This is a genomic window from Nocardioides ginkgobilobae, assembly GCF_054781275.1.
Genome location: NZ_BAAGUS010000020.1, coordinates 1 through 57,275, shown reverse-complemented (window position 1 = coordinate 57,275; position 57,275 = coordinate 1). Strand labels below are relative to the sequence as shown.

Annotated in this window: 50 protein-coding genes, 1 pseudogene and 1 riboswitch (1 of these 52 running past the window's edge); of the genes and pseudogenes, 25 read left to right on the top strand and 26 right to left on the bottom strand. The window is 73.1% G+C overall.

Annotated features, from left to right (window positions below):
- Both ACYVID_RS16105 and ACYVID_RS16100 read right to left on the bottom strand, forming a co-directional pair.
- A protein-coding gene (locus tag ACYVID_RS16105) for an ABC transporter substrate-binding protein (RefSeq protein ID WP_460738769.1) crosses the window boundary here: on the bottom strand, nt 1-1,267 show its 5' portion. The gene continues 80 nt to the left of window position 1, outside the view; the window shows 1,267 of its 1,347 coding nt (coding positions 1-1,267); the start codon lies at nt 1,265-1,267; its stop codon lies off the left edge, out of view.
- 239 nt (nt 1,268-1,506) lie between these two features.
- Nucleotides 1,507-1,962, bottom strand: a complete 456-nt coding sequence (locus tag ACYVID_RS16100; RefSeq protein WP_460738767.1) for a type II toxin-antitoxin system PemK/MazF family toxin — start codon at nt 1,960-1,962, stop codon at nt 1,507-1,509.
- A gap of 302 nt (nt 1,963-2,264) precedes the next feature.
- Here ACYVID_RS16100 and ACYVID_RS16095 point away from each other — a divergent pair, with 302 nt between their 5' ends.
- A complete protein-coding gene (locus ACYVID_RS16095) occupies nt 2,265-2,858 on the top strand; it encodes a hypothetical protein (protein WP_460738765.1) in 594 nt (197 codons plus the stop codon).
- A 138-nt stretch (nt 2,859-2,996) separates the two neighbouring features.
- On the opposite strand, the gene hrpA is transcribed toward ACYVID_RS16095, so the two are convergent.
- Nucleotides 2,997-6,893, bottom strand: a complete 3,897-nt coding sequence (gene hrpA / locus ACYVID_RS16090) for an ATP-dependent RNA helicase HrpA (RefSeq protein WP_460738764.1) — start codon at nt 6,891-6,893, stop codon at nt 2,997-2,999.
- Between the two features lie 94 nt (nt 6,894-6,987).
- Here hrpA and ACYVID_RS16085 point away from each other — a divergent pair, with 94 nt between their 5' ends.
- A complete protein-coding gene (locus tag ACYVID_RS16085) occupies nt 6,988-8,532 on the top strand; it encodes an FAD-dependent oxidoreductase (RefSeq protein ID WP_460738762.1) in 1,545 nt (514 codons plus the stop codon).
- A 278-nt stretch (nt 8,533-8,810) separates the two neighbouring features.
- The gene (rocD, locus tag ACYVID_RS16080; protein WP_460738760.1) at nt 8,811-10,058 is read left to right on the top strand and encodes an ornithine--oxo-acid transaminase; all 1,248 of its coding nucleotides are present in this window, start codon (nt 8,811-8,813) and stop codon (nt 10,056-10,058) included.
- Between the two features lie 279 nt (nt 10,059-10,337).
- On the opposite strand, the gene ACYVID_RS16075 is transcribed toward rocD, so the two are convergent.
- The gene (locus tag ACYVID_RS16075; RefSeq protein WP_460738758.1) at nt 10,338-10,949 is read right to left on the bottom strand and encodes a TetR/AcrR family transcriptional regulator; all 612 of its coding nucleotides are present in this window, start codon (nt 10,947-10,949) and stop codon (nt 10,338-10,340) included.
- Nucleotides 10,950-10,998: 49 nt separating this feature from the next.
- Between ACYVID_RS16075 and ACYVID_RS16070 the strand changes: the two genes are divergently transcribed.
- From ACYVID_RS16070 to ACYVID_RS16055, 4 genes are all read left to right on the top strand, one after another.
- Nucleotides 10,999-12,552, top strand: a complete 1,554-nt coding sequence (locus ACYVID_RS16070; RefSeq protein WP_460738756.1) for a flavin-containing monooxygenase — start codon at nt 10,999-11,001, stop codon at nt 12,550-12,552.
- Nucleotides 12,549-13,391 carry an SDR family NAD(P)-dependent oxidoreductase gene (locus ACYVID_RS16065; protein WP_460738754.1) on the top strand — a complete coding sequence of 281 codons (843 nt, stop codon included), beginning with the start codon at nt 12,549-12,551 and terminating at the stop codon, nt 13,389-13,391. The genes ACYVID_RS16070 and ACYVID_RS16065 overlap by 4 nt, the downstream gene beginning before the upstream one ends.
- Before the next feature lie 32 nt (nt 13,392-13,423).
- Nucleotides 13,424-13,978, top strand: coding sequence for a DUF402 domain-containing protein (locus ACYVID_RS16060; RefSeq protein ID WP_460738752.1), 555 nt, complete (start codon nt 13,424-13,426; stop codon nt 13,976-13,978).
- A gap of 166 nt (nt 13,979-14,144) precedes the next feature.
- Nucleotides 14,145-15,251: a TerC family protein gene (locus ACYVID_RS16055; RefSeq protein ID WP_460738750.1), complete on the top strand. Its 1,107-nt coding sequence runs from the start codon at nt 14,145-14,147 to the stop codon at nt 15,249-15,251.
- Here the strand turns inward: ACYVID_RS16055 and ACYVID_RS16050 are convergent.
- A complete protein-coding gene (locus tag ACYVID_RS16050; RefSeq protein WP_460738748.1) occupies nt 15,248-16,666 on the bottom strand; it encodes a threonine/serine exporter family protein in 1,419 nt (472 codons plus the stop codon). The two genes, ACYVID_RS16055 and ACYVID_RS16050, sit on opposite strands and share 4 nt — an antisense overlap.
- A gap of 107 nt (nt 16,667-16,773) precedes the next feature.
- Between ACYVID_RS16050 and ACYVID_RS16045 the strand changes: the two genes are divergently transcribed.
- Entirely contained in the window at nt 16,774-17,901 is a 1,128-nt protein-coding gene (locus ACYVID_RS16045) for a glutamate--cysteine ligase (RefSeq protein WP_460738746.1), read from the top strand.
- A 16-nt stretch (nt 17,902-17,917) separates the two neighbouring features.
- Here ACYVID_RS16045 and ACYVID_RS16040 read toward each other — a convergent pair whose 3' ends face one another.
- Nucleotides 17,918-18,313, bottom strand: a complete 396-nt coding sequence (locus ACYVID_RS16040) for a hypothetical protein (protein ID WP_460738745.1) — start codon at nt 18,311-18,313, stop codon at nt 17,918-17,920.
- 320 nt (nt 18,314-18,633) lie between these two features.
- Between ACYVID_RS16040 and ACYVID_RS16035 the strand changes: the two genes are divergently transcribed.
- The gene (locus tag ACYVID_RS16035; protein WP_460738743.1) at nt 18,634-20,037 is read left to right on the top strand and encodes a WS/DGAT/MGAT family O-acyltransferase; all 1,404 of its coding nucleotides are present in this window, start codon (nt 18,634-18,636) and stop codon (nt 20,035-20,037) included.
- Nucleotides 20,038-20,051: 14 nt separating this feature from the next.
- Here ACYVID_RS16035 and ACYVID_RS16030 read toward each other — a convergent pair whose 3' ends face one another.
- Nucleotides 20,052-21,215 carry a site-specific DNA-methyltransferase gene (locus ACYVID_RS16030; protein WP_460738741.1) on the bottom strand — a complete coding sequence of 388 codons (1,164 nt, stop codon included), beginning with the start codon at nt 21,213-21,215 and terminating at the stop codon, nt 20,052-20,054.
- A 103-nt stretch (nt 21,216-21,318) separates the two neighbouring features.
- Between ACYVID_RS16030 and ACYVID_RS16025 the strand changes: the two genes are divergently transcribed.
- Entirely contained in the window at nt 21,319-22,896 is a 1,578-nt protein-coding gene (locus ACYVID_RS16025; protein WP_460738739.1) for an alpha/beta fold hydrolase, read from the top strand.
- Nucleotides 22,897-22,972: 76 nt separating this feature from the next.
- A complete protein-coding gene (locus ACYVID_RS16020) occupies nt 22,973-24,238 on the top strand; it encodes a phosphodiester glycosidase family protein (protein ID WP_460738737.1) in 1,266 nt (421 codons plus the stop codon).
- A 27-nt stretch (nt 24,239-24,265) separates the two neighbouring features.
- On the opposite strand, the gene ACYVID_RS16015 is transcribed toward ACYVID_RS16020, so the two are convergent.
- On the bottom strand, nt 24,266-24,865 hold the full coding sequence (locus ACYVID_RS16015) for a mismatch-specific DNA-glycosylase (RefSeq protein ID WP_460738735.1): 600 nt from the start codon (nt 24,863-24,865) through the stop codon (nt 24,266-24,268).
- 31 nt (nt 24,866-24,896) lie between these two features.
- Nucleotides 24,897-26,147: a glucose-1-phosphate adenylyltransferase gene (glgC, locus tag ACYVID_RS16010; protein ID WP_460738733.1), complete on the bottom strand. Its 1,251-nt coding sequence runs from the start codon at nt 26,145-26,147 to the stop codon at nt 24,897-24,899.
- 46 nt (nt 26,148-26,193) lie between these two features.
- On the opposite strand from glgC, the gene glgA reads away from it, so the two are divergent.
- The 5 genes from glgA (at nt 26,194) to ACYVID_RS15985 (ending at nt 32,038) form a co-directional block, all read left to right on the top strand.
- Nucleotides 26,194-27,402, top strand: a complete 1,209-nt coding sequence (glgA, locus tag ACYVID_RS16005) for a glycogen synthase (RefSeq protein ID WP_460738731.1) — start codon at nt 26,194-26,196, stop codon at nt 27,400-27,402.
- 176 nt (nt 27,403-27,578) lie between these two features.
- A complete protein-coding gene (locus ACYVID_RS16000) occupies nt 27,579-28,082 on the top strand; it encodes a hypothetical protein (RefSeq protein ID WP_460738729.1) in 504 nt (167 codons plus the stop codon).
- Nucleotides 28,083-28,186: 104 nt separating this feature from the next.
- The gene (locus ACYVID_RS15995) at nt 28,187-28,879 is read left to right on the top strand and encodes a hypothetical protein (protein WP_460738728.1); all 693 of its coding nucleotides are present in this window, start codon (nt 28,187-28,189) and stop codon (nt 28,877-28,879) included.
- Between the two features lie 412 nt (nt 28,880-29,291).
- Complete coding sequence (locus tag ACYVID_RS15990; protein ID WP_460738726.1) at nt 29,292-30,764, top strand: DUF1800 domain-containing protein; 1,473 nt, start codon at nt 29,292-29,294, stop codon at nt 30,762-30,764.
- Nucleotides 30,765-30,769: 5 nt separating this feature from the next.
- Nucleotides 30,770-32,038, top strand: a complete 1,269-nt coding sequence (locus tag ACYVID_RS15985; RefSeq protein WP_460738724.1) for a DUF1501 domain-containing protein — start codon at nt 30,770-30,772, stop codon at nt 32,036-32,038.
- A 90-nt stretch (nt 32,039-32,128) separates the two neighbouring features.
- Here ACYVID_RS15985 and ACYVID_RS15980 read toward each other — a convergent pair whose 3' ends face one another.
- Entirely contained in the window at nt 32,129-32,347 is a 219-nt protein-coding gene (locus tag ACYVID_RS15980; protein ID WP_460738722.1) for a hypothetical protein, read from the bottom strand.
- A 16-nt stretch (nt 32,348-32,363) separates the two neighbouring features.
- On the opposite strand from ACYVID_RS15980, the gene ACYVID_RS15975 reads away from it, so the two are divergent.
- Nucleotides 32,364-33,002: a hypothetical protein gene (locus ACYVID_RS15975; RefSeq protein WP_460738720.1), complete on the top strand. Its 639-nt coding sequence runs from the start codon at nt 32,364-32,366 to the stop codon at nt 33,000-33,002.
- Between the two features lie 61 nt (nt 33,003-33,063).
- Here ACYVID_RS15975 and ACYVID_RS15970 read toward each other — a convergent pair whose 3' ends face one another.
- Genes ACYVID_RS15970 through ACYVID_RS15960 form a run of 3 tightly spaced genes read right to left on the bottom strand, consistent with a single transcriptional unit; the run spans nt 33,064 to nt 35,719 of the window.
- Nucleotides 33,064-33,534 carry a winged helix-turn-helix domain-containing protein gene (locus tag ACYVID_RS15970; protein WP_460738718.1) on the bottom strand — a complete coding sequence of 157 codons (471 nt, stop codon included), beginning with the start codon at nt 33,532-33,534 and terminating at the stop codon, nt 33,064-33,066.
- Between the two features lie 51 nt (nt 33,535-33,585).
- Entirely contained in the window at nt 33,586-34,605 is a 1,020-nt protein-coding gene (locus ACYVID_RS15965; protein ID WP_460738716.1) for an aldo/keto reductase, read from the bottom strand.
- A 10-nt stretch (nt 34,606-34,615) separates the two neighbouring features.
- Nucleotides 34,616-35,719, bottom strand: coding sequence for a methyltransferase domain-containing protein (locus ACYVID_RS15960; RefSeq protein ID WP_460738714.1), 1,104 nt, complete (start codon nt 35,717-35,719; stop codon nt 34,616-34,618).
- Between the two features lie 129 nt (nt 35,720-35,848).
- Here ACYVID_RS15960 and ACYVID_RS15955 point away from each other — a divergent pair, with 129 nt between their 5' ends.
- Nucleotides 35,849-36,109 (top strand): GlsB/YeaQ/YmgE family stress response membrane protein, encoded by a 261-nt coding sequence (locus ACYVID_RS15955; protein WP_460738712.1) that lies wholly within the window; start codon nt 35,849-35,851, stop codon nt 36,107-36,109.
- A gap of 21 nt (nt 36,110-36,130) precedes the next feature.
- On the opposite strand, the gene ACYVID_RS15950 is transcribed toward ACYVID_RS15955, so the two are convergent.
- Nucleotides 36,131-39,490 (bottom strand): DEAD/DEAH box helicase, encoded by a 3,360-nt coding sequence (locus tag ACYVID_RS15950; protein WP_460738710.1) that lies wholly within the window; start codon nt 39,488-39,490, stop codon nt 36,131-36,133.
- Between the two features lie 251 nt (nt 39,491-39,741).
- Between ACYVID_RS15950 and ACYVID_RS15945 the strand changes: the two genes are divergently transcribed.
- The 3 genes from ACYVID_RS15945 to ACYVID_RS15935 all read left to right on the top strand — a co-directional run bounded on the left by ACYVID_RS15945 (nt 39,742) and on the right by ACYVID_RS15935 (nt 41,472).
- Nucleotides 39,742-40,038, top strand: a complete 297-nt coding sequence (locus ACYVID_RS15945; RefSeq protein ID WP_460738708.1) for a hypothetical protein — start codon at nt 39,742-39,744, stop codon at nt 40,036-40,038.
- Nucleotides 40,035-41,069: a hypothetical protein gene (locus tag ACYVID_RS15940; RefSeq protein ID WP_460738706.1), complete on the top strand. Its 1,035-nt coding sequence runs from the start codon at nt 40,035-40,037 to the stop codon at nt 41,067-41,069. Before ACYVID_RS15945 ends, ACYVID_RS15940 begins: the two co-directional genes overlap by 4 nt.
- Nucleotides 41,070-41,235: 166 nt before the next feature.
- Nucleotides 41,236-41,472, top strand: a complete 237-nt coding sequence (locus tag ACYVID_RS15935) for a hypothetical protein (protein ID WP_460738705.1) — start codon at nt 41,236-41,238, stop codon at nt 41,470-41,472.
- A gap of 29 nt (nt 41,473-41,501) precedes the next feature.
- On the opposite strand, the gene ACYVID_RS15930 is transcribed toward ACYVID_RS15935, so the two are convergent.
- From ACYVID_RS15930 to ACYVID_RS15885, 10 genes are all read right to left on the bottom strand, one after another.
- Nucleotides 41,502-42,833, bottom strand: coding sequence for a TY-Chap domain-containing protein (locus ACYVID_RS15930; RefSeq protein ID WP_460738703.1), 1,332 nt, complete (start codon nt 42,831-42,833; stop codon nt 41,502-41,504).
- A 102-nt stretch (nt 42,834-42,935) separates the two neighbouring features.
- Nucleotides 42,936-43,625: a hypothetical protein gene (locus ACYVID_RS15925; RefSeq protein WP_460738701.1), complete on the bottom strand. Its 690-nt coding sequence runs from the start codon at nt 43,623-43,625 to the stop codon at nt 42,936-42,938.
- A 15-nt stretch (nt 43,626-43,640) separates the two neighbouring features.
- Nucleotides 43,641-44,777 (bottom strand): WXG100 family type VII secretion target, encoded by a 1,137-nt coding sequence (locus ACYVID_RS15920; protein WP_460738699.1) that lies wholly within the window; start codon nt 44,775-44,777, stop codon nt 43,641-43,643.
- Nucleotides 44,774-45,061 (bottom strand): hypothetical protein, encoded by a 288-nt coding sequence (locus ACYVID_RS15915; RefSeq protein WP_460738697.1) that lies wholly within the window; start codon nt 45,059-45,061, stop codon nt 44,774-44,776. Before ACYVID_RS15915 ends, ACYVID_RS15920 begins: the two co-directional genes overlap by 4 nt.
- The gene (locus tag ACYVID_RS15910; protein ID WP_460738790.1) at nt 45,058-45,444 is read right to left on the bottom strand and encodes an SAV_915 family protein; all 387 of its coding nucleotides are present in this window, start codon (nt 45,442-45,444) and stop codon (nt 45,058-45,060) included. Before ACYVID_RS15910 ends, ACYVID_RS15915 begins: the two co-directional genes overlap by 4 nt.
- Nucleotides 45,445-45,528: 84 nt before the next feature.
- Nucleotides 45,529-45,897, bottom strand: coding sequence for a DUF1622 domain-containing protein (locus ACYVID_RS15905; protein WP_460738695.1), 369 nt, complete (start codon nt 45,895-45,897; stop codon nt 45,529-45,531).
- A 71-nt stretch (nt 45,898-45,968) separates the two neighbouring features.
- Complete coding sequence (locus tag ACYVID_RS15900) at nt 45,969-46,910, bottom strand: alpha/beta hydrolase fold domain-containing protein (RefSeq protein ID WP_460738693.1); 942 nt, start codon at nt 46,908-46,910, stop codon at nt 45,969-45,971.
- 114 nt (nt 46,911-47,024) lie between these two features.
- The gene (locus ACYVID_RS15895; RefSeq protein WP_460738691.1) at nt 47,025-49,349 is read right to left on the bottom strand and encodes a hypothetical protein; all 2,325 of its coding nucleotides are present in this window, start codon (nt 49,347-49,349) and stop codon (nt 47,025-47,027) included.
- A 134-nt stretch (nt 49,350-49,483) separates the two neighbouring features.
- A complete protein-coding gene (locus ACYVID_RS15890; RefSeq protein WP_460738689.1) occupies nt 49,484-50,377 on the bottom strand; it encodes a sulfite exporter TauE/SafE family protein in 894 nt (297 codons plus the stop codon).
- Between the two features lie 145 nt (nt 50,378-50,522).
- Nucleotides 50,523-50,837, bottom strand: coding sequence for a DMT family transporter (locus tag ACYVID_RS15885; RefSeq protein ID WP_460738687.1), 315 nt, complete (start codon nt 50,835-50,837; stop codon nt 50,523-50,525).
- A 12-nt stretch (nt 50,838-50,849) separates the two neighbouring features.
- A riboswitch (guanidine-III (ykkC-III) riboswitch) is annotated at nt 50,850-50,912 on the bottom strand.
- Between the two features lie 200 nt (nt 50,913-51,112).
- Between ACYVID_RS15885 and ACYVID_RS15880 the strand changes: the two genes are divergently transcribed.
- From ACYVID_RS15880 to ACYVID_RS15865, 4 genes are all read left to right on the top strand, one after another.
- Nucleotides 51,113-51,643, top strand: a complete 531-nt coding sequence (locus tag ACYVID_RS15880; RefSeq protein WP_460738685.1) for a DUF488 domain-containing protein — start codon at nt 51,113-51,115, stop codon at nt 51,641-51,643.
- Between the two features lie 63 nt (nt 51,644-51,706).
- The gene (locus tag ACYVID_RS15875) at nt 51,707-52,417 is read left to right on the top strand and encodes an enoyl-CoA hydratase/isomerase family protein (RefSeq protein ID WP_460738683.1); all 711 of its coding nucleotides are present in this window, start codon (nt 51,707-51,709) and stop codon (nt 52,415-52,417) included.
- A gap of 22 nt (nt 52,418-52,439) precedes the next feature.
- Nucleotides 52,440-52,811, top strand: a complete 372-nt coding sequence (locus tag ACYVID_RS15870; RefSeq protein WP_460738681.1) for a PH domain-containing protein — start codon at nt 52,440-52,442, stop codon at nt 52,809-52,811.
- A 147-nt stretch (nt 52,812-52,958) separates the two neighbouring features.
- On the top strand, nt 52,959-56,039 hold the full coding sequence (locus ACYVID_RS15865; RefSeq protein ID WP_460738679.1) for a DUF3427 domain-containing protein: 3,081 nt from the start codon (nt 52,959-52,961) through the stop codon (nt 56,037-56,039).
- 59 nt (nt 56,040-56,098) lie between these two features.
- Here ACYVID_RS15865 and ACYVID_RS15860 read toward each other — a convergent pair whose 3' ends face one another.
- Together ACYVID_RS15860 and ACYVID_RS15855 are read right to left on the bottom strand one after the other, a co-directional pair.
- The gene (locus tag ACYVID_RS15860) at nt 56,099-56,953 is read right to left on the bottom strand and encodes a M10 family metallopeptidase domain-containing protein (protein ID WP_460738677.1); all 855 of its coding nucleotides are present in this window, start codon (nt 56,951-56,953) and stop codon (nt 56,099-56,101) included.
- Nucleotides 56,954-57,143: 190 nt separating this feature from the next.
- Nucleotides 57,144-57,275 (bottom strand): annotated as a pseudogene (locus ACYVID_RS15855) (IS481 family transposase); the annotation flags it as partial.

The window sequence follows — 57,275 nt, the reverse complement described above, 5'->3', positions numbered from 1 at the left end:
CGATCTCGGCGGTGACGGTCTCGAGGTCGAGCACGCCCGGCGCGGTCACGAGGCTCGCGACCAGCTCGTCGACGGCCCGCTGGAGCGGACCCCAGGAGTCCAGCAGCGGCGGGATCACCATGTCGTCGACGGACTCGGTGAAGACCGTCGCGGACTCCGGCAGGCGACCGGGCTGGAGGAAGTCCTCCGAGAGGGCCACCTGCTGGTTGGCGGGCACGAGGGAGCCGCTGCGGGTCAGCGGCCGCACCACGTCGTCGGAGATCAGGTGCACCAGCAGGTCGGCGGCGCCGGACAGCGAGACCGGGCGGCGGGCCAGGCAGAAGCCGATCAGCTCGCCGGTCGTGGCGGTCTCGTCGAGGGTGGGGATCGGCATCACGTCGAAGTCCAGGCCCTGCGTGGTGCGCAGCCGCGGGACCCACGACCGGTCGCCGGTGATCATCGCCAGCTTGCCGCGACGGAACCACTCGAGGGCCGGGGCCTGCTCGAGCTGGGCGTCGCTGAGGGTCAGCGGACCGCTGCGCAGCAGCGCCAGGGTGCGCTCGAGCGCCTCGCGGGTCGACTCCTCGCTGAAGGCCAGCGACGTGGGCGGCTCGCCGTCGGCGAAGAGGTCGCCGCCCCCGGCGTACACGAACGGGGCGAGGCCGGCCAGCGAGGGGTCGACGTGGACGCCCTTGGTGCCGCGGCGCGGGCGGGTCGCGAACTCCGCGGCCTCGCGGAACTGCTCGAAGCTCCAGCGGTTGGGACTCGTGGGCGCGTCGAGACCGCGCTCGCGCATCCGCTCGAAGTCGACCAGGTCCTTGTTGTAGTAGACGACCGTCGGGGAGACCTCGAAGGGCATGCACTGCAGGCGCTGGTCGGCGGAGAAGGCGAGCAGCGCGTCGCGGGCGTAGCCGTCGCCGAACTCGACGAAGCGCTCGTCGAGCAGCTCGTCGACCGGGATGGTGCGGCCGTCCTCGCGCAGGCGACGGAGGTCGCGGCGGGAGGCCATGAAGACGTCGGGGCGGACCTCCCCGGCCTCGATGGCGTCCATCGCCTCCTCGCGGTCGGCGAACGCGACGACCTCGACCTCGGAGGTGTCCGAGCGTGCGGAGTACTCCGCCATGAGGCGCTCGTAGGTGTCGATCTCGATGTCGCTGCCCCAGACCGCGAGGGTCAGCACGTCCTCGGCCCGGGGGGCGGGCACGGGGTCGGGGCTCAGCGGCGGCTGCTCGTCCTCGGAGGTGCAGGCGACCAGGCTCGCGAGCAGGGCGACGCACGTCGCGGCCACGCCTGCGCGCCGCAAGCGGGCCCGTCCCCTCGGACTGCCCGTCGCCACCGCCGTCACCCTCACCTCACGCCTCCCCGGTCCCGGGTCGCACGACCCGCGCCGCCACCCTACTCAGTACGCACCGGGTCGCTGAGCCGGCGCCGACGTGCCGATCCTCACGGAGCCGGCGGGAACTCCGGTCCACCCGGCAGTCGACGGCCGCGGCCCGCAGGCGGGTGGGCAGGCTCGGGCAAGCAGGCTCAGGCGAGGTCGTGGAAGGCGCGCGCCCCGGCGACCACCCGCTCGAAGGTCGGCCGGTCCAGGGCGGCCCCCTCGCGGCGTACGTCGGCGGGCGCGAGGGTCAGCAGGCGGTCCAGCCGCACCTCGCTGGGCCGCCGCTCGCGGTCCCACCCCCCGGCGCCGACGTCCATCCAGTGCCGGCCGTGCCGGGCCTCGTCGTCCCGGTCGCGGTCGTGGTCGACGCTGGAGAGCATCAACCCGTAGAGCCGCTGCCGGTCGCGGGCGAGCAGCAGCACAGGGCGGTCCTTGCCCTGGCGCGGGTCGTCCTCGTAGGGCACCCACGCCCACACGACCTCGCCCGGGTCGGGCTTGCCGTCGGTGCGCGGGTTGTAGGTGACCCGCAGGCCGCGGGAGACCCGGAGGCGGGCTCGGCGCAGGGCCGTGCCCACGCGGTGGGAGCGAGGAACAGTGGCCATGGCGCCGACCCTAGACCTGGGGTCGTGGGTGACCGCCAGGGTGAGCCGGCCGGGGCCGTCCACGGCGTGGCGAGGCCGCGGGAGAGGTGGTGTGCACCGGACCGGGAGCGCCTCACGGCGCGTGGCCGCTCGTAGCGGCTGATGTTGGGACCCGGGGCTGCCGCGGCCCGGCGCACAAGTGCCCAGTCTAGGTCCCTCTGCCGCTCACACAAGCCGTCCCACACACCTCCGCCCCGGGTCGAGCGTGGAGTGCCGAGCCGGCGCCTCACGGGGGGCGGCAGCGGGCGGCGTACGGTGGTCGGGTGAGCCGTCCCCACCACCGACCGACCCAGAAGACCTCGGCGTTCTTCGACGCGGTCGAGGGTGGAGCCGACCCGGCGCTGGTCACCGAGGCCGGCGACCGCGCGGCCACGCTGCTCGTGCGCGGGTCCCGGGCGTCCGACGACGAGGGGGTCGCCGAGCGGGTGCTGCACCTGGCCGACACCGAGGGGATCGAGGCGATCGCCGAGCTGTGGGCCGGCGCCCCCGGGGACTCGCTGGCCGGCTGCCTGTGGCGGCTCTTCCTGCTGCGCCAGTGGGTGCACGCGGAGCCGGCGCGGATCGCCAGGGCGTACGAGGAAGGCCGCGCCCGCGCCCAGGTCGCCCGCGTCGTGGCCGGGGTCGCCGACCCGCCCGGGCCCGACCAGCTCAAGGCGATGGTCGACGAGGTGCTGCGCGGCATCGCGTCCGCGGACTTCGCCGACGTGCTGTTCCGTGCCTCGGCGTTCGCCCGGGTGGTCGCCGCCGGCAACGCCTCCACCCACGACGCCTCCGACGAGGACGTGGCCCGGCTGCTCACCCTCGCCGAACAGCTCGAGGCCGCCGGGCACGCCGAGCTCGCCGGCCGGCTGGCCTGAGTCGAGCTGGTCGAGCAGCCCGAGCGCCAGCGAGGGCGTCGTCGAGACCGCGCAAGGGACGCGTGGTCGGCGACCACGGCCAGGTGCGGCGGTCTCGACGACGGCTCGCTAGCGCTCGCCTGCTCGACCAACGAAGGGTCAGCCCGCCAGGACCTTGCGGATCCGCTGGTCGGAGACGGACTGGGCGGTGCCGAGCTGCTGGGCCCACAGCGAGATGCGGTACTCCTCCAGCAGCCAGCGGGCCTCGCGCAGCCGCTCCGGCAGCGGGCGGCCCTCGGGGAGGGCGGCGACCGCGTGCAGCCAGGAGTCCTGGAGGTCGCCGATGCGGTCCATCAGCTGTCGGTCGCGGCCGATCGAGCCGCCGCCCTCGAGCAGCTTCTCGCGCCGGTGGGCCAGGGCTGCGAGGTAGACGGTGAACCGTCGCAGCCGGGTCGGGCCGGCCTCCCCGATGAAGCCGCGGGCCACGAGCCGGCCGAGCTGGGCCCGCATGTCGGTGAGTGCGGGCAGCATCGCCATGTCGGCGCGGCCCGAGAGGTCCTTCTCGACACCGCGCCAGGCCGACAGCACCCGCACGACGTCGGCCAGCACGGCGCGCACCCGCGGTTCGAGGTCGGCACGCACGGTCGCCAGCAGGGCGTCGTACGCCGCCTGCGACCGCACCGCGGGCCGGGCGTCGACCGCCTCGACGACCACGGCCGTGCGGCAGTCCTCGAGCAGCTCGGCGACCGAGGGGTAGGGCGAGCCCGCCAGCCCGAGCTTCTCGGTGTTGGTCAGGCCGTCGACGACCCGCTTGACCGTCTGGTCGCCCGCGGCGTCGAGCCCGAGGAGCACCAGCCGCACCACGCCGAGCCGGTGCCGGGCGTCGCGCTCCTCCGCGGACCCGACCACCTCGAGGCCCACGGACGTGCCCTCGTCGACGAGCCCGGGGTAGGCAGTGACCTCGTGGCCGGCGCGGGTCTGGGTGATCGAGCCGGGCAGGTCGCCGAAGACCCACGTGGTCTCGCCGGTGCGGGCGAGCCCGGAGTCGGTGGCGACCTCGTCCATCGCCTGCTGGAACTGGCCCCGCAACGGGGCCTTGAGCGCCTCGAGGTCCTTGCCGCGGGCCTGCTCGCGACCCTGCTCGTCGACGACGCGGTACGTCGGGCGCAGGTGCTCGGGGACCTTGGACCAGTCCCAGGCCTCGCGCGGCACCACGACGCCGGTGGTGGAGCGGCACCACCGCTCGAGGGCGTCGAGCAGCGGTTCCTCGCCGACCGGGACCGAGCGCAGGAACTCCCGCGCCCGGTCGGGGGCCGGCACGAGGGAGACCCGCAGGTTCTTGGGCAGCGAGCGGATGAGGGAGGTGACCAGTTCCTCGCGCAGGCCGGGGACGTTCCAGGAGAAGTCGTCGGCGGCGACCCGGTTGAGGGTGGCGACCGGCACCTCGATGGTGAGGCCGTCGTCCTCGGCACCGGGCTCGAAGTGGTAGGCCAGGTTGAAGGTCAGGCCCTCGTCCTGCCAGACCTGCGGGAAGTCGGCCTCGGTGACCTCCTCGGCCGTGTCGTGGGTCAGCATCGCGAGGTCGAAGTCGAGGAGCCGGGGTCGCTTCTGCCGCTCGCGCTTCCACCACTGCTCGAAGTGCGCGCCGGAGACGACGTCGGCGCCGACCCGGGCGTCGTAGAAGTCGAAGAGGATGTCCTCGGAGACGACGATGTCGCGGCGCCGGGAGCGGTGCTCGAGCTCGGCGGCCTCGTCGAGGAGCCGCTTGTTGTGCTCGTAGAACTTCTGCCGCCCCGACTCCAGGGCGGCCCACTCCCCCTGCACCAGGGCGTGCCGGATGAAGAGCTCGCGGGCCAGGGCCCGGTCGACCTTGCCGTAGTTGACCAGCCGGTCGGCGACCAGCGGCACGCCGTACAGGGTCACCCGCTCGCGGGCCATGACAGCGGCCCGCTTGGTCGACCAGTGGGGCTCGGAGTACTGCCGCTTGACCAGGTCGCCGGCCAGCCGCTCGGCCCACTCCGGCTGGATCGCCGCGACCTGGCGGGCCCACAGGCGCGAGGTCTCCACCAGCTCCCCGGCCATCACGAAGGCCGGCTGCTTCCCCTTCAGGCCCGAGCCCGGGAAGATCGCGAACCGCGCGTTCCGGGCGCCGAGGTACTCCCGCGGGCCGGGCCGCTTGCCCTTGGCGCCCGGCGCCGGCTTCTCCTTCTCCTCCAGCGCACCGATGTGCGAGAGGAGCCCGGACAGCAGCGCCTGGTGGATGCCGTCGGCGTCGGGGGTGTCCGCGGGGACCCCGAGGTCGATGCCCATCTCCTTGCACACCTGTCGCAGCTGGGACTCGAAGTCCTGCCACTCGCGGATGCGCAGGTAGTTGAGGAACTCCCGCTTGCACATGCGGCGGAAGGCGCTCGAGGACAGCTCCCTCTGCTGGGCCCTCACGTAGCGCCAGAGGTTGAGCCAGGTGAGGAAGTCCGAGCCCTCGGCCTTGAACCGGGCGTGCTGCTGGTCGGCCTGCGGACGCTGCTCCGCCGGACGCTCACGGGGGTCCTGCAGCGAGAGCGCCGCCACGATCACGATGACCTCACGGACGCACCCGAGCCGCTCGGCCTCGAGGATCATCCGGCCCAGGCGCGGGTCGATGGGGAGACGGGCCAGCCGTCGGCCGACCTCGGTGAGGGAGTCCTTGCCGTCGCCACCGGGGCGCAGCGCCCCGAGCTCCTCGAGCAGCTGCAGGCCGGAGCTGACGTTGCGCCGGTCGGGTGGCTCGACGAAGGGGAAGCGCGCGAGGTCGCCGAGCCCGAGCGAGCGCATCTGCAGGATGACGCTGGCGAGGTTGGTGCGCAGGATCTCGGGGTCGGTGAACTCCGGCCGGCCGAGGAAGTCCTCCTCGGAGTAGAGCCGGATGGCGACACCGGGACCGAGGCGGCCGCAGCGGCCCGCGCGCTGGTTGGCCGAGGCCTGGCTGACCGGCTCCACCGGGAGGCGCTGGACCTTGGTGCGCAGGGAGTAGCGGCTGATCCGCGCGACGCCGCTGTCGACGACGTACCGGATGCCCGGCACCGTCAGCGAGGTCTCCGCGACGTTGGTGGCCAGCACGACGCGGCGCCCGGTGTGCGGGGAGAAGACGCGGTGCTGCTCGGCGGCGGAGAGCCGGGAGTAGAGCGGCACGACCTCGAGGCCACCGCCGGCGCCGCGGAAGGACGTCGCCGCCTCCTCGAGCGCGTCGGCGGTGTCGCGGATCTCCCGCTCGCCCGGCAGGAAGACCAGCACGTCGCCGGGGCCCTCGGCGGCGAGCTCGCGGACCGCCTCGACGACCGCCTCGGTCTGGTCGCGCTGGACGACCTCGCCCTCCTCGTCGTCCTCGGGCAGCTCCAGCAGCGGGCGGTAGCGGACCTCGACCGGGTAGGTCCGACCGCTGACCTCGATGACCGGCGCAGGGTTGCCGTCGCGGTCGGCGAAGTGCTCGGCGAAGCGCTGCACGTCGATGGTCGCGGAGGTGATGACGAGCTTGAGGTCGGGCCGGCGCGGCAGCAGCCGCTTGAGGTAGCCCAGGAGGAAGTCGATGTTGAGGGAGCGCTCGTGCGCCTCGTCGATGATGATCGTGTCGTAGCGCCACAGCATCCGGTCGCGCTGGAGCTCGGCCAGCAGGATGCCGTCGGTCATCAGCTTGACCCGGGTCTCGGCGGTGGTGCGGTCGGTGAAGCGCACCTGGTAGCCCACGACACCCTTCTCGCCCAGCGGCTGGTGCAGCTCCTCGGCGATCCGCTCCGCGACCGAGCGCGCGGCGATCCGGCGCGGCTGGGTGTGCCCGATCAGGCCGCCGCGCGGGCGACGCTTGCCGTCGCGGCCCTTGCGGTACGTCGTCGTGCCGCGCCCCAGCTCCAGGCAGATCTTCGGCAGCTGGGTCGTCTTCCCCGAGCCGGTCTCGCCCGCGACCACGACGACCTGGTGGTCGCGGATCGCCTCGGCGATGTCGTCACGTCGCTGGCTGACCGGGAGGTCGGCGGGGTAGGTGATCTCGAGCGACGCCTGCTCCGCCGTGCCTGCTGGGTCCATGACCGGCCCATCCTCTCAAGGCGACCACCACCCCGACGAACCGATTCCCCCCGACCCCTTGATAGAACACGTTCCACCCGCCAGAGTCCGGGGCGTGAGCGAGCAGATCGAGCCGTACGACGTCGTGGTGGTCGGGTCCGGCGGGGGCGCGATGACCGGCGCCCTGCTGGCCCAGCGGGCCGGGCTGCGCACGGTCGTGCTGGAGAAGACCGACCTCGTCGGAGGCACCTCGGCGTACTCCGGCGGCGCCTGCTGGCTGCCCGGGTCCACCGTGCAGCAGAGGGCGGGGATCGCCGACTCGACCGAGGGTGCCCGCGACTACCTCGCGGCGGTGCTCGCGCCGGTCGACGGCTGGGCCCCCGACCAGGCCAAGGTGGAGACCTTCCTGGCCCACGCCCCGGTCGTGGTGGCCGAGCTGGAGGCGGCCGGCATCGACTTCGAGTGGCTGCCCTTCCCGGAGTACTACGACGCGCCCGGCCGCTGCCCGATGGGCCGCTCGATCCAGCCCACCGCGGTCAAGCGCGCCGACCTGGCACCCGAGGTCGCGGCGCTGGTGCGGCCGCCGGTCGAGCGCGACCGCGTGGGCGGCCCGGGACGCGGCACGCTCAGCGGGGGCCAGGCGCTCATCGCGCGGCTGCTGGCGGCGTACGTCGAGGCGGGCGGGACGGTGCTGACCGGCCACTGCGTCCGCGACCTGATGACCGAGACCGACGCGACCCTCGGCGACCACGTGGTCGGGGTGTGGGCGACGACCGGCGCAGGCCCGGTGGAGGTGCGCGCCCGGCGCGGGGTGCTGCTGGCCAGCGGCGGCTTCGAGGGCAGTGCCTCGCGGCGACAGTCGCACGGCACGCCCGGTCGTGCGGAGTGGACGATGGCCCCCCGCGGCACCAACACCGGCGAGCCGATCGGCGCGGCGATCAACGCCGGCGCCGCCGTCGACTGGACCGGGCTCGGCTGGTTCTGCCCCGGGCTGGAGCACCCGGACGGTGCCGGCTCCTTCACCCTGGGCTTCCGCAGCGGGGTGATGGTCGACGCGCACGGGCGGCGCTACGCCAACGAGGCCCTGCCCTACGACCGGTTCGGCCGCGAGATGGCGGCTGACCCGGCGCGGGTCCCGTCGTGGTTCGTCTTCGACTCGCGCGAGGGCGGACGGCTGCCCGCGATCGCGATGCCCGAGGGCGACCCGGCGGACCACCTCGCCGCCGGCACCTGGGTGCAGGCCGACTCGGTCGCCGAGCTGGCCCAGCGCATCGGCGTCCCTGCCGAGGCACTGACCGCGACCGTCGAGCGCTACAACGGCTTCTGCGCCACCGGCGTGGACGAGGACTTCGGCCGCGGCGCCGACGAGTACGACACCTTCTTCACCTACGGCGAGGGGCCCAACAAGGCCCTCACGCCGGTCGACACCGGGCCCTTCTACGCGGCCCGCTTCGTGCTCTCCGACCTCGGCACCAAGGGCGGCGTCGTCACCGACGCCCACGGCCGCGCCCTGCGGCCCGACGGCAGCGCGCTGCCCGGCCTGTACGCCGTCGGCAACACCGCGGCCCCGATGACCGGCCCCTACTACCCCGGCCCGGGCGCTCCGCTCGGCACGGCGATGGTCTTCGCGTCGCTGGCCGTGCGGGACCTGGTCGGCTGAGGCGATGGGCCCTGTGTGGCGTCCCGGTTCAAGCAGGTTGAACCGGAACGCCACACAGAGGCACCTGTGTCAGCGCATCGCCGTGACCGGGTCCGCACCGTGGAGGACTTCCGGCGATCCGGCCGATCTCCCGGACAGGTGTCCGGCTCGTCGATTCGGACGCCGCAGGATCCGGGTGCGAACCTTGGTTTTCCGCTCCGACTCTGTTCTCGTGGGGTCCGAGCACGTCCGAGGAGGCTGACCCGTCCGGGCGGCGCCGACGAGCCGAGGAGGCGAGCATGACCACCACCGCAGCGAACCCCGCCGCGACCCCGCAGGAGACCGCACGGTCCACCGAGCTCTTCCAGCGCGCCGAGGCCCGCACCGCTCGCAACTACAAGCCGCTGCCGGTCGTCATCGAGCACGCCGAGGGCGCCTGGATGACCGACGTCGACGGCACCCGCTTCCTCGACCTCCTGGCGGGCTACTCCGCGCTCAACTTCGGCCACGGCCACCCGGGCCTGCTGCGCGTCGCGCACGAGCAGCTGGACAAGCTCACCCTGACCAGCCGCGCCTTCGTGCACGACCAGTTCGCCGACTTCTGCGCCGAGCTGGGCGACCTGTGCGGCAAGGAGCTCGTGCTGCCGATGAACACCGGCGCCGAGGCCGTCGAGACCGCCATCAAGGTCATGCGCAAGTGGGGCTACGAGGTCAAGGGCGTGGCTCCCGGCCAGGCCGAGATCATCGTCGCCTCCGGCAACTTCCACGGTCGCACCACCACGATCGTCGGCTTCTCCGACGACCCCGACGCCCGCAACAGCTTCGGCCCGTTCGCGCCCGGGTTCGTCATGGTCCCCTACGGCGACCTCGAGGCCGTCGAGGCGGCCATCGGCCCGAACACCGTGGGTGTGCTGATGGAGCCGATCCAGGGCGAGGGCGGCGTGGTCATCCCGCCGGACGGCTTCTGGAAGGGCCTGCGCGAGCTGACCCGCCGCGAGAACGTGCTCATGGCCGCCGACGAGATCCAGGCCGGCCTGGGCCGCACCGGCAAGACCTTCGCCAGCGACCACGAGGGCGTCGTCCCCGACCTCTACGTCCTGGGCAAGGCGCTCGGCGCGGGCATCGTCCCCGTCTCGGCCGTCGTCGCCGACCGCGACGTCCTCGGCGTCCTGCGCCCGGGCCAGCACGGCTCGACCTTCGGCGGCAACCCGCTGGCCTGCGCCGTCGGCCTCGAGGTGGTGCGGATGCTCGCCACGGGTGAGCACCAGGCCCGCGCCGCCGAGCTCGGCGAGCTGATGCGCGAGCGGCTCGAGGCCCTCGTGGGTCACGGGGTGCTCGCCGTGCGCGTGCGCGGCCTGTGGGCCGGCGTCGACATCGACCCCGCCGTCGGCACCGGTCGCGAGGTCTGCGAGCGGCTCATGGCCCGCGGCGTCCTGGCCAAGGACACCCACGGTTCCACGATCCGGCTCGCCCCGCCGCTGGTCATCAGCGCCGAGGACCTCGCCTGGGGCCTGGACCAGCTGGCCGAGGTCGTCCGCGGCGACTGACCGCGGTCGCCCCACCTGGCACCCACGAGGGGGCGCCGTCCGACCACCGGACGGCGCCCCCTCGTCGTACGCCGTCAGCGACCGTTCGGGGTCAGGGGCCGCCACCGCCTTGGCCGGCCTCCGGGGTCGGCCTAATCTCGGGTCTTGGGGAGCGTGGGCAACCACTGGGTCCCCCGGGACGGGTCCGCTGCGCCGGGGTCCTGAGACTCCCCCGGCCGCCGGCGGCCCGTCCCACCCGCCCGTGCCGCACTGCCTCCCGCACCGGTCGTCGCGGACCGGTCAGTCCTGCGGCGGCAGCACCCCGACCAGCGCGGGCAGCGACATCACGAGCACGTCGAGGACCTCCTCGCGGGTGACGCCCGCCGGGTCGGCCTTCCAGCCGAGCACGACCTCCTCGGCGAAGGCGGCCCACGCCTTGACCAGCAGCCGGGTCTGCGGGGTCTCCCTGATGATCTGGCCCTGCGCGTCCTCGCGGAAGACGCGGTCGGTCAGCGCGGCGCGTGCCTCGTCGTAGATCTCCCGCAGGGTGTCGTTGCCGCCCTGGGCGGCCTTGACCAACGACAGGTAGCCCGCGTGGTTGGCGTCGACGTAGTCGAGGTAGGCGCTCATCGAGACCAGCAACCGGTGCAGCGGCTCCCCCTCGACCGGCGGGGCGGTCTGGGCGATCAGGTCGTCGGCCGCCCGCCGCACGACCGCCTCGTGGAAGGCCTGCTTGGAGCCGAAGTAGTGGTAGAGCAGCCCACGCGAGATGCCGGCCTCCTCGGCCAGCAGGTCGATGCTCAGCTCGTCCAAGGACCGGCTCGAGAGCAGCCGAACCCCCAGGTCGAGCAGCTGGGAGCGGCGCTCCTCGGGGCTGAGCCGGGTGCGGGTGCTCGCTGTGCGGGTGGTCACGTCGGGCAGTCTATTGACACTTTTTCAATAACGCCACTACCGTCGGCGCATGAGCACTCCCGCCACCCACCGCGTGGTCGACCACCTCGTGATCGGCTCCGGCTTCGCCGGCCTGGCCGCCGCCATCAAGCTCGACGAGGACGGCGAGCGCGACCTGGTCGTCATCGAGAAGGGCTCCGACGTCGGCGGCACCTGGCGCGACAACACCTACCCCGGTGCCGCGTGCGACGTGCCGAGCCAGCTCTACTCCTTCTCCTTCGCCCCGAACCCCGATTGGTCGATGTCGTTCTCGCGCCAGCCGGAGATCCACGCCTACCTCAAGCGCGTGGCCCGCGAGTCCGGGGTCCTGGACCGATTCGTCTTCGACACCCGCGTCGTCGCCGCCGCCTGGGACGAGCAGTCCCAGCGCTGGCTGGTCGAGACCGAGGGCCCCACCGGCTCGACGACGTACGCCGCCCGCACGCTGCTCTCGGGCGCCGGCGGCCTCTCCGAGCCCAAGCTCCCCGAGATCGAGGGCATCGAGACCTTCCAGGGCGAGGTCTTCCACTCCGCGCAGTGGGACCACTCCGTGGACCTGACCGGCAAGCGGGTGGCCGTCATCGGCACCGGTGCCTCGGCGATCCAGATCGTCCCCGAGCTGCAGAAGATCGTGGGCCACCTGGACCTCTACCAGCGCACCGCGCCCTACGTGCTCCCCCGCCACGACCGGACCTACTCCGCGCTCGAGAAGGCCGCGCTGCGGCACGTGCCCGGCCTGCAGAAGCTCTACCGCACGGCGATCTACTGGGGCCGCGAGACCTACGTCCCCGCCTTCACCCTGCAGCCCACGATCGCCGCGCCCGCCAAGGCGGCGGCCCTGGGCAACCTGCGTAAGGCCGTCAAGGACCCGGTGCTGCGCGAGAAGCTCACGCCGACCTTCGAGATCGGCTGCAAGCGCATCCTCATCTCCAACGGCTACTACCCCGCCGTCGCCTCCGACAACGTCGAGCTGGTCACCGACCGGATCGCCAAGATCACCGGCAGCGGCATCGTGACGGCCGACGGCACCGAGCGCGAGATCGACGCCCTGGTCGTCGCGACGGGCTTCCACACCACTGACATCCCGATCGCCCACCAGATCACCGGTCGCACGGGCCGCACCCTGGCCGAGCGCTTCGCCGAGCACGGGATGGCGGGCTACAAGGGCACGACCATCCCGGAGTTCCCCAACCTGTTCATGATGGTCGGCCCCAACACCGGGCTGGGCCACTCCAGCATGGTCTTCATCATCGAATCTCAGGTCGCCTACATCCGCGACGCGATCCGCACCATGCGCACCCACCGGCTCGCCACCGTCGAGCCCCGCGAGGACGTCACGGCCCAGTTCAACGCCGGTCTCCAGCAGCGGATGAAGCGCACCGTGTGGACCACCGGCGGCTGCGCGTCGTGGTACCTCGACTCCGAGGGCCGCAACACCACGCTGTGGCCGCGCACCACCTTCACCTTCCGTCGGCTGCTGTCGCGCTTCGACCTCGCCGCCTACACCGTCACCGGGGAGACCTCCCCGGCCGACCCCGCTCCCACCACCGGCACCACCGGCAACCGAGAGGCCGTGAACGCATGAAGAACCTGTCCGACAAGGTCGTCGTCATCACCGGGGCGGGCTCCGGCATCGGCCGTGCCCTGGCACTGAACCTGGCCCGCAAGGGCTCCCTGCTCGCCCTCTCCGACGTCGACGAGGCCGGTCTTGCCGAGACCGTCGACCTCGTGAAGGGCGCGGGCGCGCGCGAGGTGCGCTCGGACCGGCTCGACGTCGCCGACCGCGACGCCTTCGAGGCCTACGCCGAGGCGGTGGTCGGGCAGTTCGGCCGGGTCAACGTGGTCATCAACAACGCCGGTGTCGCCCTGGCCGGTGACCTGGTCGACCTGGAGTACTCCGACATCGACTGGATCATGGGGATCAACCTGGGCGGCGTCCTCACCGGCACCAAGGCGTTCCTGCCCCACCTCATCGCCTCCGGCGAAGGTCACGTCGTCAACATCTCCTCGCTCTTCGGCCTGGTCTCCATGCCCGGCCAGTCGATCTACAACGCGACGAAGTACGCCGTGCGCGGCCTCTCCGAGGCGCTGCGCGAGGAGATGCTCATCGCGGGCCACCCCGTGGGCGTGACCGTCGTGCACCCCGGCGGCATCAAGACCGCCATCGCCCGCAACTCCCGCGTCTCGGCCAAGGAGGACAAGTCCAAGACCGCCGAGCTCTTCGACAAGAAGCTCGCGCGGATGACCCCGGACCGGGCCGCCGAGATCATCGTCGCCGGCATCGAGAAGGACCAGGCGCGCGTGCTGGTCGGCATCGACGCCCACGCGCTGCACTGGTTCGCCAAGCTCACCGGCTCGCGCTACCAGGACGTCGTCGCCAAGGTGTCCAAGAAGGTCATGCCGCCGAAGACGCAGCTGGTCTGAGCAGCTCCCCCCACCGCGTAGGGTCCCCGGGCATGGAACTCGGGGACCCTCTGCACGTCCGCATGTCGAAGTGGGGCGAGCGGCCGCACTGGCAGTACGCTGGCCTGTGGCTCGGCTCCGACGAGCTGGGTGACTGGGTGGGCGCGACCGCCGGCACCCACCACCACCGCCCCGGCCTGGAGTTCCACTCCGACGTCGACACCGTCACGCTCTTCCCCCGCGAGCGCTGGTGGGCCGCGACCTTCCACGCCCCCGGCATCTGGTGCACGACGTACGTCGACATGACCACTCCTCCGGTCCTCGGACGGGGCCCCGACGGGGTGGAGGTGCGCTGCGTCGACCTCGACCTCGACGTCATCCGGCACAGCCCCGAGCACGGCGGCGACTGGTTCGTCGACGACGAGGACGAGTTCGCCGAGCACCAGGTCGCCTACGGCTACCCGCCCGAGGTCGTCGCGGCCGCCGAGGCCGCCCGCGACGAGGTGTGGGGCGCGGCTCACGCCGGGACCGGCGCCTTCGACGGTCGCGCGCACTCGTGGCTGGCCCGACTGGACCAGTGGTCCCCCCCGGGTCCATCCGTAACTTGAGTGATCCTGTCGACTGAGGCATCATGCTCCTCGTCCGGGCGTGCCCGGACCGAGGGGGAGTACCCACCACCGACGTCCCGTCACCTACGAGCCGCCCGGCTCCGGGGCCCGGGGGCCACCAGGCCCGGGGAGACCCTCGTTTCATCTCGATGAGACGAGGTTCTTGATGGATGTCCCCCTCTGGGCGTGGTTCGCCGTCCTCGGCGTGATCGTCGCCATGCTCGCACTCGACCTGTTCATGCACCGCGACGCGCACGCGATCAGCGTGCGGGAGGCCGCCACCTGGTCGGCCGTGTGGGTCGCCTTCGGGGTCGCCTTCGGCGGCGTCATCTGGTGGCAGTACGGCGGTGAGTTCGGTCAGCAGTACTTCGCCGGCTACCTCATCGAGAAGTCCCTGGCCGTCGACAACGTCTTCGTCTGGGCGATCATCTTCACCTTCTTCGCCGTACCCCGGGAGTACCAGCACCGGGTGCTGTTCTACGGCGTGGTCGGCGCCCTGGTCTTCCGCGGGATCTTCATCGCCGGCGGCGCGGCGCTGATCGAGAACTTCGCCTGGATCCTCTACGTCTTCGCCGCCTTCCTGCTGGTGACCGGCTACAAGATGCTCCGCCAGCGCGACAGCCACATCGACCCGTCGAAGTCGAAGGTGCTGGCGCTCTTCCGCCGGAGCATCCCGATGGTCGAGGAGTACCGCGGCCAGCGCTTCTTCGTCCGCCACAACGGGCTGCTCGTCGCCACGCCGCTGCTCGCGGTGCTGGTGCTGGTCGAGGTGACCGACGTCATCTTCGCCGTCGACTCGATCCCCGCGATCTTCGCCGTGACCGACGAGGTCTTCCTCGTCTTCACCGCCAACGCCTTCGCGATCCTGGGCCTGCGCGCGATGTACTTCCTGCTCGCCGACCTGGTCCACCGCTTCGTCTACCTCAAGGTCGGCCTGGCCCTGGTCCTCATGTGGGTCGGTGTGAAGATGCTGCTCAAGATCGACGTCTACTACGTCCCGACGACGATCTCGTTGGCGGTCATCTCCACGATCATCGCCGTCTCGATCGCCGCCAGCCTGCGGGCCACCCGCGGGCAGGAGCGGCACGCCGTCGAGGTCGGCGGGGCCATCCCGTTCCGGGTGCGCGACGAGCACGGTGGCGTGCTGGCCGGCCACGAGCACGAGTACGGCGAGGACACCCCCGCCCGGATCGTCGGCGGTACCGCCCGTCAGCGGGCCCGGCGCGGGTTGGAGGTCGAGGTCCCCGAGGACTCGATGTCCGGGCGGGGCTAGCCCCGGCCCTCGCTCCCCTGCCGGGTGCGACCGCGCCGACGCCGTGTCCCCGCCGGGTCCTCGGACCCGGCGGGGACCGGTGTGTTCCGGCGTCGTCGCCACCGGTCGCGGCGCTCGGAGTGGTCCACCGGGCCGACCAGGCGCGGACCGGTGAGCCGGGACTCGAGCCGGGCCGCCTCCCGCTTGAGCGGCTGGGCGACGTACTCCCCGAGGATCACGCCCGAGGCCAGCGCGATCGCCACCGAGACCGCCGCCGACATGGCGAGCAGGCCCTCGGGCACCGAGGAGCCGCCCTCCCCCAGCAGGGTCAGGCCGCGATAGATCGAGAGGCCCGGGAGCATCGGCACGATCGCCGAGACCACCACGACCAGCGGTGGGACCCGCATCCGCCCGGCGATGGCGAAGCTCACCAGACCGACGAAGAACGCAGCGACGGCCACCCCCCAGGCGCGGCCCATGCCGGCCTCCTGCAGGACCCCGCTGATGGCGATGGCCGTCCCTGCGACCAGTGCGATCGGGCCGAGGATCCGCTTGGGGGCGTAGGAGGCGTAGGCGAAGGCGGCCGCCGCGATGGCTGACCCCAGGGCCAGCACGCCGAGCCCCTGGAGGGAGTACTGCCCCGGTTGCAGCCGCGGGATCTCCAGGCCCAGGACCCGGCCGATCGACAGTCCCCCGGACACGCCGGCGATGATGCCGGCCGTCGCCAGGAACGCCTCGGTCAGGCGGGCGGTCGCCGTGACGTAGAACCCGGTCAGCGCGTCCTGGAGCGCACCCATGAAGCCGATGCCCGCCAGCAGCATGATGATGTTGGCGGTCACGACCTGCGAGACATCCACGCTGACCGGCGTCGCCCCCACGCCCAACGCGATGAGCGTTGCGACTCCCCCGCCGACGACCTGCTGGTAGAAGCTCGGCATCCGGCGGCGAGCCATCCGCAGTTGGAGCCGGTCGATGCTCACGGCGGCCAGGGCGGCCAGCCCGACCACGACCCCGTCGCCGCCGAGCTGGAGACCCACGCCCGAGCACATGACGCCCCAGCCGAGGGTCACCGCCCAGCGCGCCCGCGGGTGGCCGGTGGAGGTGATCCGGCCCAGCTCGGTGCGCGCGGCGCGGAGGTCCAGGTCGCCGCGCAGCACGTCGCGGACGAGGTGGTCGACGCGGGTGAGGTCCTCGTAGTCGATCACCCGCTGCTTGACCTGCCGGGTGCTGACGACGGGGAGGTCGTCGGGGGTGTCCTGGTAGGTCATCGACAGGGACGTGAAGGTGAGGTCGGTCTGCGCACCGCGCAGGCCGAGGGCAAAGGACAGCGACTGCATCGTCGCGGTCACGTCGGCGGCGCCGGCTCCGCTGGAGAGCAGCAGCTCGCCGACGCGCAGGCACAGGTCCAGGCCCAGGTTCACCTCGCGCGCATCCACCCGCCGATCGTGTCAGGGTCCGCCGCGACGCCCCAAGCCGCCGGCCGGGGCCCCGGCACGTGAGCCTGGACACGCGGTGGGGGGTCGCGGTGTGGAACGCTGGGCGGGTGCGGATCGACTTCCGGGGCTCCCCCGACCCCACCCTGGGCGTCGAGTGGGAGCTCGGCCTGGTCGACCGCCGCTCGCGCGACCTGCGCAACGACGCCGACGAGCTCTTCGCGGCCGCCGCGGGCCGGCTGCCCGACCCGGCGAAGCTGCACAAGGAGCTGCTGCGCAACACCGTCGAGGCCGTCACCGGGGTCTGCCGCACGGTCGCGGAGGCGATGGGGGACCTGCGCGCCACCGTCGAGGCCGTCGTCCCGGTCGCCGACGGGCTCGACCTGGACCTCTACGGCGCCGGCACCCACCCCTTCGCCTCCTGGACCACCCAGCAGCTGACCGAGGGCCATCGCTACGCCGAGCTGATCAACCGCACCCAGTGGTGGGGGCGGCAGATGCTCATCTGGGGCGTCCACGTGCACGTCGGCCTCCCCGAGCGCGACCGGGTCATGCCGGTGCTCTCGGCGCTGCTCACCTACTACCCCCACCTCCAGGCGCTGTCGGCCTCCTCGCCGATCTGGGCGGGCACCGACACCGGCTACGCCTCCAACCGGGCGCTGATGTTCCAGCAGCTGCCCACGGCCGGGCTGCCCTTCCAGTTCCAGACCTGGGCGGAGTTCGAGTCCTTCGCCCAGGACCAGCTGACGACCGGCGTCATCGACGAGCTGAGCGAGATCCGCTGGGACGTCCGCCCCGCACCCCACCTCGGCACCCTGGAGAACCGGGTCTGCGACGGGGTCTCCAACCTCACCGAGCTCGCCGCCCTCACCGCGCTGTGCCACTGCCTGGTCGTCGACCTCGACGAGCGGGTCGCGCGCGGGGAGCGGCTCGCCGTCCTGCCCCCGTGGCACGTGCAGGAGAACAAGTGGCGGGCGGCTCGCTACGGCCTGGACGCCATCGTCATCCTCGACGCCGACTCCAGCGAGCGCCTGGTCACCGACGACCTGGTCGACCTGGTCGCGCGGCTCGCCCCGGTCGCCGAGCGCCTCGGGTGTGCCGAGGAGCTGCAGGGGGTCCTGGCGCTCGTGGAGCGTGGGGCCTCCTACCAGCGCCAGCGGGCGGTGGCCGAGCGGACGAGCGGCGACCTGGTCGCCGTGGTCGACTCGGTGGTCCAGGAGCTGCGCGACTCGCTCTGAGCCCGGACGCCTCGGGTCAGCTGCGGCGGGCGAACTTGATGGCGCGCTTGGTGTCGACCAGGTCGCGGTACCACGTCTTCACCTCGACCCGGCAGCGGATCCGGCCGACCTTCGCGGTGTACTCCTGGCACTCCGCGAGCGCCTCGGAGTCGGTCGGCGGGAACGCCGAGGAGCCGTCGTAGTACTCGATGCCGAAGCCCTCGGAGGCGTTGCCGGTGACCTTGACGATCGTCGTGGGCGCCGGAGCCTTGGCGTCGGGAGCGGCCCCGCCCGAGGCCGCGGTCACGAGCACGGCGACCAGGGCGGCGGACACGGCGAGGCCGGCCCGGCCCACGAGCGAGCGACGGCGGGCGGGGTCGCCGGCGGGGGTGTGGGCGGGGTGCTGGACGGGGGTGTGGGTCGTGCGGGTCATGGAGGTCTCCCGAGGTCACCGGCGCCGGCTGTTCCGACGCGCTGCGAGGGACACGCTGGCAGCGCGAGGGCACCCGCGCGGCCCGGCGTACGACGGGTTGGGGACGAGCCCTGCGAGGTCCGGCCTGTGGACGACTGGCGGCGCGTGGCCGCGATGCGGGAGGCTCGGTCCCGCTCACCCCTCCGGGTGACCTTGTGACGGGCATCACCACGGAGGCAGGATCACGACCCACCCCTCGCGGGCAGCACGTCCACATCGGACCGGCACGCCAGCGAGCAGCACCCGCTCCACCCCCGGCTCCACCCAGCGAAAGGCACCTCGTGGTCTCCGTCATCGACCCTCCCTCCGCCGCGTTCCTCCTCTCGGAGAACCGCTCGATGCCGATGCACGTGGGTGGCCTGCAGCTGTTCGAGAAGCCCGAGGGCGCGGGTCCGGACTACATCCGCGAGATGTTCGAGGCGATGCGCAACGAGGAGGAGATCTCGCCGCTGTTCCTCAAGCACCCCCACCGCTCGGCGAAGACCGCAGCCCAGCTGGTGTGGCGCCCCGACCAGCAGTTCGACATCGAGCACCACGTGCGGCACAGCGCGCTGCCGCAGCCGGGGCGCTACCGCGAGCTGTTCGAGCTGTGCTCCCGCCTGCACTCGACCCGCCTGGCGTGGGAGCGCCCGCTCTGGGAGGCCCACGTCATCGAGGGCCTGGCCGACGGCAAGGTCGCGATGTACACCAAGATCCACCACGCCCTCGTCGACGGCGTCTCGGCGATGCGGCTCATGCAGAGCGTGCTGTCGACCGACCCCGACGAGCGCGACATGGGCGCCCCCTGGGCCAAGCAGTCGCGGCCGCGCCGCAAGCCCGCCGAGGACGGCGGCGGCAGCCTCCCCGAGGTCCCGGCGGCGGCCCTGCGCACCGCCCTCGGCATCGCCTCCGAGGCCGCCGGCATGCCCGGGGCCCTGGTGCGCACCCTGTCCAAGGGCGTGCGCAACCAGACCTCCGCGGTCTCCTTCCACACCCCGCGCACGATCTTCAACCAGTCCATCACCGGCGCCCGGCGCTTCGCCGCCGACGACTGGCCGATCGAGCGGCTCAAGGCGATCGCCAAGGCCTCGGGCACCACGCTCAACGACGTCGTGCTCGCCATGTGCGCCGGCGCGATGCGCACCTACCTCCTCGAGCTCGACGCGCTCCCCGAGGACCCGATGGTGGCGATGGTGCCGGTGGGCCTCAACGCCAAGCAGTCGCAGGTGGCCTCCGGCGACGGCGGCAACGCGGTCGGCTCGATCATGGTCCAGCTCGCCACGCACGTCGCGGACCCGGCGCAGCGCCTGGACCGGATCCACCTGTCGATGCGCGACGGCAAGGAGGCGCTGTCGTCGATGACCCAGACGCAGATCCTCGCGATGAGCGCGCTCGGCCAGGCGCCGATGATCCTCGCGCCGCTGCTGCGGATGGAGGGCATCGTGCGCCCGCCGTACAACCTGATCATCAGCAACGTGCCCGGCCCGCGCACGACCCACTACTGGAACGGCGCCCGGCTCACCGGCACCTACCCGCTGTCGATCCCGATCAACGGCATGGCGCTCAACATCACCTGCACCTCCTACGACGGCCAGCTGGGTTTCGGGCTCACCGGGTGCCGGCGCACGGTGCCGCACCTGCAGCGCCTCCTCGGCTTCCTCGACGACGAGGTGGCCAACCTCGAGGAGGCGGTCGGGGTCGCCTGACCCGGCGAGCGGGCTCAGCCGACCCGTTCCTCCAGCCCTCCGCCGTACGCCGCCGCGACGGCGCGGAGCCGGGCGCGGGTGACGTCGGCGACCGTGGCCAGGCCCGCGGCCGCGGCGGGCGAGCCGGGCGGGACCGGCTCGGGCAGGTTGATCGAGGTGCACGTGCGGCGCCCGCCGTCCTCGCTGTTGAGCAGGGCGACGGCGTGCCCGGTGGTGCCGCTGCCGGCGTACGGGTCGATCACGCGCGCGTCGTCGGGGAACGTGCCGAGCACCCGGCGCAGCAGTCCGGTGGGCTTGGGCGAGGCGAAGACCGGGCCGACGAGCGCCTTGAGCTCGGCCACCGCGGTGTCGGTGGAGCCGACCTCCTCGGACAACCAGACGGTGCGCAGCTTCTTGCGCCGACCCTCGTGCAGCCAGTCGCGCTGGTAGACGTCGACCCGCTCACCGCGCCGGCCCTGGACGACGCGGCAGACCAGGTCGTGAGGACGCTCCTCGACCCGCGGGGGGCTCCAGCGCCACACGGCGGGCGAGCCGTCCCCGAAGACCGGCACGACCTCGAGCGCTGGCCCCTGCTCCCCGTCGAAGGGGGTGGTGCGGACCCGGCCGGTCGCGGGGTCGCCCCACAGCGGGTAGTGCAGGGTCCGCGCGGTGGTGGGGTTGAACTTCTTGTTGGTGTTGCGCAGCGGCAGCAGCCGGTAGCGCCGGCCGCTCGCCTCGTCGCGGTGCGGGAAGTCCGCGGGGTCGACGGTCTCGCTCGTGGAGGCGTCCAGCGCGCACGAGGCGCGTGCGACGGCGTACACGAGGAGGTACTCGTGGCTGGTGGCGAACCCGGGTCCGAGCTGGCGGCCCTTGGGGTTGAGGTTGACCACCACCTGCGCAAGGAACTGCTCCTCCCCCATCACCTCGTCCAGCAGCAGCCGGGTGCGCGCGACCTCGTGGTCGTCGATGCTCACGAAGACCGCACCGGTCGGCTCCAGCAGCGCCCGCACCGCCTCCAGCCGCGGTCGCAGCTGCTCGACCCACGCCTCGTGGGCCAGCGCGCGGTCGGCGTAGGTCAGCGAGCTCCCGGTGTTGTACGGCGGGTCGAGGTAGGCCAGGTCGAAGCGCGCGCCCTCCGCGGCCAGCCGACCGAGCACCGCGAGGTTGTCCCCCTCGAGGAGGGTGTTCCACGCGCCCACCCCGCGACCGTACGCCGGTGTGAGCCCGGCCACGTGCACGGCCCGTGACCTGTGACGGGCGTCTCTCGTTGTCCCTGTCAACTGCCACCCCGAGGAGCACGTCGTGCGTCGTACCACCCGATCCGTCCTGGCCACCGTCCTGAGCGCCGTCGTCGGCCTCTTCGCGCTCGGGGTCTCCACCGCCGCGCCCGGGGCCTCCGCGGCCGGGTCCGCAGCCACCATGGCCAGCAAGCCCGCCGACGTCGTGACCGACGGCTGTCTGGCCAGCGTGCCGGAGCCGGGCAGCGGCGAGCCCGTCCAGATCTGCTACACCCTCTTCCAGCCCGGCATCGCGACCGGCCGGACCAAGGTCCCGCTCGTCTTCCAGTCCCACGGCTGGGGCGGCTCGCGCTGGACCACGCGCGAGCAGGCGGCCCGCTTCCTGGACGCCGGCTACGGCGTGCTCTCCTTCGACCAGCGCGGCTTCGGCGAGTCCGGGGGCCAGGCGCACGTGATGAACCCCGACTTCGAGGGCAAGGACGTCCAGGGCCTGGTCGACCTGGTCAGCGAGCTCCCCTGGGTCATCCAGGACGCCCCGGGCGACCCGCGGATCGGCGCGATCGGCGGCTCGTACGGCGGCGGGTACCAGTTCCTGATGGCCTTCGAGGAGATCGGGGCGACCGGTCGCCAGGTGGTCGACGCCCTGGTCCCCGAGATCACCTGGCACGACCTCAACGAGAGTCTCGCCCCGAGCAACATCGTCCGCCTGGAATGGGTGCTGGCCCTCGTCGCCGCCGCGGTGCCCAGCGACGCGCTGCCGCCCAACGTCTACAAGGCGCTGCTCGAGGGCGTCGCGACCGGCACCTGGCCCGACGGATCGGTCCCTGGCACCGAGGACATGGTTACCTTCATGGCCAAGAACGGCCCGAAGCATCAGGTCGCGCAGGGCCGGAGGATCGACGTCCCGGTCCTCTTCGGCCAGGGCACGACCGACACCCTCTTCCCGCTGGAGCAGGCCCTGACCAACTGGCAGGTGGCGCTGACGAAGCAGGCGCGCAAGAAGAGCATCTTCACCGCCTACAACGGCGGCCACGTCCTGCCAGCCGTCCTGCCTGCGGGTGTGTCCGTCGACTCCGACCCGTGCGCGGAGCAGCTGGCCGGCGGCGACTTCACCGACCTGACGCTGGCCTTCCTCGACCGCGCGCTGCGCGGCGGGGAGAAGACGCTCAAGGGCTACGGCCGCTTCCACATCGCCACTCCCGACAGCACCTGCCTCACCACCCGCAGCGTCACCCCCACCCGAGAGGTCCCGATCGGCACCGTCGCCACCTCGGCCACCGCCGGGGTCCCGATCGCCACCGAGATCGCGGCCGGTCCGCTGAGCGTCACCGGCAACAGCCACCTCACGGCCCTGGCCACGACCCTCGGCGTGGACTCCCGTGCGTTCTACGGCCTGGCCGTGGGCACCTCGCCCGCCGACGCGGTGCTGGTGCAGAACAACGTGATGCCCTTCCGCGCCGACCTGCCGATGGTCGGCGAAGAGGTCCGGATCGAGCTGCCCGCGGTGGGTGTCGAGGTGCCGGAGGGCCAGTCGCTGTTCCTGATGGCCAGCCCGCTGAGCGACACCTTCGTGGGGATGGGCAGCCGGACGGCGGCGGCGGTGCTGCTCGAGGACGTGGTCGTCCACCTGCCCCGACGCTGACCGCGACACCCTCCTGCCAACCCGGCGGGCCGCGTGGGCCTGACGTCACTCCTGTCACTCACGTACCATCCTGCGGGTGTCCTCCCGGTCGATCCGCGCTGCTCTCGCCGCCTTGGCGCTGAGCGGTCTCGTGGCGACCGGACTGCCCGGGGCCACCGGCGCGGGGGCAGGCACGGGCGCGGGTGACGGCAGCGGCGACCCGCGCCGGGACCAGGACCGGCGGGTCGCGACCTTCGGCGACAGCGGGCACACGCGGCACACCTCGGACCGCGAGCGCGGCCCGATCGCGCCGTACGTGCCGCCGGGCGACCGGATCCCGCTGCGCCGCACCACTCCGGTCGCCACGCCGATGGGTCCGGGCGTCACCTACACCCGGTGGGGCCAGACCGACGCGCGCGGGCCGGTCCAGGCGCACCTGCTGGCGGTCGACCTCGACACCCCGGGCGTGCGGCTGGACGTGGTCAACCCCGGCCGGGTCGCCGCGGTCGAGGACGTGCTGACGATGGCGCGTCGCAACGGCGTGCTGGCCGCCGTCAACGGCGACTTCTACGACATCGGCCGCACCGGCGCACCGCTCGGCGTGAGCGCCTCCCCGCGCAGCGGCCTGATGAACGCCCGCGAGACGGGGTGGAACCAGGGCTTCTACCTGACCCGGAAGGGGCGCCCGCAGTTCGGCGAGGTCACCTTCACCGGACGGATCCGCGAGCGCCCCGGTGCGCGGGTCACCAACGTCAACAGCCACTTCGTGCTGCCCGGCGGCATCGGTGTGTACACGCCGCGGTGGGGCCGCTCACCCGGCTACGCCGTGACCCAGGGCCAGGAGCGCGACATCCGGATGGTGGAGATCCGCGACGGGCGGGTCGTGGCCAACCGCGGCAAGCTCCGGCCCGGTCGCGAGATCCGGGGCCTGGTCCTCGTCGGGCGCGGCCCGGGAGCGGTCGAGCTGCGCAAGCTCGGGCGTGGGCCTGCGCACGTGTCGTGGTGGCTGCGGGGCCGACCCCAGCTGGTGATCACCGGCTCCAAGCTGCTCATCGACGACGGCCAGGTCATGGTCGTCGACGACGCCGAGATGCACCCTCGCACCGCCGTCGGGATCGACCGCGACACCAACGAGGTGCTGCTGCTGGCCGTCGACGGCCGCTCCGAGGAGAGCCGCGGCTACACCATGGTCGAGCTCGCCCGGATGATGCAGGACCTCGGTGCCGACGAGGCGCTCAACCTCGACGGTGGCGGGTCCACCACGATGGTGGGTCGCCGCTCCGGCACGCTGCGGGTCCTCAACGACCCCTCGGACTCCGTGCTGCGCAACGTCGCCAACGCCCTCGTCGTCCGCCGCGGCTGAGCGGCTGCCCCGCGAGGCCCGGCGGCCTCAGCGCTGCGGCGGCAGCAGCCCGGCCGCCCGCCCCACCTCGGCGTACGCCTCGGCCAGGGTCGCGACGGTCTCGTGCGCGTTGAGCCCGCTGGGGTTCGGCACCACCCACAGCTCGGCGGACCCGATCGGCCCCGGCTGCCGCCCCGGGACGGCCTTCGGGAGCGCGAAGGCCTGGCGGTACGCCGTGATGCCGGCGACCGCGACCACCCGGGGTCGCACGTGCTCGACGAGGCGCACCAGCTCGGCCCCGCCCTCGCGCAGCTCGGCGGCAGTCAGCTCGGAGGCCTTCGCCGTCGCCCGCCTCACGAGGTTGGTGATGCCGATGCCGCGGGCCCGGAACCGGTTCCGGTCCTCCTCGCTCATCCCGGCGGCGGCGTCGACCGGCTCGGTGATGACGCCCGCACGCAGCAGCGCGGGGTAGAAACGGTTGCCCGGGTGGGCGAAGTGGGTCTGCGTGGCCGCGGTCCACAGGCCGGGGTTGATGCCGACGAAGAGCAGCCGGGTCGGCGGGTCGCCCGGTCCCGCGAGCAGGTCGGGGACCTCGGCGTCGCGGAAGGACTCCAGCTCGGCGCGCGAGAAGCGTGGTCGCTCGGTCATCGGGAGGTCGGGCTGGGCAGGGTCGCGAGGGTCACGAGGGGAACGGCTGGTCCTTGCCGAGGACGGTGAGGCCCTCGGTGACCAGGAACCCGCGCTCGCGGTCGGCCTCGGGGTCGACGCCGATGCTCGCGCCCGGCGGCACGACGACGTTCTTGTCGAGGATGGTGTTGCGCACGACCGCGCCCTCGCCGACCACGACGCCGTGCAGCAGCACCGACCCGGTGACCTCGGCGCCGTCCTCGACCCGCACGTCGGGCGAGAGCACCGAGCGGCTGACCGTCCCGCCGCTGACCACGACGCCCGGGGAGAGCACGGCCTCGTCGGTGGTGGCCGGGGAGCCACCGGCGCCCTGCACCAGCTTCACCGGGGGCTGGGGGCCGTAGGAGGTGTAGACGGGCCACTCGGTGTTGTAGAGGTTGAAGACCGGCATCGGGGAGACGACGTCCATGTGGGCCTCGTAGTAGGAGCGCAGCGTCCCGACGTCGCGCCAGTAGCCCTGGTCGCGCGCCGTCGCGCCCGGCACCACGTTGTCCTTGTAGTCGTAGACGCCCGCCTGCGAGCGGCGCACGAAGGCCGGGACGATGTCGCCGCCCATGTCGTGCTTGGAGCCGGTGGTGCTGGAGTCGCGGGTGACGGCCTCGACCAGCGCGTCGGCGTCGAAGACGTAGTTGCCCATCGAGGCCAGCACCTCGCCAGGGCTGTCGGGGAGACCGACGGGGTCGGTGGGCTTCTCGAGGAACTCGCGGATGCGCGAGGGCTCCTCGGCGTGCACGTCGATGACGCCGAACTGGTCGGCCAGCGCGATCGGCTGACGGATCGCGGCGACCGTGCAGGCCGCGCCGGACTCCACGTGCTGGGCGACCATCTGGGAGAAGTCCATCCGGTAGACGTGGTCGGCGCCGACCACGACCACGATGTCGGGCTGCTCGTCGCGGATGAGGTTGAGCGACTGGTAGATCGCGTCGCCGGAGCCGAGGTACCAGTGCTTGCCGACGCGCTGCTGGGCCGGCACCGGGGCGACGTAGTTGCCGAGCATCGTCGACATCCGCCAGGTCTGGGTGACGTGGCGGTCCAGGCTGTGCGACTTGTACTGCGTGAGCACGACGACCTTGAGGTAGCCCGAGTTCACGACGTTCGACAGCGCGAAGTCGATCAGCCGGTAGATGCCGGCGAACGGCACCGCCGGCTTGGCGCGGTCGGCGGTCAGCGGCATCAGCCGCTTGCCCTCACCTCCGGCCAGGACGATGGCGAGGACCTTCTTGCGGCCTGCGCTGGCGCTCATGCCGTCACGTTATCCGCGGCCGACCCGCGGGAGTAGGTTCGGGGTCGTGCGAGTCGACGTGCTGACCAAGGAGTACCCCCCGGAGATCTACGGCGGCGCGGGGGTGCACGTGGCCGAGCTCGTCCGCGCGCTCCGCGACCGCGACGACGTCGAGGCCCGCGTGCACGCGTTCGGCGCGCAGCGCTCGGAGGAGCTGACGTCGTCGTACGCCGAGCCGGAGTCGCTCGCCGGGGCCAACGCCGCGCTGCGGACCATGGGCGTCGACCTCGCGATGGCCGACGCGTGCGCCGGGACCGACGTGGTGCACAGCCACACGTGGTACGCCAACCACGCCGGCCACCTGGCCGCGCTGCTGCACGACGTGCCGCACGTGGTCACCGCCCACTCCCTCGAGCCGCTGCGACCGTGGAAGGCCGAGCAGCTCCGCGGGGGCTACCGGCTCTCGTCCTGGGTCGAGCGGACGGCGTACGAGTCCGCGGCTGCCGTCATCGCGGTGTCGGCGGCGATGCGCGAGGACGTGCTGCGCTCCTACCCCGCGATCAACCCGGCCCGGGTGCACACCGTGCACAACGGCATCGACACCGCGCTGTGGTCGCCGCGGCCCGACCCCGACGCGTGCCGCCGGCTGGGGGTCGACCCGGACCGGCCCTCGGTCGTCTTCGTCGGCCGGATCACCCGACAGAAGGGGCTGCCGCTCTTCCTGCGCGCCTGCGCCGAGCTGCCGCCAGAGGTGCAGGTCGTGCTGTGCGCCGGGGCGCCGGACACCCCCGAGATCCTGGCCGAGGTCGAAGCGCTCGTCGCCTCGCTACGGGCCGGTCGCGGTTCGGGCTCCGGCTCCGACGGGGGCGTCGTGTGGATCCCCGAGATGCTGCCGCGCGCCGACGTGGTCGCGCTGCTGTCGGGCGCCACCGCCTTCGCCTGCCCCTCGATCTACGAGCCGCTCGGCATCGTCAACCTCGAGGCGATGGCTTGCGAGACCGCGGTCGTCGCCACGGCCACCGGCGGCATCCCCGAGGTGGTCGTCGACGGCACCACCGGCGTGCTCGTGCCGATCGAGCAGGCTGACGACGGCACCGGCACGCCCCTGGACCCCGAGCGGTACGTCGCCGACTTCGCCGCCGCCCTCCTCGAGGTCGTCTCCGACCCGGACCGGGCGGCGGGCATGGGGCGCGCCGGTCGCGCCCGGGCGGTCGAGTCCTTCGGCTGGTCGGCGATCGCCGAGCGGACGGTCGAGGTGTACCGCTCGGTGCTGTGAGGGGGCGGCGAGTCGCCAGATTCGTCGGGTGGCCGACGGACCCGGGAGCGCCACGGCAGAGGTTCCGACCACCGTGGCCGGGTTCGTGGGGTAGCCGACAAACCCGGCCACGCCCGGACGCCGCCCCTGTGGATGACGCCCGACGCCGTACGCCGGAGCGGTGCAGGCTGCGGGGCATGGACTTCTCGGACCTCATCGACCCAGACCCGCACGACCCAGACCCGCACGACCCCGACCCCCTGGACCCCCTCGACCCGCTCGACCCCTCGGACCTCGTGGTGGTCGACGACCAGGTGCGGCTGCTGCGCACGTGGCGGCACCTGCTCGAGCGCGAGCAGCTGGACCGGCACAGCCTGTGGCTGCTGCTCATCGACGAGCAGGACCACCCGGTGCCCGGGCTGGTCGAGCTCGAGGGCTGCCCGGAGGAACCGGACCCGCGCGAGCTGGACTCCCTGGTCCACATGCTCCGCCACCTGCTGGACGACCTGGCCCCCGACGGCCGGGTCGCGGTGGCCCGGTCACGTCCGGGCTCCCACCCGGTCGACGCGACCGACCGTCGGTGGGCCGCGGAGGTCCAGGCGGCGTGCCGACGCGGCGGGGTCCCCACTGACCTGGTGCACCTCGCGACTCCGGACCGGGTCGTCCCGCTGCCCCTCGACGACCTGCCCGCCACCGCCTGAGCGCCGGTACCACCGACCACCCGGCCCGGGCGCCCGGCCAGGCACGCCCGGGCCGGGTCGTCAGGGAACCGCCCAGGAAGAACACGTTCTACTACGCTGGCCGGGTGACGACCTGGCTGCCTGCGGGCACCCCGAAGGCGATGTTCCTGGCGTGGGGCGAGGACCTCCCCGCGACGCTCACCGATGCCGCGCTCCGCAAGGAGCTGCGGTCGGCAGGCGCGCTGCGGCTGCAGGTCAACCTCGACGACGAGCACGTCGCGCCGGCACTGCGCTTCGGCACCGGCGACCCGATCGGGGCGGTGGTGAGCGTGTGGGGCCCGGACCCCGAGGCCGCCGCCCGGGTGCTGGCCGCGCGTGCCACGACGGCCGGCTGGCTGGTCGAGGAGCGCCGGCGGGTCGACCCCGCGGAGACCTACGACGGGTCGCGGGCCGACGCGCTGGCCAACACCGCGGTGCTGCGCCGGCCGGCCGAGCTCGACGAGGAGACCTGGCTGCACCGGTGGCTGGTCGAGCACACGCCGATCGCGATCCGGACGCAGGCGACGACGGCGTACCTCCAGCACCGCTGCGTGGCCCCGCTGCCCGGCTCGCACCCCGACCCGCCGCACGTCGACGCCCTGGTCGAGGAGCTCTTCCCGACCGCCGGCATGCACGACGTGCACGCGTTCTACGGCAGCGGTGGCGACGACGCGGAGCTGTCGCGGCGGATGAGCGAGCTGATGGCCAGCGTCAGCCGGATCGGCGCCGACCGCGACCTCGACCTGGTGCCGGGCAGCCGGCACCTGTGGGACATCTGACCGATCTGCTCCGGGCAGCACGACGGCCCGCCACCCCTGAGAGGTGACGGGCCGCAGCGACGGGCCGGCTCAGCCCTGGGCGCCGAGCGACTTCCAGTAGTCGTTGAGCGCGCCGTTGGTCTTGACGAACCAGATGATCGGGCCGACGAGGATGAACATGCCGGGGAAGTACCACAGGCCCGTGGCGCCGCTGACCGGCTCCTTCTGTGGTCCAGGGACCGCGGACGCCAGGCACCACGCGGGCCAGGTGACGAACCACCCATGTAGTCCTTTCGGGTCAATCTCGATGCCCCAAGGGGTAGGAGGCGCCCGATCGCGCGACACCCGAGGCAACCAGCAGGGACAGTGGAACCGCTCCCCGGCGGACCCCGGCCGGGTCGCTCTCGGACCCCCCGCCGTGAGGAACGCCCCCGTGCCCGCTCCACGCAAGAAGTACCGCCCTGCCCGGTACGCCGCCACCCCGGTGCTCAGCGCCGCCGACCGCCACGTGGTCAGCCGCTTCAGCTACGGCACGACACCCGAGCTGGTGGCGGAGGTGCGCGCCGCTGGCGGGGGCCTCGCCTGGTTCGACCGGCAGCTGGCGACGGCGTACGACGACCCGGCCGCTGACGCCGCCCTGGGCGACTGGTGGCCCGACCTGCACCTGGACGCCGCGACCGTGTGGAAGCGGCAGGTCGAGGACGTGCGCGGGTCGTGGGAGGTGATGTGGGACTACGGCCGCCGACTGCTGGTGCGGCGGATGACCTCGCCGCGGCAGGTGCTCGAGGTGATGACGGAGTTCTTCGAGTCGCACCTGCACGTGGCCGCGATCGGGGACGCCCATGCGACCTGGCGCTCCTCCTACGGCGACGTGATCCGCCGCCACGCCCTGGGCCGCTTCGACGAGATGCTGCTCGAGGCGGTCACGCACCCGGCGATGCTGATGTACCTCGACCAGGCGACCTCGACCAAGCGTGCGCCCAACGAGAACCTCGGCCGCGAGCTGCTGGAGCTGCACACGGTCGGCGTCCGCGCCTACACCGAGGACGACGTCAAGGCGTCCGCGCGCATCCTGACCGGCTACCGCGTCGACGTGTACCGCTCGTGGCAGGCGTCCTACCGGCCCGAGGACCACTGGACCGGGCCCGTGAGGGTGGGCGACTTCGCCGACCCCAACTCCGACCCCGACGGCCGTGACCTCGTACGCCGCTACCTGGCCCACCTCGCACGACGACCCGAGACCGCGCGGCGCCTGGCGCGCCGGCTCGCGGTGAAGTTCGTGCGCGACGACCCGCCCGCGGCGCTGGTCGAGCGGCTCGCGCAGGTCTACCTGGCCCACGGCACCGCGATCGCCCCGGTCCTGCGCGAGCTCGTGCGCTCGACCGAGTTCAAGGGCGCGCGCGGGGCGAAGCTGCGCGACCCCTCCGAGGACCTCGTCGCCACCTACCGCGCCCTCGGCGCCGAGGTGGCGCGCCCCCGGGGTGACGAGGACGCGGCCAACGCCGTGCTGTGGCAGTCCTCGACGATCGGCCTGGCCCCGATGGAGTGGCCGCGACCCGACGGCCAGCCGATGGACAACCGGGCATGGGCCACCCCGGCCCGGGCGCTGGCCTCGATGGAGGTCCACTGGTCCCTGGCCGGGGGCTGGTGGCCCTCGAAGGGCGTGACCTACCGACAGCCCCTGGACTGGGTCCCCGAGCTGCCGATCAGCTTCGCCGAGCTGGTCGACCACCTCTCGCGCCGCCTCCACGGCCGCCCCTCGAGCTCGGGAGTGCTCAAGGCCATGTGCACCGCCCTGACCCTGCCGCCCACCGAGGTGATCACCGCCGACCACGCCCTGGTCAAGTGGCGCTTCAACCGGCTGCTCGGGGCCTTCCTCGACCACCCCCTCCACTACGAACGGTGAGCGCGGTGACCACGACCTCCCACTCCCCAGCCTCCGCCGGCGCCTGCGGCTGCCCCGAGTTCCTCGGTGCGGACGTCAGTCGACGCGGCTTCCTACGCGGTCTCGGCGTCGCCGGGGCCTCCTTCACCGTCGGCTCCGCCGTGGTCTCGATGGGGCGCAGCGCCGCGGCCGCCGACGCCACCGGCAACGTGGTCGTGGTGCTGTCCCTGCGCGGTGCCGCCGACGGGCTCTCCCTCGTGGTCCCCCACGGCGACCCGGTCTACTACCAGGCGCGCCCGCGGATCGCCGTCGCCGCCGACCAGCTGCTGGTCCGCGACGACTTCTTCGGCCTCAACCCCGCCCTGAAGGCCCTGGTGCCGCTGTGGACCGCGGGCAAGGTCGCCGCCGTGCACGCCACCGGCATGGCGGTGCCCAACCGCTCGCACTTCGCCGCGATGGAGCTGGTCGAGGACGCCGCCCCCGGCTCGACCCAGCGGATCGGCTGGTTGAACCGGCTCCTCGGGGAGCTGCCCGGCTCCTCCCCGCTGCAGGGCCTGGCCGTCGGCGACACCCCCGGCGCGTTCTACGGGCCCGAGCCGATCATGGGCTTCCGCCGGCTGGACAAGGTCGGCATCGCCGGCGACGACAAGTGGGACCCCACCGGGGAGCGGGTGCGCTCGCTCGGGACGATGTGGGGCTCCTCCCGCAACCCGCTCGCACCGGGCCTGCGCGCCGCGATGGCCGCGGTCGAGGACATCGCACCGGCACAGGCCCAGGCCGACCGCACCTCGTCGTACCCGAACACGGACCTGGCCAAGGCGCTCTCCTCGGTCTCGCGCACGATCCGCGGCGACGTCGGCGTCTCGCTGGTGACCGTCGACCAGGGCGACTGGGACATGCACACCGACATCGGCACGCTCTCGTGGGGCCGGATGCGCACCAACGCCTCGCAGCTGGCCGAGGCGATCGCCGCGTTCTTCACCGACCTCGGCCCGCACGCCGACCGGGTCACGCTGGTGACGGTCTCCGAGTTCGGCCGTCGCGTCGTGGAGAACGACAACTACGGCACCGACCACGGCTGGGGCAACGTCATGTTCCTCGTCGGTGCCGGGGTCAAGGGCGGGTACCACGGCACCTGGCCCGGTCTGGTCAAGGCGCACGACGCCGACCTGGCCGTCACCACCGACTACCGCTCCGTCCTCGCCGAGGTGGTCCGGGCCCGCACCACGGCCTCCACCGCCGCGGTGTTCCCGGGGTTCAGCCCGACCCGGGTCGGGGCGATGGTGGGGCAGTAGGGTGCGACGCGGGGTAGTCCGAACTCCTTCTCACCCTCAGCTCGAGCTGAGGGTGACATCTCGTTCGGAGTATCCCGCCGCAGGGGCCGCTCAGCTCTCGGAATCCTCGGCCGCGGCCAGCCGCTCGCGGAGCCGGTCGCGGACCTCGTCGGGCGACATCTGGGTACGCCGGCGGTGGTCGCGCGCGACGACGGCCCCGGTCGCGGCTACCCCGGCGAGCCCGGCGACGCCGAGGACCTTCCAGAGACGCCCGCGTCCTGCGCCTCCGAGCCGTCCCGCGCCGTCCCGTCCCCCACCCAGCAGACCCATGGCCCAGACTCCTCCCATGCGACCCGACAGCCGGATCGACCTCGACCGGGCCGTGGACCTGACCCGCACCGGCGACCTGTGGCTCTTCCGCGGCCGCTCGACCGCCGACCACGCTATCCGGGTCCTCACCAACGCCCCGGTCAACCACGTCGGCATGGCGGTGGTCCTCGACGACCTGCCGCCACTGATGTGGCACGCCGAGCTCGGCAAGGGCCTGGTCGACGTGTGGACCGGCCAGCACCAGCGCGGCGTGCAGCTGCACGACCTGCGCGCGGCCGTCGTGCAGTGGCACGACCGTTACGACCAGCAGGCCTGGCTGCGCCAGCTCGACCCGGGTCCTGACGGCATCACCCCGGCGATGGAGGACGCGGTGCTCCGCACGATCGCGCGCCTCGACGGCACGCCGTTCCCGAGCACTGCCAAGCTCGTCGGGCGCTGGGCCCGCGGCCGCGTGCGCCGCCAGGCACCCGCGGAGCTGACCTACTGCGCGGAGGTCGTCGCGGCGACGTACGTCGCGATGGGCCTGCTGCCGGACCACCTGCCCACGAACTACTACGACCCCGGGATGTTCTGGTCCGGCGACGACCTCCCCCTCGCGCCCGGGGTGGGCCTGGGCGCGGAGGTCGCGGTGGAGGTGGGGCGCTCGGCGGGGTAGTCCGAATCACTTCTGATGCTCGGCTCGAGCTGAGCATCAGAAGTGATTCGGACTACCCCGGCTACAGGCTGCGCATCCCCTCGTCGGTCAACGCCCAGACACCCGGCTGCGGGGCGACGAGGAGGCCGTCGTCGGCGAGCTCCTTGCGGGCCCAGCGGGCGGCGGTGCGCCAGCGGACCTCGCCGGTCGGGCCGGTCTCGTGGTCGCCGGGCTTCAGCACCTCGGCGAGCCGCTCCTCGAGCGCCGCCAACACCAGGTCGGCCTCCTGCTCGCCACCGGCCTCCTGCAGCACCTCGACGATGACGGGCTTGAACTCCGCCTTGTCCGTACGCCGTCGCGGGGCCGTCCGGACGGGCGCGGGAGCCGACGCGGACCGGGACGTGGTGCGGGAGGTCGAGCCGCTCGCGCTCGTGGTGCTCCGCCGTACCGGCGAGGCCTTCGGCGGCGCCTTCACCGGCTCGGGGGCCGGCGGCCGCCCGTGGATGCACGTGGAGAACGGGAGGTCGCAGTGCTCGCAGTAGTCCTCGGCCACGGGTGCGAGACTACGTCGCCGCGCGACCCCGCGGCACCCGGGTCGACGGGGTCACCAGCGGCTGTGGACCTGCTCACGCAGCCGGCGGTCGTAGAGCTCCTGCACACCGCTGAGCAGCGCCGGCGAGAGGGCCGGCAACGAGCCTGCCGCAGCGTTGGCCCGCGCCTGCTCGGGGTTGCGGGCGCCCGGGATCACCGAGGTCACGCCGTCGGCCTGGGCGCACCAGGCCAGCGCCACCTGGGCGGGGGTCGCGCCCTCGGGACCGTGCTCGCGCACGAGGGCGGAGAACTCCCGGGCCGCGTCGACACCGGTGCGGTAGTCGACCCCGGAGAAGGTCTCGCCGACGTCGAAGGCGCTGCCGTCGCGGTTGTAGTGGCGGTGGTCGTCCTCGGCGAAGGAGGTGTCCTCGTCGTACCTCCCGCTCAGCAGGCCCGAGGCCAGCGGCACCCGCGCGAGGATGCCGACGCCCGCGGCCCGGGCCGCGGGCAGGACCTGCTCGAGCGGCTTGAGCCGGAAGGCGTTGAGGATGATCTGCACGCTGGCGCAACCGGGGCGGGCGATCGCGGCCAGCGCCTGGTCGCAGGTCTCGACCGAGACGCCGTAGGCAGCGACCGCCCCGTCGGCGACCAGGGTGTCGAGGGCCTCCCAGGTGGCGTCATCGGTGATCGTCTCCGAGGGCGGGCAGTGCAGCTGCACCAGGTCGAGGGTGTCGACGCCGAGGTTGCGTCGCGAGCGGTCGGTCCACTCGCGGAAGTGCTCGAGGCGGTAGTTCTCGGGCACCTGGTCCACGCGCCGGCCCATCTTGGTGGCCACGGTCACGCCGTGGTCGGCACCCCGGTCCCGGAGGAAGGAGCCGATCAGCTGCTCGCTGCGCCCATCGCCGTACACGTCGGCGGTGTCCAGCAGCGTCACCCCGGAGTCGACGGCCGCCTCCAGGACCGCGCGGGCGTCGGACTCGCTCACCTCGCCCCAGTCGGCGCCCAGCTGCCAGGTGCCGAGGCCGATGGCCGACACGGTGCGGCCGGTGCTTCCGAGGGTGCGCTGGTCCATGCCCGAGTCGTGTGCTGCCATGCGGTCGACGCTACCGACGGCGCAGGAGCACCAGCACCTCGTGGTGGGTGGTCTGGGGGAACATGTCCAGCACCCGCACCCGCTCCACGGCGTAGGACGGCATCGCCGCGAGGTCGCGGGCCAGCGACCCGCTGTGGCAGCTGGAGTAGAGCAGGTGCGGCACCCCGGAGCCCTCCACCCACCGGCTGAGGTCGGGGCCGAGACCGCGGCGGGGCGGGTTCACGACCAGCAGGTTGGGACGGCCCGCCTGACCCTGTGCCCACGCCACGGCGTCGCCGGCCACGAACTCGGCCCGCAGGTCGGCCAGGGCGGCCGCGCGCTGCGCACCCCGCACCGCCTCCTCGCTGATCTCGACGCCGGTGACCGCGCGCCCCTCCCCCGCCAGGTGCAGCGCGAACCCGCCGACCCCGCTGTAGAGGTCCCACACCTCGCCCAGCCCCAGGCCCACCACCCACCGCCGGGCGGTGGCGTAGAGCTCGGTCGCCACGAGCGTGTTGGTCTGGAAGAACGACTGCGGCCGCAGCTGCAGCACGACGGCCTCCGCGCCCGGAACCCCGAGCCGCATCGGCAGCGTCTCCTGGCTGGTCAGCACCAGCTCCTGCGGCCCCTCGAGCACCGCCTTGTGCTCGGGCTGGATGTTGGCCGAGGCGACCGCGACCGGCAGCGCGTCGAGCAGCGCGGGCAGGTGCTTGCGCAGCCGGGGCAGCGCCTCGGTCGAGCGCAGCACCCAGCGCACCATCAGCTGGCCGTCCGGCGACACGGTCACCACCAGGTGCTTGAGCTCGCCCCGCCGCGCGGGCACGTCGTACGGCGTCAGGCCGGCCTGCCGGACGTGGTCGGCCAGCACCGGCAGGGCTGCGTGCAGGCCGGGCTCGTGGAGGCCGCAGTGCCGCAGGTCGACACCGTCCCCCAGCGGACCCAGGATGCCCAGCGTCGCCTCCTCGACGCTGCCGGCGACCACCATCTTGGCCTTGTTGCGGAAGCCCTGCTCGAGGCTGGCGGCGGGGTCCTCCCACACCGCGTGCGCCACGGCGGCGCCGTCGCCGACGGCCTCGAGGACCTCGCGGGTGGCGGAGGTCTTGCGAGCCAGCTGCTCGGTGTACGGCTCGCCCATCCACGTGCACGATCGGCACGCGCCCGCCTCGAAGTACCCGCACCTCACCGGGCCATCATCGCCGCCGCGACCCTCCGGTCGCGCGCGCGGGTGGTCCGCGCCGGGGACGCCCCGCGTAGCGTCGGGTCCATGCAGATCCTCGGACTCCTGTTCATCGGCATGGTCATCGGCGTGCTCGCGCGTCTCATCAAGCCCGGCCGCCAGGCCCTGGGCATCCTCGGCACACTGGGCCTCGGGGTCGTGGGCGCGCTGATCGGCGGCGTGCTCGCGAGCCTCATCGGCACCGGCGACATCTGGGAGCTGGACTTCCTCGGCTTCGTCTTCGCCGTCATCGCGGCCGTGCTCCTCGTCGGCACCGCCGAGGCCGTCGTGGGCAAGAAGAAGGTCTGAGCACTCGGCCCGGACCCAGGGTCAGGCTCCGAAGAGCGCCCGCACGTCGTCGGCGGTGACCGCGCCCGACAGCGCCCCGTCGCCGTCGACGACCTGCTGGAACAGCGCGGCCTTGCGCGCCTTCAGCTCCATGACCTTCTCCTCTATCGTGTCGGTGGCGACCAGCCGGTAGACGTGCACCGGTCGCTGCTGGCCGATCCGGTGGGCGCGGTCGACGGCCTGCGCCTCGACCGCGGGGTTCCACCAGGGGTCGAGGACGAACACGTAGTCGGCCTCGGTCAGGGTCAGCCCGACCCCGCCGGCCTTGAGGCTGATGAGGAAGACCGGGGCGTCGCCGGTGCGGAACTCCTCCAGCACCGCGGCCCGGTCGCGGGTGCTGCCGTCGAGGTAGGTCGAGGCGATGCCCTCGACCTCCAGGCGCGCGCGGACCCTCGTGAGGAAGCCGGTGAACTGGCTGAACACCAGCGCCCGGTGCCCCTCGGCGGCCAGCTCGTGCAGGTGGTCGACGAGCACGTCGGTCTTGGCCGAGCCGATCCCCTCGTGCGCCGTGTCGACCAGGGCCGGGTCGAGGCTGAGCTGGCGCAGCCGGGTCAGAGCGCCGAAGATCGCGATCCGGTTGCGCTCGAAGTCCTCCACCAGCCCCAGCACCTCCTGCCGCTCGCGCTGGAGGTGGGCGTCGTAGACCTTGCGGTGCTTGGTCTCCAGCGCCACCTCGAGCACCTGCTCCTGCTTGGGCGGCAGGTCGGCGGCGACCAGCTCCTTGGTGCGGCGCAGCAGGAAGGGCCGGATGCGCCGACGGAAGCGGGCCAGCGCCTCGGCGTCGCCGCGCTTCTCGACCGGGTTCACCACCTGCTCCACGAACGCCCTCGGCCACGGGTAGAGACCCGGCGTCACGATCGAGAGCAGCGACCACAGCTCCATCAGCCGGTTCTCGAAGGGGGTGCCGGTCAACCCGAGCCGGAACGGCACGTCGAGGGAGCGCACCGCCTTGTAGGTCTTGCCCTGGTGGTTCTTGACCTGGTGCGCCTCGTCCAGCACCAGCCCGCCCCACTCGAGCGCCGCATAGGCCTCGGCCTCCAGACGCAGCAGCGTGTACGACGTCACCAGCACGTCGACGCCCTCCGCCTCCTCCGCGATCGTGGTGCCGCGCTTGCGCGCCGTGCCGGTCACCGCGCGCACCCGCAGCCCGGGCACGTGGCGGGCCGCCTCGGAGACCCAGCCCGGCACCACGCTGGTCGGCGCCACGACGAGGAACCGGCCCGAGCCGCGTGCCGTGGCGTGGCGGACCAGGGCCAGGGTCTGCAGCGTCTTGCCCAGCCCCATGTCGTCGGCGAGCACCCCGCCCAGGCCGCTCTCCCACAGGAAGGCCAGCCAGCGGAAGCCGTCGAGCTGGTAGGGCCGCAGCGCGCTGGTCAGCCCGGTCGGCTCGACCTGCGGGAGCTCGGCGAGGTCGCGCAGCGCCCGTGCCGAGCGCACCCACTGCGCGGCCTGACGGTCCACGATCCCGAGCTCGGCCAGCTCGCCCCAGCTGCCGAGGTCGTGGTGGGACACGCGGAGGCGGCCGTCCTCCTTCGGGCTCGGGACGATCTCCCCCGCGGCCCGCACCGTCTCGGCCAGCCGGGTCAGGGCCGGGTGGTCGGTGCGCACGTAGCGCCCGCTGGGCAGGAACACCACCTCGTGCTCGAGGGTCAGCGCCTCGAGGACCGTGGCCAGCGGCACCTGCTCGTCGTCGACCTCGATCACCACCTCGAGGTCGAGCCAGTCGGTGGGGCCGTCCGCGTCAGGTCCGTCGTCCTCGGTCCGCTCGACCACCTCGAAGCGGATCTGCGGGTCCTCGACCGCCTCGCGGTAGTCCGGCCGCGATCCGTGCTCCTCCACCAGCACCGCACCGCCGGCCTCCAGCCCGGGCAGCACCCGGTGGACGAAGGTCAGCACGTCGCCGCGGCCCAGCAGCACGTCGGCCAGCAGCGGCGAGCCCGCCCCGGCGCGACGCAGCAGCCGGTGGCCGTGCTCGTCGAGGTCGAGCGACGCCAGGACCGCGCGCTCGGCGGCCGGGTCGCGCAGGTCGTCGAGGGTGTCCTCGGCGTGCAGGCCGCACTCCCGGGTGCGGCCTGCCGCCGCGTAGCGCCAGTGCCAGGACAGGCCGACCCGGTCGGCGGCGCGCCAGGTGACCCCGAGCACGAGCCGCGGCACCGGGACCTCCGGCAGCGCCACGGACTCGTCGCTGGAGACGACCGGCGCCCTGCGCCGCAGCCGCGGGAGGTACGCCGAGCGGAACCGCTCACGGTCCGCCGCGGGCACCCGCACCGGCTCGGGCTGGTCGGCGAGGCGGCGTACGGCATGGGTGGGGCGGTGGGACAGCGGTGCGAGCCGGGCCGTCCAGCGACCGCGGCCCTCCTGGGCGGGCTCGACCAGCAGCACCCCGTGGCCGGGCTCGCCGTAGACCCGCAACCGGCTGCCGGGCGGGCGCTCGCGGCCGCGCACCACCACCTCGACGAGCGTCTCCTCGCCGACGTCGCGCACGTCGAGGTCGAGCGCGACCTCCTCGTCGAGGACGAGCGAGTGCAGGGGTGCGACCGGCACGACGACCAGGCCGGACTCGCGCACGCGGCGCAGCAACGGCCACAGCGCGGAGCCGAGGTCGGCCACGTCGAGTCCGTCACCGGCCCGGGCGTAGTGCGCACTCATGCTGCGCAGGTCGCGCAGCTCGTGGAGCACCGCGACCTGCTCGGCGTCGAAGCGACCGGAGAAGCGCAGCGACGGCACGTCGTTCCAGGTGGCGCCGGTCTTGACCCAGTTGTCCCGGGCTCCGCGACGCAGCGGGCGGAGGAGCACCGTCGGGGGCAGGACGTAGCCCCGCCCCGGGCCCACCGGGTCGGGTGCCCGAAGCTCGACCTGCAGGGCCAGCGGTGACGGTTCTCCCACGGCGGAGCCCCGCGGGTCGGCCAGGGCCCCGTCGAGCAGCTGGCCCCAGCTCGGCGGTGCTGGCGCGACGGGCGGCGGTGGGCGCCAGGCGGGCACCAGGTCCGGCACCCGGGCGACCGGAGGCCGGCCCGGGACCGGCCGGTCCTCGCGGGCGTCGCGGGCGTCGCGCGCGGTCAGCAGGACGGCGACCACGTGCTTGCAGTTCCACCCCACCGGGCACGAGCACTCACCGTCGACCCGGGGGCGACTGGCGGAGCCGTGCACCGTGATCCCGACGAGGTAGTCGTGCGTGCCCGCGACCTGGCCGTCGAGGTGCAGCAGGTCGCCGTCCTCCTCGAGGCCGACCTCGTGGACGTGGCCCGCAGCGGCGTACTGCCGCCCGCGGCTCCAGCTGCCCCCGTCGAACTCGCGCGCCAGCACGGCGTCGTCGAGCAGGGCGAAGGTGGCGAGGTCCATGGGCGTCCCGGGGTCCTGGGTGGTCGGGCAGGTGCGTCCGGAGCAGTCTGCCCGCTCGGACCCCCCTCCGCGTCCTCCCCTCCACAGCACGGCCTCCGGCGTCCCGGCGGTCGCGCCAGGGCCCGCCAGTCGTCCACCGGCCCACCGTCGAGCAGTTGTCCACAGGCCGCCGCCGACCCGGTGGCGGCCGTCCCGACCTCCGCGCAGACTGCTCCGCATCGTCGCCCACACATCTCGGGAGGTGTCGACCCATGACGGAGCTGCGCATCGGAGCCGACCTGGAGAGCCAGGTCGCCGCACGCCACCACGCCGCCGCGGAGGAGCTGTCCGCACTCCCCGGCTTTCCCGTGCTCGGTCCAGGACCGGGCACGCTGGCCATGCTGAAGATCTTCGCCGCGGTCCTCCAGGGCTCCGACGGCCTGGCGGCGACGAACGCGGTGACCGCGGACGCGGTGCGCCAGGTCGCGCACACGGTGCGGGAGACCGACGCGGAGGTGGGACGTCGGCTCGAGCGCGTCCTCCCCGACCTGGGTCCGGTGGTCCCGTGAGCTTCTCGCTGACGAGCGCCGGCTCGCCCGACGTCCCCCGCGCGGCCGAGGGCTGGCTGCGCTCGACCGGCGTGGACGCGCTCGATGCGTGCGCTGACGAGGTCGTCGCCGCGCGCGACCGGGCCCTCTCGCAGCTCGTGGGGTCGAGCGGTCTGGCCTACTCCCTCCACGTCGGGCAGCTGCTGCACCACCTGGAGGGGCTGCGGTCCCGGTTCGTGCGCGCCGCCGACCTCTTCGGCTCGTACGCCGATCGGCTGGTCGCCCACGAGGCGCTGCTCGCCGGCGTGCGCGCCCGGGCGCTCGCCGCCGGCCTGGAGGTCGCGGGCGACCTCGTGCTCCCGCCGCCGGACCCGTCCGACCTGGTCGCCGGGAGGACCTGGTCGGACCTCGCCGGTCTCGTCGCCGACGAGCAGCACGACCTGCTCGCCTGGGTGTCGACCCACCTCGAGGGCGCGGTGGAGTCGTTCACGGACGAGTCGCTCCTGGACTGGGTGCGCGGCTTCGTCGCGAGCTACCACTCGACACTGATCAGCGCCGGCAGCGAGGGCCTGCTGACCAAGGCGGGACAGCTGGCGACCCGGTACGCCGACGACCTGACGCGGCTCGGCCGGTTGCCGGGTCCGATCGGCCTGGCCTACGACGCGGTCACGGCCCTGGAGGGCGACAGGCCGGCCGAGGGCCTCGTCGTGGCCGGTGTCGGCTTCGCCACGGCGGCGGTCGCCGTGGCGACCCTGCCCGTCACGGTCCCGACCGCGGCGGTCGCCGGGGTGACGGTGCTCGCCACTGTGGGTGGGGCGCTCGCCGCGCAGAAGGCCTGGGACCGGATGCCCGACGAGGCCACCGATGCCCTCGACGCGGCTGTCGAGGACGCGCGGGACGCCACGCTCGACGTCATCGCCGACGGGTGGGACGTCACCACCGACCTCGCCTCCGACCGGTGGCCCGAGATGACCCACCTGGCCTCCGAGGCAACGAAGGAGGCGACCGACCTCGTCTCGGCCGGCATCGACGAGGTCCGCTCGTGGGGCTGAGGCTCGCGCCCGACGCGTGCCGGCGCCAGCGTGACGAGCCTGCGGGGCCTCCACGTCCGCCGTGCGCCCGAGGACACCGTCACAGCACTCACGCGACGGGCGGCTCGAGCCACCCCACCGCCCGGTCGGCGGGAGTGACGCGCACGACCGCGGGTACAGGACGCCCATGACCTCCGACGAGACGACCGGTCCGGGCACGGACCACCAGGGCCAGGGCCAGGAGCACGACGAGCGGCGCGACCACGAGCGGGCCGTGAGCCGGGCCGACTCGGTCCCGGAGGAGTCGGCCGCGGGAGCCGACGATCCCGAACGCCAGGCCGAGGCCGTGCTGGCCGACTCCGACGAGCGGGTCGAGGACCCCGCCGGGACCCGGGCGGACAGCACCCAAACCCTGGGCCCCTGACCCCCTCCTGATCCGCTGCCGGTGCGGGATCAGCCCGCGTCGGACTCGAACAGGTCCGGTTCGTCGCCGATCAGCAGGCTCTGGACCGTCGGCCGGGGAGCGACCCGCCGTCGGGCCCGCCGTCGGGCGTCGGCGACTCGGTCGGGCTCGTCGACGATCCAGCGCAGGCCCGCGCGGAGCGCGTCGAGCAGACCGTCCAGGTCGTCGGTGAGGACCGCCAGCCGGCCCTGGCGCAGCCCGACCAGGCGGCGTACGAGCGCGCCGCGGTCGTGGCCGAAGACCGCCGCGACCACGCGTGGCTGGACCGGCCCGTCGACCAGCAGCTCAGCCACGACGGCGAGCTGCTCGTCGAGCTCGACCTCGGCCTGGCCCGGTGCAGGAGCCTCGGCCGGCTCCTCCTCCAGGAACCGCCGACCGCCCATGAGCACCGCCGCCTCGACCGCGACCTCGTCGATCTCGACCGCGAGCCGGGCCAGCCAGGCCACGAGGTGCTGCGGCACGAAGGGCATGGCGCACAGCTCGTGGTGGACGACCAGCCGGTCTCCGCTCAGCCGCACGGCCAGCCACGGGAGCCGGCCGCTGACCAGGTCGAGCGCGGCCTGGCCACCGTCGGGCAGCGTGGCGTCGACGACGAGCACGGAGAACAGGTGGACCGCAGGCCGCTCCTCGTCGACGTGGACGTAGGCCAGCGAGGCCTCGCCGCAGGTCCACAGCAGGTCGCCGTCCTCGTCGTCGTCGACCTCCTCCCCCAGGGCCTCCACGGTCTCGCGGACCAGTCGCGCGAGGTGCTCGGCGTCGTCGGGACGGACGACCGGGAGAGCGTCGACGGCCGCGCGCTGCTCCGCCAGGTCGCGGGCGTCCCGCGGTCGCGGCGGCAGCGGGCGTCGCGCCCGCAGCCCGTCGAGGTCGAGGGCGCTGGAGTCGAGGAAGGCCGGGTGGACGACGGCGTACACCTCGCGCAGCGTCCGGACCAGCAGCCAGGCCCCGCGCTCGAGGTCGTGCGGCGGCAGGTCGAGGTGCCAGTTGGCGGAGCCGTCCGCCCCTTCCTCGCCGGGCAGGTACGTCGGCGGCGACCAGCCCAGGGCGCGCAGCGTGTCCTCGGCCCCCTCGTCGAGACGGTGCGCACGGTCGAGGTAGCCGTTGCTCACGGCCTCCAGGCGCCACCCGTCAGCACTGCCGGGGAGCCGGGAGACCATGACGTACGGACCGGGTCCGTCCTCGGTCTCCGCGACCTGGGCGGAGACGACCAGCGTCTCGCGCGGCTCCATGCCGGCCACGTGGTCGGCCAGCCTGCGGCGCAGCTCGCGCCATGCCTCCTCGACGCCCGGCACCCCGGACGTCCCCGAGCCCTCGACACCCACCGCAGACCTCCCGACCGGCGACCACGACGGCCACCTGGGCCCAGGGTAAGGACGGGCACCGACAGTCCGCGTCGGTCGGCGAGAGCGGTCCGGACCGTCCGGTCAGCTAGGTCGGTCGGGGCGCCGCCGCAGCTCCTCGATGATCTGCTCGGCCGGCACGTCGAAGGCCGTCGCCGGGATGACCGCCCCCTTGGTGGCGCCGCCACGCAGGTCGATCTCCACCCCGGCCGGGTGCCGCGGGTGGACGAGCCCACCACGGACGTCGCGGCGGCGGTAGGTGACGTCGGTGCGGTAGCCGCGGTAGCGCACGGTCTCCGGTCCGATCTCCAGGCGCCACCGGTGCAGGCGTCCGGTGAGCAGCCGCACGAGGTCGGGGAGCATGCCGACCGCGCCGACGACGGTCAGGAAGGCGGCTCCGGGAGCCTCGATCGCGTCGAAGTCGGTGACGGCGACGTACGCCCACAGGACCGCCGTCACGGTGATGGCCGCCCACGCGACGAGCAGCGCGACGACCGTGAGACGCGGCCCCTCCAGGACGCGGGTGCCGTCGGGCCGGACCGGCAGCTCGCGGGGGCGACGTGGTCGGGCGAGGGCGGAGACGGCCGCGACCAGGCCGGCTCCCGTGGTCAGCGCGAACGTCCAGGCCGAGGGGACCAGGGGACCCGAGGAGAAGACGCCGAGGCCGACGGCACCCACTGTGAGGACGCCGAGGAAGGTGCAGACCGTGGCCGTGTACCACCGCGGGATGAGCCGGACCGCGGTGGCTCCGGCCGTCACCTGCCGGGTCACCACGGGGTCACCACGGGGTCACCACGGGGTCACCGAGTCCCACGCGTCACCGACCGCGTCGGTCGCGTCGTCCCACGCGTCCCCGACGGCCTCGGTGGTGCTGTCCCAGGCGTCACCCACGGTGTCGGTGATGTCGTCCCAGTTGTCGTAGACCTCCCCGACCAGCCAGGACGCGCCGGCCGCGACGGCTCCCGCGCCCACGACCACGACGATGGCCGGCGCCGAGATGACGCCCGCGGCGACGAGCGCCGCCGCTCCGACCCCGACAGCGATGCTGGTGCCGGTGGTGAGGGCCGCGCGCGTCCAGTCGCCGGTCTCCATCCCGTCCCGGATCCCGAAGCCGATGTCGATGAGGAAGCCGCCGGGCCCGGCGAGGAACCGGCCGAAGCGGCCGAAGCGGCCGGCATTGTCCAGCAGGTCGTCGAGGGTCGCGCGACCGGCGGGGGTGTCCGCCTGGCCGCGCACGGCCGGGTTGCCGGAGACGCGGCTGCGGCGGCGGAACTCCCGGGCGGCGGCGCGGTAGTCCTCCGCCTTGCGCAGCATCCGGTCCCCGGCGACGCCGGCTCCGGCGCCCGCGGCGAAGTTCGGGAAGAGGTCGACCATCGTGCCGAAGAGCGTGGCGCTGCCGTCCTTCTCCCGGGCGTTGGCCACGTCTCCCGGCATCTCGGCGTCGACCCACTCGGTGAACCGGCGGTACTCGTCGGCCGCCTCGGTGACCAGGGTGTTCCACAGCTCGATGCGGGTGACGGCCCGCTGGGCGTCGCTCTCGGCCTGCGAGCCCGGCTCGAAGGGGCCCATCGGCGCCGGGGCGGGCGGGTGGATGATCGTCCCGTCGACGACCAGCCCTCCGGCGCTGGCACGGGAGCGGATGCCGGTCATCGCCGTCTCGAGGGTGCGGAGCTTCGCGGCGTAGTCCTCCAGCGCGCCGGCCGCGCGCTTGACCCGGGCCTCGTGCTTGTCGGCCATGTCGACGACCTCGTGGGTCATCGCCTGGTACGACGAGGCGCTCTCGCCCTCCCAGGACCCGCGAGCGGTGTTGCGGGCCGACTGCGTGTGGTCGGCCGCGTCGGCGACCTTGGTCGCGAGGGTGTCGCGCAGCCAGGTCGCGGCAGCGGTCACGGCGGCCGGGTCGCCCTCGACCTCGGTGTCGATCACGGGACCAGGGCCTTCATCTCGTCGAACTGCGCACCGACCTCGTCGTCGGTGAGCCCGATGCTGTCGGCGACGTCACGCACGAGCCGGGCGACCCCGACATTGATCACCGCGACCTCGCCGGCGGTCTCGCTGACCGCGGCGATGATGTCGGCGACGTACGCCGCGCCGTAGCCGGCGTCCACGCTCGCGGGCGCGCTGTCGGCAGCCGCATCGATGGCCTCGGCGGCCGCGTCGTGCTTGCCGGCCACCGACTCGGCGGTCCCGGGGTCCAGACGCAGCGTCATCGGGCTGCCGCCCGGTGCCGCATCGCCTGTGCCGCCTCCGGGCCGGGCCGGAACGACTCCGGGACCGCGACGTCGAGCAGCTTGAGGTCGAAGTGCTTGGACTCCCGGATCGTCCCGATCCTGCGGCTCTCGAAGAGCAGCCAGGGCTGGTGCTCGCCCCACGCGTCGATGAACCGGTCGAGGGCGGTGTAGGCGAGCAGCGCGACCCGGCCGTCCTGGAGCTTGATCATCTTGATGTCGCTCACCTGGCCGTCGGCGTCGGTGTCCACCGGCAGGTAGACCACCGGCGGTGCCGACAGGGAGCCGGTGCCGACATGCTCCACCGGCTCGGTCGCCTCGCTGACCCCGGCCCGCTGCCCGGCGCCCCTCCCGGACTGGTTCATGTCGCTCACGGTCGAGGACCGTACCCCCCGCGCGGCACCGGCAATCCCGGTCGCGGGACCGCGCCGACGGGCGCCACGCGCGCCTCAGGGACGGGCTGCGTCCTGCGCCTGCTGCTCCTCGCGGATCTCCCGGGCCAGGAAGAAGTTGAGTGCCGTGCGGATCGCCGCCACGGCGGCGAGCTTCCCCAGCTCCTCGAAGCTCGGGGCCACCGCGGTCGTGAGGATGTCCGCGGCGAGCTGGAACTCCAGGCCGAGGGCGAGGAACCTGCCCAACACCAGCCGCACCGAGCTGAAGCCGCGCGAGCCCTGCCGCGGCGCTACCCGCGCCAGCTGGACCACCGCGACGACCACCCCGACCACGATGACCGCCACGCCGACGGCCTCGACGACCCGCACGACCTGGTCGACGACCTCGCGCAGACCCTCCTCGGGCAGGACCTCCAGTGCTTCCATGCCCGCCCGGTGCCCGCGCGCGCCGGCGGCACACCCACCGCCTCGGGTGGGGCGGGCCGCCTCAGCCCGCCTCAGTCCGCTGCGGCCCGCGCGGCCTGCCTGGCCCGGCGCCGTACGACGTCCCGCAGCCGCCGCCGGGTGCGCCGGCCCTCCGGGATCGCCCGCGTCATCCAGACGTGGAACATCGCGGTGACCTCGTGGACCTGCACCAGCACGTCGGTCCGCTCGGCCCGCTCCGCGAGCTCGTCGACGGCCGGGCGCAGGATGTCGCGATCCCCGATGAACACGTCGACCGCCGGCAGCCCCTCCAGGTCGAGGTGCACCGGGCTCACCCGCGGGTCGGCGACGTCGAGGTCGCCTGCCCAGGAGCGGCCGGCGGCCCGCAGGCCGGACTCGGCGAGCATCGGGTCGCTGGCCTCCAGCCGCCGGACCTCCTCGGTCCGCACGGTCAGGGTCGCGTCCAGCCACGGGGACAGGGCGACCACCCCGGCCAGGGGGCGACGGCGGTCGTGGGCGAGCCTGGCCAGCACGAGCACGAGGGCACCACCGGCGGAGTCGCCCATGAGGAGCGTCGGCAGCTCCGGCGACTCCTCGAGCAGGTCGAGGAGACGGGCCTGCACCTCGGAGGCGTGCGCGCCGGGCGCGAGCGGGTACGCCGGGACCAGCACCTCTGCCGGCGTACGAGCCAGGGAGCGCAGGAGCCGCCAGTAGTCCGGGGTGAGCGGGTGCACGTAGCCGCCGCCGTGGAGGTAGACCACCCGCGCCACGGGCGCTCGGCCCCGGGGGTGCAGCCGCCACACGGTCATCCCGTCGTGGTCCTCGGTGACCACGCGCGAGTGCAGCCGGGTCCACCGACCCGGTGGCGCGTCCCCCTGCCGCTGCCGCTCACGAGCAGCGCGCAGCGTGTGCTCGGCGCCCTCGAACGCGGTCTTGTCGCGGCGCGCCCACATGCCCCTCATGTAGAGCACGGTCCAGGGATGGCGGCGCCGACGGTCGACGTCCCAGGTCAGCACGAGCAGCCCTTCGTCCGAGTGCGGGGTCTGCTCCGACGGTAGGCCCGCGCGCCCACCCGCCCGGGTGGCGCGGCGGCTCGGGTGGTCCCGGCCGGCGGGGTCCGGTCGAGGTCCTCAGCAGCGGCGCTGGACCCGCTCGACCCCCTCGCCGAGCTCGATCCGCTCGGTCCCGCGGGGGCCGTCGAGCAGCACGACCGCCGGCCCGTCGGAGGTCACCTGGAGGGTCCCGCAGGTCCACCTCGCACGGGCCAGGTCGACGGTGACGCGGGAGACGTTGGTCAGCCCGAGGGTGAGCACGTCGGAGATCGGGAGGGCCGGGCCGGGTCGCCAGGTGGTCTCCTGCAGCAGCGCCGGCAAGGGTGACACCACCGGGGTCGGGCCGGAGGTCACGACCTCCACGTCGGTGCCGGGCAGCGCCTCGGAGACCGCCTGGACCCGGGCGAGCGAGCCGGGCGAGGAGTCGCGGGCGGCAAGGCCGCGCAACCAGTACGCCGTGGTCGCGCCGATCCCGAGGGCGGGCCGGGTCAGGTGCGGTCGCCAGGTGAAGTCGACCTGGCGCGGGTCGCGCTCGACCGTCGGGCGGCCGAGGCCGTCGAGGACGGTGGTGAACCGGTCCTGGGTGGCGAAGACCAGGTGGTCCTCGGCGGGATAGCGGACGAAGCGGTGGCGCAGCCCCAGGTCGGAGAACCGGGAGACCTGCTGCTCCACGGAGGGGAACGGGACGAGCTGGTCCAAGGTGCCCTGCCCGATCCGGAACGGGACGTGCAGGGCGTTGCCGACCAGGTCGTAGGCGGTGCCGTCGGTGGTGCAGCGGCCACCGAAGGCCGGGTTGACGATCTGGTCGCCGTCCAGCGAGACGCCGCACTGCGGCGGGCCGGCGAGGGAGACGACCTCGGCGTAGAGGTCGGGGTGGGCCAGGCCGAGGTGGTAGCCGGCCCACCCACCCATCGAGTAGCCGGTCATCACGGTGCGCCGCGGGTCGAGGGTGAACCCGTCGGCCAAGGCACGCCAGACCTGCCAGTAGTCGACCTCGGCCTCGTCGAAGTACCAGCCGTCGGGGCCACGACCGAGCGTGCCGGCGCAGATCGAGTCGCGGTCCTCGCACAGAGCCTGCAGCAGCTGCGGGTCGTAGGCGCCGTACTGGTTGTGGTTGACGCTCAGCGAGTGCAGCGTCCAGGTCAGCGGGGTCGCCTCTCCGCGACGGTAGGAGGTCGGGACGTAGACGGAGTACGGCTGGACCGGGGACAGGACGTTGGGTGCGCCGTCACCGGTGACCTCGGTGGTCGGGTTGGGCAGGACGCCCTCGCCGAGGTCGAGGCGGGAGAGGTACCACCGGTTGCTGTAGCCGCGGACCAGCGGCTCGGCCGTCCGCCGCTTCGTGGCGAGGTCGCGCCACCTCACGACGTGGCTGAAGGGCGAGGCGTCGCCCGCGGCGAGCGCGTCGGCCTGGGCGTCCTCCATCCAGAAGTTGCCGGTGACGTAGCGCGCCAGGCCGCCGGCGCCGAGCTGCCCGGTCACCGGGTTGCCGGCCGCGAGCGCCTCCATCGCCGCGACCAGCCCCGCGGTCTGGCTGTCGCGGACGACCGGTGTCTCCTGGTCGGGGGTGCGGAAGGCGAGGTTGAACACGTGCGGCAGGCCGGGCGGCAGCGGCGCGCCCCCCGTCATCGTCGGCGCGGCCATGGCCTCGCCGGTCGCGTCGGCCAGCCCAGCCCCGAGCCGGACGCGCCAGGAGCCCCGCGCCGGGAGGAGCCGCTTCGGGACGCGCAGGACGAACGAGCGCGTCTGCTCGTCGACGGTGAGGCGGCCCCCGCGCTCGAGGACGTCGACGACCAGGCCGCGACGCGGGTTGTGCAGCCACGCCCCGCGGCTGGACACGACCAGCGCTCGGTCCAGCCCCGGCGAGGTGACGCCCGCCGCGGCGGGCCACTCGTCCTTGCCGGTGCTGAGGTCGCGGTCGGTGTCGAGGGCCCACACGGCGATCGGCACGTCCGGGTCGGCCAAGGTCGTCCAGTCGACCCGCCAGTACGTCGCCCGGCGGTCGGCCCCCACGGCGGCCACGAACACGTCGGCCCCGTTGCCCGCGGCCTCGGTCGGCTGCGCGTAGACGCCTTGCTCGGGCGCGAGCAGCGCCAGGTTGTCCAGGCTCATGCCGCTCGGGATCGCCGCCCCGTGGTCGTCGTAGACGAAGTCGGTCCAGTAGGACGCCCCGCCGTGCAGCCGTCCGGTGCCGGAGGTCCGGCTGATCCGCTGTGCGAAGGGCCAGCCGTCCGGCGTGGCCAGCTGCGGTTCGGGGAGCGTCGCGGCGGCGGGTACGCCGTCGGGCAGGTCGGACGGGACGTCCCTCGCGGGGGTCGGCGCGGCCTGGGCGGGCAGCAGCCCGATCGCCCCGGTGACGAGGGCGGCGGAGCAGGCGAGGGTGGCGAGACGTCGTACGAGCACGGAGGTCCAACGCGGCAGCGTGACGGCCGTTACTCCCCCGGCCGGATCGTGCCGCTGGCCGGGCAGACCCCCACCGCTGGTCGAGGTGCGAGGAGCGCCGGCGTCGAGCCACGAGACCCCGCCGACAGACGACCTCAGACCGTGGCCGACTCCTCCACGACCGCGGCACGCTCGGCCTTCTCCCGACCCCAGGCCTTGAAGGCGACCTGGGCGACGAGGACGAGCCAGCCGACCATGAGCGCGACGTCGAGGCCCAACGGCAGGTCGGTGAACGCCGCGACGACCGTGATGCTGTTGACCAGGATGATCAGGCCGCCGACCATCACGCCCATCGGGGCGTGCGGCAGCCGGCCGGCGAGGCGGGCGGCGATCGGGGCGACGATGACGCCACCGATGACCAGGCCGAGCACGGGGATCCAGGGGATGTCCTGGTGGGCGGCGCCGGTGATGAAGCCCAGCGAGACCGAGACGGCGACGGCGAACTCCGCCGCGTTGGTGGTGCCGACGACCTTGCGCGGCTCGTGCGAGGTGACGGTCATGAGGCTCGGGGTGACGACCGGGCCCCAGCCGCCACCGCCCGTGGCGTCGACGAAGCCGCCGAGCAGGCCGATGGGGCTGAGCCACTTCGCGGTGTGGCCGCTCTTGGGCGTCGGGATGATCCGCAGCCCGAAGCCGAAGCGCACGAGGATGACGAGGCCGAAGAAGAGCAGCAGCCCGGCCATCCCGGACTTGGCGGCCTCGAGGCTGATCGAGGTGAGGACGACGGCGCCGAGGAAACCACCGATCGCGCCGGGGATGGCGACGCGCAGGAAGACGGCCTTGTCGACGTTGCCGACCCGCCAGTGCGAGAGACCGGAGATGAGCGTCGTCGGCAGCTTGGCGGCGTGGGTCGCCGCGCTGGCGGTCGCCGGGGCGACGCCGAGGGCGAGCAGGACGGTGGCCGAGGTGACGCCGAAGCCCATCCCGAGCGTGCCGTCGACGAGCTGTGCCAGGCCTCCGGCCAGTGCGAACGCTGCGACCAACCACATGGTGCGACTCCTCAAAGCCATCTGTCACGAGTGAGTCGTCAAACTAACCTAAATTAGTCGGCTTTGAAAAGTTGGCTAGTCATCCGCGCGTCGCTGCGCGGAAGTCGGCGCCGTACCGCGCGCCCGCCGACCCCGGTCCGAGCGGTCAGTGCACGAGCTTGAGCCCGGCCACGCAGCCGATCAGGCCGAGCAGGAGCAGGACCTTGACCGCGGTCACCTGCTCCTCCCCCGCGACCATGCCGACGAGCACGGTCCCGGTGGCGCCGATGCCGACCCACACGGCGTACGACGTGCCGACCGGCAGGGAGCGCATGGCGTACGCGAGCCCGGCCATGCTCACCGTCAGTGCGCCTGCGAAGACCATCGACGGACCGAGCCGGGTGAAACCGTCGGACCTGCCGAGGGCCACCGCCCACACGGCCTCGAACAGACCCGAGACGACCAGCACCAACCACGCCATGACGGACTCCTCCGTGGCCGTCTTGTCGCTGTCCGGGTACGGCTCCCTCGTCCGGTGGGCTCGCTGGGCCCACACGTGACGCTACCTGCGTGCGCCCCGGACCTGCAGGACGTGGCCAGATCGACCGCGCTGCGCGGGCGGCACGGCGCACCCGCCCGCCACGAGCAGCAGGACGCGTCCGGATCGTAGGCTCGCGAGGACGACCGAGACGGTCGGCGAGGGCCGGCCAGGGAGGGGTGGACGAGGTGGGCGAGGCCGCGACCACACCGTGCGCGGTGCTCACCGGAGGTCACGGCACCCTCGACCGTGCCGGGCTGGCCGAGCTGCTGCGCACCGCGGGGGTGCAGCACGTCGTCGACGTACGCCGCTACCCCGGGAGCCGTCGCAACCCGGACGTGTCGCGCGACGCGATGGGCGCCTGGCTGCCGACCGAGGGGATCGCCTACACGTGGGAGGAGCGACTCGGCGGCCGGCGACGTGTCCCCGCCGACCAGGCCGGGGCCGACGACTGGTGGCGGGTCGAGTCCTTTCGCGCCTACGCCGCCCACACCCGCACCGAGGAGTTCCGCGACGGACTCGCCGCGCTGCGCGAGGTCGCGGCTCGCAGCAGGACGCTGGTGATGTGCAGCGAGTCGGTGTGGTGGCGCTGTCACCGTCGCCTGGTCGCCGACGCTCTCGTGCTGCTGCACGACGTCCCGGTCGAGCACCTCGCCCACGACGGTCGGCGTACGCCGCACGAGCCATCGGCGGGAGCACGGGTCGGGCCGGACGGCCTGCGCTACCAGGCTACGGCTGCTGGTGGATGAGCGGTCCGCCGGCGATGGACTGCCGAGCTCCGTCTGCGGCGGCTCCTGCCACACTCTTGGCCCATGAGCCTGCTCCGTGAGCGCACCGGCGGCGTCGAGGTCCTGCGGCTGGACCGCCCCGAGAAGCGCAACGCCCTGGACACGGCCACGATCCGCGCGTTGGTCGACGCCCTCACGTCCGTCCGGGAGGATGACGAGGTGCGCGTGGTCGTCCTCTCGACCACCTCGACGGCCGGCCTGTGCGCGGGCGCCGACGTCGGCGAGCAGCTCGACGACGCCGGCGGCGTCGCCCGGATGGAGGCCTTCGCCGCGCTCTACGAAGCCGTCGAACTCGTCCCCGTCCCGACCATCGCCGTCTGCGTCGGCAGCTGTGTCGGCGCCGGCGCCGAGATCGCCGCCGGGTGCGACCTGCGCGTCGCCGGTGACAACCTCAAGCTGGCCTGGGCCGGCGCCCGCCTCGGCGTCCCCGTCGGCCCCGCCCGGCTGACCCAGCTCGTCGGCCTCTCCCGCGCCAAGGAGCTCGTCTACACCGGGCGTCCGATCGGCGGCGAGGAGGCCGTCGCCCTCGGACTCGCCACCCGGGTCGTGCCCGCCGACGAGGCCGAGGCCGCCGCACTCGAGCTCGCCCGCGCTCTCTGTGCCCAGTCGGCCCCTGGACTGCGAACGCTCAAGACGATGTTCCGCGACCTCGAGGGCACCACTGCCCGGATCGCGCACGAGAACGAGCTGCTCGTCGACTTCCAGCGGCACGGGGCGGGGCTGCCGCAGGGTTGAGGAGTTCTTTACTCTGCGACGCATGGAAACCTCTGCCATCACCTCGTGGACTCTTGCGCAAGAGATCCCGATCCCCGCCGACGTCACGCCCCTCCTGGTCCAAGGTGAGCAGGCTGTTGCAGCCTTCAAGACCTTCCGCGACAGCGCCGTCTTCACCACGCAAAGGCTGATCGTTCGCGACGCGCAGGGCATCACCGGCAAGAAGGTGGAGATCTATTCCTTGCCCTACAGCGTCATCAACATGTGGTCCTCGGAAAACGCTGGCACCTTCGACTTCAACTCCGAGATCGAGCTCTGGACGCGAGCCGGCCACATCAAGATCAAGCTCGCGAAGGGCGCCGATGTACGCCGCATCGACAGCCTGATCGCGTGGGCGGTTCTCAAGTCTCAGTAACGGCAACCAGAGGCTGGCCCCGATGACCGCAACCGTCACCGGGTGATCGACGCGTTGCCACGGGCTTCGCCTCTACCTTCGCCTGACTCTTTGCTGCTCGCGGCGAAGTGCCGGATATTGCGGCCACTGTCCGACAAGCTGTGAGCGATGAGTGAGCACCTCCCCCACGGCCTCTACGAGTCCGTCCTCGACACAACGTTGGAGAGACGGCTTGAGTTGCTCTTCGATCTCGAGACCGACATCGGGTCGGTGGATCCGGCTGAGCACTCGCACGTGCTCACCCGGCATCTCGCGGCGGCTGTGCGGCATCGGCTGGAGTCAGAGAGGGACCCCGTTCGCAAGCTCGAGCTCGCCAACACAATCCTGCAGTTCGTCCGCGACGCGAGCCCCCGGGTCGAGCCGCCGTTGCGGCAGCTGCAGGCCATTCGCCGGCCCGCAGGACCTGGCGAGATCGTCCGTTACAACAATCGCCCGAAGACGCCGCTCAACGACGCTTCGCTCCTCACCAATGCGCATGGTGAGCCGTCGCTCGCATCGGAGCTCAAGGCGGAGATCGACTCCGCCGACACCGTCGATCTTCTGTGCGCCTTTGTGATGTGGCGAGGCTTGCGCCTGCTCGAGGAGCCGCTGCGACAAGCCGCGAAGGCTGGCGTACCGATCCGCGTCATCACCACGACCTACATCGGCGGCACTGAGCGCGAGGCCCTCGACAGGCTCGTCCGCGAGTTCGGCGCCGAGGTGCGGGTGCAGTACAACGCAGCCCGTACCCGCCTCCATGCCAAGGCGTGGCTCTTCCGCCGCGATACCGGTTTCGACACCGCGTACGTTGGCTCCTCGAATCTGTCCACCAGTGCCCTGCTCGACGGCGTGGAGTGGAACGTGAGATTGTCCGCGACGGCGACCCCGGATCTGTTGTCGAAGTTCGAGGCGACATTCGACTCGTACTGGAACAGCAACGATTTCGAGCGCTACGACCCCGACCTCGATCGGGACCGTCTCGACGATGCGCTGGCCGACGCCCGCGGAGCGCGCAGCGGTCCTCGGGTCACGCTGTCGATCTCCGGCCTCGAGGTAACGCCGTTCCCCTACCAGCAGGAGATCCTCGACGCCGTCGAGGCCGAGCGCATCGTGCACGACCGACACCGCAACCTCATTGTCGCCGCCACAGGCACCGGCAAGACCGTCATCGCCGCCCTCGACTACCGACGGCTGTGTGCGGACGACAGGCGGCCCCGGCTGCTCTTCATCGCCCACAGGCGGGAGATCCTGGAGCAGTCACAGCGCACCTACCGCGAGGTGTTGGCCGACGGCGCCTTCGGCGAGTTGTACGTCGACGGCAAACGCCCCGAGCGCTGGCAGCACGTCTTCGCCAGCGTCCAGTCGCTGACGTCGTACGGCATCGAGTCGATACCCCGCAACGCCTTCGACATCGTCGTCATCGACGAGTTTCACCATGCGGAGGCCCGCACCTATCGACGCATCATCGACCACCTGCGTCCGATCGAGCTGCTGGGGCTCACGGCGACACCGGAGCGCACTGACGGCACCGACGTACGCCGGTTCTTCGACGGCCGCACGGCTGCGGAGCTCCGTCTCTGGGACGCACTGGGCGCCGACCTGCTCTGCCCGTTCCACTACTTCGTCGCCGCCGACGGCACCGACCTGCGGCAGCTCAGTTGGACGCGCGGCCGTTACGACGAGGGGGAGCTCGAAAACCTCTTCACAGGCAATGACGCGCGGGCCCGCATCGTGCTGCGCGAACTCCGCGACAAGGTCGCCGACGTCGGCGCCATGCGGGCGCTGGGCTTCTGCGTCAGCGTGGCGCACGCCGAGTACATGGCACGGGTCTTTCGCGACGCGGGCATCCCGGCACTCGCGGTCAGTGGTGAGACGCGGCGCGAGGACCGTGCCGACGCCCTCCGTGCGCTGCGGGAGCGCGAGGTCAACATCCTCTTCGCCGCCGACCTGTTCAACGAGGGCCTCGACATCCCGAGCGTCGACACGGTCCTGTTCCTGCGTCCCACCGAGAGCTCCACGGTCTTCCTTCAGCAGCTGGGCCGAGGACTCCGCCGGACTCGCGACAAGGCGGTGCTCACCGTGCTCGACTTCGTCGGCTTCCACCGCAAGGAGTTCCGCTTCGACAGCAAGCTCCGGGCCCTGACCGGCACCCGGCGGACCGACCTAGTGCGCGCGGTCAAGGACGGGTTCCCGTTCCTTCCCCCCGGCTGCTCCATCCAGATGGACCGGCAGGCGCAGGAGATCGTCCTGGACAACGTGCGCTCGCAGATCTCCAATCGCTGGGCGCAGATCGTCAGCGAGCTGCGCCTGACCGGCGACGTGCCGCTGGCCGACTTCCTCGACACATCGGGCGTGGCACTGAGTGACGTGTTGCGCCGAGGCAGCCACTCCTGGACACGCTTGCGCCGCGACGCAGGCCTTCCCGCCCCCACTGGATCTGCACTCGAGGACGCGCTGCTGCGCCGGGTCCGCGCCTTCGCGCACGTCGACGACCCTGATCGGGCCGCGGCGTACCGCCGCATCCTCGACGACCGGACTCTCGGCTACGACCAACTCAGCGCCCAGGACCAGGCTTTCGCCCGGATGCTCTTCTTCTCGCTCTGGAACGACGGCGGTGGCCACGCAGATGTCGCTGCAGGCCTGGACGCCCTTCGCCAGGAGGTGGCCACCCGTCGGGAGATCGCCGCCGTCGTCGACATCTCCTTCAGCGCTGCCCGTCACGTCTCGGTCGCGCTCGAAGGGCCCCTGAGCCGTACGCCGCTGCGCGTGCACGCGCAGTACCAGCGCGAGGAGATCCTCGCGGCACTCGAGTTCCCCCGCATGCCGAACAGCTTCCGCGAGGGCGTCTGGTACTCCCCCGAACTCAACACCGACGTCTTCTTCGTGACCCTCAAGAAGTCCGAGGCGGACTACTCACCGACCACGATGTACCGCGACTACCCGATCTCCCCGACGCTCTTCCACTGGGAGTCGCAGTCCACGACCTCAGTCGCCTCGAAGACCGGCCAGCGCTATCTGTCGGGCGCCAGCACCGTCCTGCTGTTCGTCCGACACGAGGCCAAGGACGAGTTCGGCACCTCGCCCTACCTGTTCCTCGGCCCCGCTCACTACGTCAGCCACACCGGGGACAAGCCCATCGCCATCACCTGGAAACTGGAGCACGCGATGCCAACCGACCTCTTCACGCTGGCCACGGCGGTGGCTCAATAGATCGAACCGCGGTCTCCAGGTCCGGCTGCTGACCACGAGGTGCGCGCGGCCTGCGCTTATCAGCAGTCGACGCTGCCGATCCTCGCGAGACCCTCGCGGTCTCCGGGGCCGTAGGTGGTGGCGCCGACGTTGTCGGCGTACATCAGCTCGCGCGGGTCGTCGACGTGGCCGAGGCCCACGAGGTGAGCCAGCTCGTGGTCCACGATCGCCTGCGCGAACGGCTGCTCCTCCGGCTCGAACGAGGCGAAGACGTCACGGTCGAGAACGATCCGGCCGGTCCCGTAGCGCAGGTTGCCGGGTTGGCCGACGGCCACACTGCCGCCGATGCCGGCGACGTCACCGGCAAGGTCCGGGACCTCGTCCTCGGTGGCCCAAGCGATGAGGACGGGCTCGCGGCGCGGGAACGGGCCGGTCATGACGTCGCGCTTCTCGGTGAGCCCGACACGCTCGAACCTCAAGCCGGTCGCGGCGCTGGTGCGTTCGAGGCCGGTGTCGACAAGCTCGTCGTAGTTGTCCGGGGCACCTTCAGGATTGACCAGCACCTCGATCGGACGGCACGGGTCGTAGCCGACCGGCTCGTCGCTGCCGCGCTGGGTCTGCAGGAACGAGAAGCTGCCCTCACCGCGCGGCACGTCGGGTACGGCGGCGAGGCGGTCGTCGTCGAAGCCGACCAGGCGGCGGAGCTGACGCATGTTGTCGGCCGGGGACATCGCGACGATCGTCCCGACGATCAGTGCCGTGATCAGCAGGCCCGGCAGGACGGGACCGCTCGAGCGGCGAGCCTTGTTCGACCTGCGCGCCGGCCCGGACGTCGGCATCGCCCCCAGGCCGAACTCTTGGTCGAGGCGATCGAGCTCGGCCATCCGGCGCTCGAGGTAGCGAGCGTTGCGGCGACGCCGCAGACGATCACGCATCAGCCCGAGTCCCCTTCGCCCGCATACGACAAGCCCCGACTATCTGTTGTCGAGGCTCGAGAGAACGGTAAAGGACCTCCTGCGTCGGAGCGGCGGAAACGGTATCGATGCCCAGTCGGACGAGCCCGACCGGAGGTCCACCGTCGAAGCAGGTTCGACGTAGGACCTCCAGTCTTTGCCCGGGGAGGCCCTAGCTGTTCTGTCCACGCAGGTTGGGTACGAGGTCGGCCGGTGACTTGCCACCGAGTGCGGTGTGACCGCGGTGGTGATTGTAGGTGTGGAGCCAGTCGGTGAAGCTGGCTGCTCGTTCTGACTCGGAGCC

Coding starts and splice junctions, on each gene's coding strand:
- ACYVID_RS16100 (WP_460738767.1), bottom strand. CDS start 1,962: ATGGCCACTGTTCCTCGCTCCCACCGCGTGGGCACGGCCCTGCGCCGA.
- hrpA (WP_460738764.1), bottom strand. CDS start 6,893: ATGGACCCAGCAGGCACGGCGGAGCAGGCGTCGCTCGAGATCACCTAC.
- rocD (WP_460738760.1), top strand. CDS start 8,811: ATGACCACCACCGCAGCGAACCCCGCCGCGACCCCGCAGGAGACCGCA.
- ACYVID_RS16070 (WP_460738756.1), top strand. CDS start 10,999: ATGAGCACTCCCGCCACCCACCGCGTGGTCGACCACCTCGTGATCGGC.
- ACYVID_RS16065 (WP_460738754.1), top strand. CDS start 12,549: ATGAAGAACCTGTCCGACAAGGTCGTCGTCATCACCGGGGCGGGCTCC.
- ACYVID_RS16060 (WP_460738752.1), top strand. CDS start 13,424: ATGGAACTCGGGGACCCTCTGCACGTCCGCATGTCGAAGTGGGGCGAG.
- ACYVID_RS16055 (WP_460738750.1), top strand. CDS start 14,145: ATGGATGTCCCCCTCTGGGCGTGGTTCGCCGTCCTCGGCGTGATCGTC.
- ACYVID_RS16040 (WP_460738745.1), bottom strand. CDS start 18,313: ATGACCCGCACGACCCACACCCCCGTCCAGCACCCCGCCCACACCCCC.
- ACYVID_RS16015 (WP_460738735.1), bottom strand. CDS start 24,865: ATGACCGAGCGACCACGCTTCTCGCGCGCCGAGCTGGAGTCCTTCCGC.
- glgC (WP_460738733.1), bottom strand. CDS start 26,147: ATGAGCGCCAGCGCAGGCCGCAAGAAGGTCCTCGCCATCGTCCTGGCC.
- ACYVID_RS16000 (WP_460738729.1), top strand. CDS start 27,579: ATGGACTTCTCGGACCTCATCGACCCAGACCCGCACGACCCAGACCCG.
- ACYVID_RS15980 (WP_460738722.1), bottom strand. CDS start 32,347: ATGGGTCTGCTGGGTGGGGGACGGGACGGCGCGGGACGGCTCGGAGGC.
- ACYVID_RS15975 (WP_460738720.1), top strand. CDS start 32,364: ATGCGACCCGACAGCCGGATCGACCTCGACCGGGCCGTGGACCTGACC.
- ACYVID_RS15965 (WP_460738716.1), bottom strand. CDS start 34,605: ATGGCAGCACACGACTCGGGCATGGACCAGCGCACCCTCGGAAGCACC.
- ACYVID_RS15960 (WP_460738714.1), bottom strand. CDS start 35,719: ATGGGCGAGCCGTACACCGAGCAGCTGGCTCGCAAGACCTCCGCCACC.
- ACYVID_RS15955 (WP_460738712.1), top strand. CDS start 35,849: ATGCAGATCCTCGGACTCCTGTTCATCGGCATGGTCATCGGCGTGCTC.
- ACYVID_RS15950 (WP_460738710.1), bottom strand. CDS start 39,490: ATGGACCTCGCCACCTTCGCCCTGCTCGACGACGCCGTGCTGGCGCGC.
- ACYVID_RS15945 (WP_460738708.1), top strand. CDS start 39,742: ATGACGGAGCTGCGCATCGGAGCCGACCTGGAGAGCCAGGTCGCCGCA.
- ACYVID_RS15935 (WP_460738705.1), top strand. CDS start 41,236: ATGACCTCCGACGAGACGACCGGTCCGGGCACGGACCACCAGGGCCAG.
- ACYVID_RS15915 (WP_460738697.1), bottom strand. CDS start 45,061: ATGACGCTGCGTCTGGACCCCGGGACCGCCGAGTCGGTGGCCGGCAAG.
- ACYVID_RS15910 (WP_460738790.1), bottom strand. CDS start 45,444: ATGAACCAGTCCGGGAGGGGCGCCGGGCAGCGGGCCGGGGTCAGCGAG.
- ACYVID_RS15905 (WP_460738695.1), bottom strand. CDS start 45,897: ATGGAAGCACTGGAGGTCCTGCCCGAGGAGGGTCTGCGCGAGGTCGTC.
- ACYVID_RS15890 (WP_460738689.1), bottom strand. CDS start 50,377: ATGTGGTTGGTCGCAGCGTTCGCACTGGCCGGAGGCCTGGCACAGCTC.
- ACYVID_RS15885 (WP_460738687.1), bottom strand. CDS start 50,837: ATGGCGTGGTTGGTGCTGGTCGTCTCGGGTCTGTTCGAGGCCGTGTGG.
- ACYVID_RS15875 (WP_460738683.1), top strand. CDS start 51,707: ATGAGCCTGCTCCGTGAGCGCACCGGCGGCGTCGAGGTCCTGCGGCTG.
- ACYVID_RS15870 (WP_460738681.1), top strand. CDS start 52,440: ATGGAAACCTCTGCCATCACCTCGTGGACTCTTGCGCAAGAGATCCCG.
- ACYVID_RS15865 (WP_460738679.1), top strand. CDS start 52,959: ATGAGTGAGCACCTCCCCCACGGCCTCTACGAGTCCGTCCTCGACACA.
- ACYVID_RS15860 (WP_460738677.1), bottom strand. CDS start 56,953: ATGCGTGATCGTCTGCGGCGTCGCCGCAACGCTCGCTACCTCGAGCGC.